The sequence below is a fragment of the Acinetobacter sp. Tr-809 genome (assembly GCF_011753255.1).
Lineage (GTDB): Bacteria > Pseudomonadota > Gammaproteobacteria > Pseudomonadales > Moraxellaceae > Acinetobacter.
Genome location: NZ_VWVZ01000003.1, coordinates 57,672 through 115,342 on the forward strand (window position 1 = coordinate 57,672; position 57,671 = coordinate 115,342).

Genomic DNA, 57,671 nt, shown 5'->3' on the forward strand with positions numbered 1-57,671 from the left:
CCTGATAGAATCAGTGAAACACCTTCTTGAGGTAGAACAGGCAAAGTCATTTGCACGGCATGACCTGTTCCGAGTTGTTCTGCTTGTTCAACCCATTCGATTTGTTCAGCAGCAAAGTTTTGTTTAACCAGTTCACCGCCATGCCCATAAATGGTAATAATATTTTGGGCATGGAGTTTTTTTGCCGTTTGAATCACATGTCCAAGCAGTGGACGACCTGCAAGTGGTTGTAATACTTTTGGTAGTTGTGAACGCATTCGCGTTCCTTTCCCTGCTGCAAGAATAATAACAGTTGTTGACATAACTAACTCTAATTCAATGGCTTAAGTCAAAATATAAAATGAAGAATAAAAATACAGAGTGCTGCCCAAATTCCGGCAATAATGTCATCCAGCATAATTCCAAAGCCGCCAGACACTTTTTGGTCGGCCCAACTAATTGGAAAAGGTTTCCAGACATCAAATATACGGAATAATACGAATCCAACAATGACCCATAGCCAATTCATTTGCTGTAAATACAGCAAAGGTAAAAGGGTAATCGATTGACCTGCGAACTCATCCCAAACAATACGCCCATCATCATGAACATTGATGACTTTTGCGGTATGCCCACAGATATAAATGCCAATTAAGGACATCAATATGATCGCAATGAGACTTGCTGGCAAACCCAGATATAACCACAGTGGTACAAATAACAATGCAAAGGCAGAACCAAAAGTTCCAGGCGCTTTAGGTGCTAAACCAGAGCCAAAACCGACTCCGCAGAATACGATGAAGCGGTCAAACCAAGTCATTTGGTTAAAGTGAATGGGAGGCTTATGCAAAGTGTTGGTATCCATGAACATGTAATGGGTGTGCTTGACCCATATACTCAAATAACAATCCAGTTTGTTGGGTAATTTCACCGATTATTGTAAGCGGAACATCTAATTGTTGTCGCGACAGTTTTTTGAAGTTTTGCGGTGATATTGTAAAGCATAATTCGTAATCATCACCGCCTGCAAGTGCATAATGACAAGCCTGTTGCAATTCAAGTTGTTTGAGTGATGGATCTATCGGAAGCTGCTCAAGCTGTAATTTTGCACCGACATTGGATGCTTTTAAAATATGACCTAAGTCTTGAGCCAATCCATCTGAGATATCAATCATACTTGATGCCAACCCTTTGAGCTGCTGACCCAAATGACAACGTGGGGTTGGATAATCTAAGCGTTGTTGTAGTGCGTGTCCGAGATGCTGTAATCCAAACGCAGCATCGCCAATTTGCCCACTGACACAAATATAGTCGCCGATTTGAGCGCCTGCGCGAGTAATGGCCTGACCATGTTCAATCCAACCTAAGGCGGTCACACTAATGGTCAGTTGAGCACTTTGGGTGGTATCACCGCCAATCAGGCTGACACCAAACTGATCGCAGCAATCAAACAAGCCCTGACTAAAGCCAGCCAGCCAGTCATGATCAACAGTCGGGAGACTAAGTGCGAGTAAAATACTATGGGGTTTTGCTCCCATTGCCGCCAAGTCTGATAAATTGACAGCGACACTTTTCCAGCCGATGGCGTGAGCAGCAGTATCTAAGGGGAAATGACGACCAGCAACCAGTGTATCTGCACAGATCACCAATTGTTGTGAAGGAGGGGGGGTAACGATGGCTGAGTCATCCCCGATACCTAAACTGACATCAGATTTTGATGTACGTTTAAAGTAACGTTCAATAATGGAAAACTCAGCCATACAACATCAAGCCTATTATTTTGCTTGTTGTTTTTCAGCTTCACGAAGCTTTGATGAAAGACGGTCTAATACACCATTGATATATTTATGACTATCTGCACCACCAAAGTGTTTAGCTAGCTCAATTGCTTCATCAAGTACAACACGGTATGGAACTTCGAGATGATCTCGTAATTCATAAGCACCAAGTCGTAGAGTAGCAAGCTCGACACCATCCAATGCACTTAACTCACGGTCAAGTACAGGAATGAGCAACTCATCTAAAGCTTCATGTTGAGCAATCACTTGAGTGAGTAATTCATGGTAATAGTTAAGGTCAACTTTGTGCATGGCATTTTCTACACGCGTGCGTGCTTCAATTTCATGTACTGGGTTCTGACTCATTTGCCATTCATAAATCCCTTGTACAGCAAAACGACGTGCTTTGCGTTTCGCTGCATAAGCGGCCTGAAGTGTTTGCGACATGCTTTAAATTGCCTTTAATAAGTTAACCATTTCGATTGCAGTCAATGCAGCTTCGCTACCTTTATTTCCTGCTTTCGTACCAGAACGTTCGATTGCCTGTTCAATGCTGTCTGTAGTCAATACACCATTGATTACTGGCATTGTGCTTTCAAGAGCAACCACGCCTAAGCCTTTTGCACATTCACCTGCAACAAAGTCAAAGTGAGGTGTGCTGCCACGAATCACTGCACCTAATGCAATGATGGCATCAAATTTATTTGAAGCTGCTAATTTTTTCGCAACAATCGGCAGTTCCCATGCACCTGGTGCATGAATAACGGTAATCGCTTCTTCTGCAACGCCATGACGTTTTAGAGTGTCGATTGCGCCTTCAAGTAAATGTTCAACAACGAAGCTGTTGAAACGACCGACTAAGATCGCATAACGACCTTCGCTTGCGAGATGTAATAAACCTTCAATTCGGCGAATTGCCATAGCAACCTCGATTATTTTGCTGTGATTTGATCGGCAGTGATGTATTCCACTACCTCTAAATTAAAACCGGATAAAGCATTGAAACGAAGTGGAGAACTCAACAACTTCATTTTCTCAACGCCTAAATCACGTAAAATCTGTGCACCTACACCAATGGTTTGGTATTGATGAGACAATGCAGCATTGGATTTGAGTGGTTTTGGCTGGTTTAAGTTGTTCAGTGCAGGACCAAGGTCTTCTAGATGATCCTGACCAATCCACACCAACACACCACGATCACTTGCAGCAATGGTTTTCATTGCGAGATCTAAATTCCAGGCAGATGAACCATCAGCTTTATGTAATTTTAATAAGTCACGAATCGGGCTGAAGCCATGTACACGGACAGTGGTCACGCCTTGTTTCGGATCACCTTTGACTAAGGCAACGTGAATATCTGGGTTGCCGATTTCACGGTACTTATATAGTTCAAATGCACCGTATTCGGTTTCAATGCTTTCTTGAGACAAACGTTCAACGGTTTGTTCATTGGTCATGCGGTAATGAATGAGATCTGCAATGGTTCCGATTTTTAAACCGTGTTTTTCTGCAAATACTTCTAAATCAGGACGACGTGCCATTGTACCGTCATCATTGATAATTTCACAAATCACTGAGGCAGGTTCTAAACCAGCTAAACGGGTGAGGTCACAGCCTGCTTCGGTATGACCAGCACGATGTAGCACACCACCTGGCTGCGCCATTAATGGAAAGATATGACCTGGTTGAACGATATCGCTCGGTTTTGCGTGTGCTGCCACCGCAGTACGAATAGTGTGCGCACGTTCAGCTGCAGAAATACCTGTACTGATGCCTTCTGCTGCTTCGATTGAAAGCGTGAAGTTGGTTGCATGTTGCGCACCGTTTTGATCAACCATTAACGGGAGGTTGAGTTGTTTACAACGATCACGACTGAGTGTTAAGCAAACCAAACCACGTGCATGGGTAATCATGAAGTTAATATCTTCAGGGCGAACATGCGTTGCGGCGATGACTAAGTCACCTTCATTTTCACGATCTTCATCATCCATAAGGATGACCATTTTGCCTGCACGAATATCTGCGACAAGTTCTTCAATACGACTCAGCGGCATTCGCTTTCACCTTTGATGCTGCCTTTTTAGGCACTAGTATTCGATAAATCTGGCATAGTTTACCGCATTTTAAAAAATTTCGCCTGTGCTTCTTTACCAATAAAAAGTCAGACTAAACAAATTATCTGGCAACACTTTATCCTGCCCAAATTTGCCACTTTACAAGACGGTGTGATGCGATTGTAAGGTTTATATGTATGGGCTAAACAAAAAAACACAAGGCTTTGTATGAGACAAAGCCTTGTGTTTGCGATGACTTATTTACCGTAAGTGGAGGGTAACTTATTCAAGCTCTGTCGAGGTCTTGACTTTTTTACCCATTAAAATTTCGGTACGCAGCGTTTGAGCAAGTGTTGCACACTCTTCATTCATACCATTAATCATAAAGGCATGGCGTGTCATGATATTGCTTGGATTTGGCATTGCCACCAATTCATAGTTGTTTTGAATCGTTTTGAGCTGTTCGTGATTTAAATGCAAAGCCGCTTCTTTAGCGTGTAAATGTTGTGCCAAACGTTTCGCAGCTTCAAGCGCATCTAACTGCATGGCATCAACAGCACTTGCAACCGCACCGCGTGTTTGTAGTGCAAAACGTTTATCTTCACGGTAACGCTTGTAAAGCACGTCTGCCAATAATTGGAAAACAGCCCCAACCATCATCAAACATTCAAGTGCATGGGATTGTTCTGAGCTGGTTGCTAAAGTTGCACCATCGGCATTAAATTCTTGCGCGACGCGAATCTGTGAAGCATCGATTTGATAATGTTTAGCACAGAGATCAATACTTTTATCCAAAAATAATTGGCATAGTTTGAAATACGGAACGGAAACAGACTGATTGACACTGCTCAGTAATTGTTTCGGATCATAAAATTGGATGTTCAGAGCTAAAGCTTGATCATTGATTTGGGATGATTCAACTAGGTTCTTTTCAACACGTGGCTTAGCTTGTGTTTTTGCTTGTTGCTGTGCTTGAGCAACCAAAGTCACGGTATTTTGTTTTTCCAAAGCCAATGCTTGGGTTAAACGCTGAATCTCATGCTTGAGATGATTTTCTTGATTGATGCGTGCCAAGTATTCGCTACGGGTTGGACGCGCAATAGCACGATAAGCCAACCAAATTAACCCATGAATAAATAAAGAAACTAAAATAGCCAACCATTGAGTTCGCAAAATCTCACCGATACTCGGTTGGATTAAGGTAATTTCAACGGTACCGACTTTCTTTTCATTTTGTAATGCATCACGAACAAATACTTCACCTTGGCGGGTTTTAGCCATACCACTGGTTGCAAGCACTTGTTTATTGGCATCTAAAATTCGAATGGATGCAACACTTGGATTGGTTGCATAACGATTCGCAACCAATGCCAGTGAAACTGTATTAGCAGGTTCTAACTCTGAAAGACTATCTGCCACTAACTGACTGGTCATCAGCTGTCCTTGGCTGGCGCGATTTTCATTGAGTTGATGTGTCGTTGCAATCACCAATAAAAAGGTATGCAATGCAAAACTTACGATCAGTAGGCTAGCAAATAGCCCTTGGCGAGGCGCATTCAAGTTAAACTTCCAAGGCAAATAGATTCATGGGTTATGTTATGATTCTTACAATAGTTGTCGCTCAACCACGAGTCAATTCATGCGAGAAATCATTCTTATATCCTTTCTAGGACCAGATCAACCGAATCAGTTTACTCGATTAATGCAGGTACTATCCGTACATTCTTTGCAAATACTCGATGTCGGTCAGGCAGTTATCCATAATCAACTGACCCTTGGGATCGTTGTTGCATCGGATAATGAGACTGCAACGGCATTAGCAATGAAAGAGATTCTGATTTTAGCACATGATATTGGCTTAACTGTGCGATTTAAACCAATCTCCAACGCAGAATATGATCAATGGGTGAGTGAAGGTGGCCGAACACGTTATATCGTCACTGCGCTTGCACCTGAACTCACCGCTGCCCATTTGCAAGCGGTCACAAAAATTGTGTCAAGTCAGGGCTTTAACATTGAAACGATCACCCGTTTATCTGGCCGTTTAGAACTTGGGACAGAAAGTCATTTTCCACGTCGTGCTTGTGTCCAGTTTGGTCTCAGTGGGCAGATGTTGGATGCACAGGCCATGCGTGCTGCATGTTTAAGTTTATCTGGTGAGTTAAATATTGATGTTGCGGTACAAGAAGATAATGCTTATCGCCGTAATCGTCGTTTAGTTTGCTTTGATATGGACTCTACCCTGATTGAACAAGAAGTCATTGATGAACTGGCATTAGAAGCAGGCGTTGGCGCTCAAGTTGCTGAAATTACTGAGCGTGCCATGTTGGGTGAACTTGATTTTCAACAAAGTTTTCGTGCCCGAGTTGCTTTATTAAAAGGTTTGGATGCTTCAGTATTACCGAAAATTGCGGAACGTTTGACTGTGACCGAAGGGGCAGAGCGTTTGATCTCTACCTTGAAAGCCTTAGGTTATAAGACGGCAATTTTATCAGGTGGTTTCCAGTACTTTGCTGAGTACTTACAAGCAAAACTTGGGATTGATGAAGTACATGCCAATATTCTTGATGTAGAAGATGGTTTTGTGACAGGCGAAGTCAAAGGCGCAATTGTGGATGGTGCCCGTAAAGCTGAACTGTTACGTCAATTGGCGGACAAAATGGGAATTTCGCTAGAGCAAGCAATGGCAGTGGGGGATGGTGCCAATGATTTGCCGATGCTTTCAATCGCTGGTTTAGGTGTTGCATTCCGTGCAAAACCTTTAGTTCGTCAAAATGCCAATCAGGCCATATCGAGTGTTGGTTTGGATGGTGTATTGTACTTGTTGGGTATGCATGATAAAGATTTAAATCGAGCTTAACCTCCCCAATAATATGCTTCAAAATAAGGCCGCTATCTCAGCGGCCTTATGCATTTTTAGTGCGTCACTTATTCGTCATAATTATGTCTAAATGTATAGAAAAACAACGATAAAAAAATTCCGAAAAAAGTTTTTTTGCAGCCAAAAACACACATAGTTTTTTGTAATGACACGCGGCAATTGATGCTATATGGAGATTCAGGACTTTTCTCTGTTTTAAAAATGTAATGACAAAAGCATATTGCGACAGCTTGTGTCGTAAGGTTAATTTCAGGCTCTTTTTTTCTAAAAAAAACGCTCCATAATGCATAAAGACGTTAATGCAACACGAAGTACTGTTAGAGATTACAGAACAATATAGAGGTCTGAACACACTACAGACCACCCTTTTAAAGACGGAGGTTTCTATGGAAGCAGCGAATTTCACCATGTTGGTTGGATTTGGCTTAATCGCTGTCGCAGTTATTGCTGTTTTCTTTTCTCCTTATCGTCGTTGGTTAGGTTTTATGTTGGCGGGTATGCTGTGCTGGGGACTGTTAGAAGTGGTACGCTTTGGTGCGCAAACCATATTCGAGATGTCCGTCGCCTATAGTTATTTGACCGCGTTGAGCCTTGCGATGATAACGGTTACATTTATTCTTTTACGTGAAGACAAACAAGCACAAAAACAGTTGGCTAATCGTCAGTATATTGAACATACCCCTGTGTATAAGGACGACCAGCAGCAATGTTCTAGCAGATAAATGATAATAATTTTAACAACATCAAAGGCATGCTCAGCATGCCTTTTTTGCACTAATTTTTTGCAACAAAGCTTTTACAGACAGCTCTACAACTGTGCTAGGATACGGTTGTCTTAATTTTCATCATAATACTGTAGGCATAATTGTCATGAAGCTTTCTTCTTTACCTGTGGTTAAGTTACCTATCGTTGATGTAAGCACTGATCCACTGGATTTATTAGTGGCAGGTTTGGCGTTACGTATGAAGCAATTGGCACGTACGAGCCCAAAGTTTATTGAATTGGTACATGACCGTGAATTTCGTATTCAGATTGGTACAGATTTAGGTTTGGCGCGTCAGATTCTTGTGAATCATGGCAAGATTGATACGGTTGCAGGTAGCCCAGAAAAAGCAGATTTTATTTTACAATTTGCATCGAGTGAGCAAGGTGTAAAAACGTTGCTAAAAGGCGACCCAACAGCATTCATGACAGGTATGCAAGATGGCAGCATCAAAATGGAAGGTGACTTCAGTCTATTGGTTTGGTTTAACCAAGCAGCTAAATTGATTCCACCAAAAGTACCAAAACCTGTAAAAGAAAAAATCCGTCAAGCACGTGCCTTTATTAAAGAAAAAACTGGCAAATAAGCTGATATAAAAAACTCCCCAATTGGGGAGTTTTTTATTGCCTAGCATTATTCAATTTCTAAATTGAAGGTGACGGGCCCATCATTGATTAAATGAACTTTCATATCTGCTGCAAAAATACCTGTTTGCACATGCTTGAATTGTTGTTGTGCATATTCAACCAATTGCTCATACAGGGCTTTAGCTTCTGCAGGCGGCATGGCTGGTCCAAAGTCAGGACGTAAGCCTTTTTGGGTTTGTGCCATCAAGGTAAATTGTGAAACCAATAGAATTCCACCATTAGCTTGGCTGACATTCCAGCCCATTTTGCCTTGCTCATCATCAAAAATACGATACTTCAAAATCTTATCAATCAGGTTTTTGCCTTTTTCTAAAGTGTCTGCTTTGCCTAGACCTAAAAATACCAATAAGCCGTGTTGAATTTCGCCAGTGGTTTGCCCTTCAACCACAACTTTGGCTTCGAGGACACGTTGAATTAATGCGCGCATAAAAATGAAGATCGGTATTGAATCAGCGCAACAGTCTAACAGATTTGGTTGTTCTACACCGACCCCAGCAAGATGCTTGGCTGGTCTCCATCTTATTTTTCGATCTATTTTATTAAAATTATCTTTTTTATCTATTGTTGAAATCTTTGTATAGTCCCAGTGCAGGAAAGGTATTTTGATTTTGGATTTAATAGCATGTTTAAGCGAACTTTTTTATTTACAATTATCGCAGCAACGCTCGGCACCGCGTATGCAGCACCTTTAACAAAAGACAACGGTGCACCTGTAGGTGACAATCAAAATTCTATGACAGCAGGCGCGAATGGCGCAACGCTACTCCAAGATGTACAGCTGATTCAAAAATTACAACGTTTTGGCCGTGAACGTATTCCCGAGCGTGTAGTACATGCACGTGGTACAGGTGTATACGGTGATTTCGTCGCAACAAAAGATTTGTCTGATTTAACCGTCGCGTCCATGTTTAAAGCAGGTACTACCACTCCTGTTTTTGTCCGCTTTTCAACGGTGATTCATCCTAAAGGTTCTCCAGAAACCGCACGTGATCCACATGGTTTCGCAGTGAAATTCTATACCCAACAAGGTAACTGGGATTTGGTCGGCAATAACCTACCTGTGTTCTTTATTCGTGATGCAATCAAGTTTCCAGATTTTGTTCATGCCATGAAGCCTGATCCAGTGACTAATGTCCAAGATCCGAACCGTATTTTTGATTTCTTAAAAAGCCAGCCTTGGTCAATCAATATGTTGACCTATGTCTATTCCAATTTAGGCACACCAGAAAGCTACCGTACGCTAGATGGTTTTGGCGTGCATGCCTTTAAACTCTATAACGACAAAGGCGAATATAAGTACGTTAAGTTCAACTGGCGTTCTCAACAAGGTGTGAAAGGGCTGAATCTGGATCAGGTGCGTGAAGTTCAAGGTCGTGACTGGAATCATTTGACCAATGATATGTACAAAAATGTCTATGCTGGAAACTATCCAAAATGGGATTTGTATATTCAGGTGCTTGATCCAAAAGATTTGGGCAAATTTGATTTCAATCCATTAGATGCAACCAAAATCTGGCCAAATGATCTGGTACCTGAAGTGAAAGTAGGGACGTTGACGTTGAATCGTATGCCGAAAAACTTCTTCCAGGAGACAGAACAATCGGCATTTGCTCCAGGTAACTTAATTCCTGGGATTGAGCCATCGGAAGACCGTTTACTGCAAGGACGTATCTTCTCTTATTCGGATACACAGTTATACCGTTTAGGTGCGAACCATCAGCAGATTCCAGTGAATCGTCCTCGGGTTACGGTGAATAACAATAACCAAGAAGGCTTTATGAACATGGGGCAAACCGAGTCTCAGGTTAATTATGAGCCAAGTACGATTGAGCCTAAACCATCTACTGAGATTGCCAGAGCTGTACAAACACCGTTGCAAGGAACGGTTTTACAACAGGCAATTCAGAAACAGCAGCCCTTTAAACAAGCGGGAGAGTTATACCGTAGTTATTCAGTCGTTGAAAAGAATGACTTGATTCGTAACCTTGCTGCGGATTTAGGTGCAGTAAAAGATATCGAAACCAAGACCATTATGCTGTCTTACTTCTACAAGGCCGATGCCGATTATGGAGCGCGTCTTGCCAAAGCGCTAAATGTGAATCTAAAAAATGTACAGACCAAAGCGTCGCAACTAAAAGACGAATAAACGTTTTCAAGATGTGGTAACAGGTGCCTGAATGTTACCCCCAAAAAGTCCTGTAACCTCAATAGCCTTTCCTGCACCTAGGGCGAGTGTTACAGGCATTCCTTTTTAGACTATTAATTGGGTGTGAATAATGGTTCATTTTCGGTCTTTATTATTTGCGATCAGCTTAGTTTGTGGCAGTTTCTCGATTTCTGGCTATGCAGGCACGCCATCTGTCACAGTCAAAGGATCAGAGGAGGTGGTTGAGCTATTTTTCTCTGCGGCGAAAATTGGCAATGTCGAGGTTTTACAAGAGTTTTTAAAGCATGGTTTCCCAGTTGATATTCAAGATCATTCTGGTTATAGCGCATTGATGATGGCGAGTTATTATGGACAGAAAGATGCAGTAAAAACATTGTTGCAATACAATGCTAATCGTTGCCTACGAGACAAACGTGGACATACGGCTTTAATGGGGGCGATTGTCAAAGCTGAATGGAGCATTGCCAAACAATTGCGTCAGGTCGATTGTGATGCGAATGCAGAGAAAACAGGACAGCTCACTGCTGAACAATTCGCGATTCAATTTGGACAACAGCAACGTTTAAAGCAGATTCAACCTTCAGTATCGAACTAAGTTTGCTTTTCGCTTTAAATATTTGAATTTAAAAATACTTTGATGGGTATGGTTTTTGAAAAAATATCCATCGTCGTAGACAGACTCATTTCTGCGTAAAAGTATGCTTTAATGCTTGAAATAGAATAGATCCTAAGTCAGTCATGTCTACACCAATTATTCAATCTTTACTGGATACCGACTTATATAAATTCACCATGTTACAGGTGGTGTTACATCAGTTTCCGCAAACACATAGTGTTTATTTATTTCGTTGCCGCAATTTAGAAGATACGGTTTATCCCCTAGTTGATATTTTGGATGATTTGAATCAGCAGCTAGATCTACTCTGTGAACTGCGTTTTGCAGAAGATGAATTGCAATATCTGCGTTCATTGCGTTTTATTAAAAGTGATTTTGTTGATTATCTCGAATTATTCCAACTGAAACGTCGCTTTATTCAAGCCAGTATTGATGATACGGGGCGTTTAGATATTCGTATTGAAGGCCCTATGGTTCAGGCGATGATGTTTGAGATTTTTGTCTTGGCCATCGTAAATGAACTGTATTTCCGACGTATTCGGAGTGATGAAGTGCTGGCGGAAGGTGAACGACGCTTACAACAGAAATTGCTGCAATTACAGCACTATGCCCAAGAACAACAAGATAAAGAACCACCATTTTTAGTGTCTGATTTTGGTACGCGTCGTCGTTATAGTTTTGAATGGCAAAAACATGTGGTGCAAGCTTTTCAGACCGCAGCACCCAAAGTATTCCGAGGCACCAGCAATGTACTGTTGGCAAAGCAATTGGGGATTAGCCCGATTGGTACCATGGCGCATGAATTTTTACAGGCTTTTCAGGCACTTGATGTGCGGTTACGTAATTTTCAAAAAGCAGCACTTGAGGCATGGGTACAAGAGTATCGTGGTGATTTAGGTATTGCCTTGACTGATGTGGTAGGAATGGATGCTTTCCTGCGCGACTTTGATTTGTATTTTGCCAAGTTGTTTGATGGTTTACGTCACGACAGTGGTGATCCGTATGAGTGGGGTGATAAGGCTTTTGCGCATTATCGGAAACTCAAGATTGATACCAAAACCAAGATGTTAACCTTTAGCGATGGCCTGAATTTAGAGAAAGCATGGTTATTGCATCAGTATTTTAAAGACCGTTTCCAAGTAAGTTTTGGGATTGGCACCAATTTGACCAATGATATGGGGCAGAAACCATTGAATATTGTGTTGAAATTGGTGGAGTGTAATCGTCAGTCGGTGGCGAAGATTTCGGATAGCCCAGGTAAGACCATGACGGATAATGATACGTTCTTGGCGTATTTACGTCAGGTGTTTGAGATTGAAGAGAACGAATTTAGCGTTTAAGCAAACAAGTTTAGAGGATGGTGATGGCGGTATCTTACTGGGCATTTTTTAAATATTAAGTTCAACCTTCGGTTCGACCTACTTTTCTTTCGGGAAAAGTAGGCAAAACCATTGTCATCCACAAAACCTGTTCATTTCCTTCTTCTATTTTATATTTCGCAGAAACAATACCTTGTAGATATTTCGCAGGTTGTGGATGACGTTTTCGAGTATCTAATTTCATGTGATAGCTTATATTAAATCTCAAAAGCATTATGGATATTCGTCAGACGGTATATCTACTTTTCTGCTAAATCAATGCAAAAAATCAGACAAAGATAAAAAGTCGGCTATGTTAATATCATCCCTAATGCGGATGATAAAACAGCATAACCATGACTGACGTAGATTTTAAACTGGGTTTACTGATTGAGCCTGAACGACTAGTGCCGTATTTAGGTAGCGAGTTGATTCGTATTGTCGATTTAAGCCGAGCTTCGGTGTATGAGCAACTGCATATTCCTCATGCGATACATTTACAACCTAAATACTTGGTTGCACAACAAGAACAGGCCAATGGGGTGTTGCCAGATTTAGAAGGCTTGCAAGCCTTAATCGAAAAATTAAATATTTCACCTCAGCATCATGTCGTAGTCTATGACGATGAAGGTGGAGCTTGGGCAGGGCGTTTAATCTGGAATTTACATTGCCTTGGTTTTAACCGCACCAGTTTGATTAATGGTGGTATTCATGGCTGGTTGGGGGCAGGTTTGCCGACCACAGCTGAAGTTGATCCTGTAAAGCCTGTTGCGGATCTGTTCCAGATTGATTTAGACACGGTACAACAGCATCGAATTGAATATCACGAATTGTTACAACAGGTCGAACAAGACAATATTCAGCTCTGGGATTGCCGTACCAACGAGGAATATACAGGCTTACGCCTTGCTGCGCGACGCGGCGGTCACATCCCAAATGCATTGCATTTTGAATGGAGTACTGCCCTAAACCGTGAAAATCATCTAAAATTACACCCGCTTGAACGCACACAACAACGTTTAGAACAATTAGGCTTTAATTTACAACAACCTGTGGTGGTGTACTGTCAGTCTCATCACCGTTCTGGCTTGGCGTATATTTTGGCAAGATTGCTCAACTGGCAAGTTAGAGCCTATGACGGTGCGTGGAGTGAATGGGGCAATCGCCTCGATAGTCCTATTATTTCAGGGGAGTCACCGTCTTGAGTTTTGCAGCAGATTTAAAAAAACAATTATTTATCAAAGCACAGAATCTTGTGCCGCAACATCAGCTTAGCCGTGTTGTCGGTAAGGTTGCCGCAAGTGAAAATCTTTTGGTAAAAACTGCTGTTATTCAAGCGTTCAAAGCAAAATATGGAATTGACATGAGCATTGCTGAACAAAGCAATGCGCAACACTATAAATCTTTCAACGAGTTTTTTACCCGTGCATTGAAGGATGGTGTCCGTGGTATTGATGAGCAAGCGGATAGTATTGTTTGTCCTGCGGATGGTGCGATTTCACAGCTTGGTAAAATCGAAGCGGGTGATATTTTCCAAGCCAAAGGTCAAAGCTTTTCTGCCGAAAAATTGATTGGTGATCCGCAGTTGGCGAAGCCATTTATTGATGGTCAATTTGCGACCGTTTATTTATCACCGAAAGATTATCATCGTGTCCATATGCCATTGGCTGGCACATTAACCGAAACCTTATATATTCCGGGTGAGTTGTTCTCAGTCAATCAAACCACGGCTGAAAACGTACCAGGCTTGTTTGCACGTAATGAGCGTATGGTGTGCTTATTTGATACCGAGCTGGGTCGTATGGCGGTCGTTCTAGTTGGTGCAATGATTGTCGCTGGGATTGAAACGGTTGCAACGGGTAAAGTAAAACCATCTGGCAAAGTTGAATTACAGCATCATCAAATGAAATTGGATAAAGGTGCAGAGTTAGGTCGTTTCTACCTAGGCTCAACTGCTGTGGTTTTATTTGAAAAAGATAAAATGGTCTGGGAAGAACAGTTTAAAGCCAATTCGACGGTGGTGATGGGTGAGCGTTTAGGTCATTTAATTTAATTTGGAGATCATAAAAGCCCTTTAAATTTTAAAGGGCTTTTTTACGTATTTCACATACGGCGTATTATGTTAATTTTAGGAAATCTTTAAAAGCTATAGCTTCTTGAGCTATCCATAATTCTCCTTTCTTTTGGAATACTTGAGATTATATGATCTAGCATCTGATCCAAGTTATAACCATAGTAAGCACTATAATATGTTGGTTTTTTTACAGAGATTCCTGTAGCCTCTTTAATCCGCTGCTGAACAGATACACTTTTTTCTTCTAAAAACTGCAAAAGTTCGGCTTCTGGTTGCTTAATATAAGAATTCCATCCTCGTCTTTTCATCGCCATATCTGCTTGGTTAATAGCGATTATGACTCTATCTGGCTCAATACACTCTAAAACCACTTGCTCTAAAATTTTATAAGTTGTGCCTAAATCACGATGTGACCCATCTAAAATAACTAATGCTAAATCAATAAATCCATACTCTTTTTGATGAATATCTTCTGACTTACATGTTTTTAATAACAGTTGAGTTAAATTTTTAGCATGTATTTTATCAGCAGCTAAACCATCACCTAGCCCAGCTGTATCATGTAGTCTAAAAACATCATTCACAGCATATTGTGTTATGTGCATAGTTTCAGGATCGACACCTAATCCAACTTTTGCGACTTCAGACCCAAATAATCCATTAATTGTTGAACTTTTTCCTACTCCTGTAGCCCCAATTAGTGCAACATCCAAAGGATATAGTAAGGATCGTTCTCTTAAAGTATTTCTAATATCATTAATTCGATAATTTTGCATATACAGACTACCAACCGAAGAATGAGGAAATACCACCAACAATGCCACCTACGACACCGCCAACAGTACGTCCTACAGCTTCACCAGCTTTCCCGAATAATGATCCTATTGCTCCACCAATGTTCGCTCCTTGCGTTGCCCCTTTAGATGCAGATTCGACTAAAGACTCCATAAAGCTTTTTTTAATTTCTTTTTGATAATCTTCTAATTTATCGTCCTTTTCCCACATTTCATCTTTTTTATTGATGTCTTGCATAAAGACAGCTCTTTTTTCTTTTTTAGTATGTCTTAGGATAAAAGTTAAAAGTTTTGATAAATTATAAGGTTGTTGTTCATCGTCACCGTCCTTGTAACCTGCTGAGTAATAAATTGGTTCTACATCAATACCTGTGGCTTCTTTAATTCTTCTCTGTGTTGATATAACTTTTTCATCTAAAAACTCTTGTAATTTGGGTTCTGGTAAATTTTCCTCTGAATTCCAATACTTTCCTTTCATCGCCATATCTGCTTGATTAATAGCAATTAATAATCGTGATTTATCATCTCCAAGATTAGGAATTATTACATTATTAATTAGCTCGAAAGATGTACCTAAGTCTCGGCTACTACCATCAAGAATAACCAAAACTAAATCGATTAGAAGATCACCATTGTTATCCCTTTCTACTAATTTATTGATGATATTTTTAGCATGTTTTCTATCAGCTTCTTTACCATCTCCTAATCCTGGAGAATCAAATAGAATAATATTATCAAGTTCAAATTTTTTAATATCCATAGTCTCAGGATCAACGCCTGTTCCTACTTTGGCTTTATCAAAATTAAATAAGGCATTGATTGTTGAAGATTTACCTGCACCAGTAGCTCCCGTAATCAAAATATTAACTTTAGTATCTTTTAACGTTGATAAATTTCTTAGAACCGTTGCTTTGTCTTGTTCTCGTAAAGAACTATCAGAATTTATTTTTTTTATAAACTCATCAAATACGTTTAAGCTACTCATCCTATTTCCCCTTATGCTTATCTTTGATTTTAAAAAGTAATGTTTGTATATTACGTTGAGGCTTAGAATAAATAAATATCATGACGTCTTAATATGTCGTTTAATCTAAAAATTAAATTTATCTAAAATCCATTCTATTTAACATAATGGGCGTTATGGGAAACTAAATTTAAAAATTTAATTTAAATCAATTGCTTAAATTATTTTAACATTCTGAAAAAACACCAAAAAGTCGACTTAGACACAAGTCGGCTTTTTTTGGAGCAGTTTTGATATGTTTTGCCAAGCTCTAACCTTACCTGTACGTTTTTGCTTACACCAATTCAGGGCAATGTCCCATTTTCAGTCAAGGCTGAATTGCCTAATATGAACTCATCAGGAACAGGAAGTTCCAAAACATAAAACAAGAATGATAAGTTTGTGCATCAGGATGTGAGATATGACAGGAGTTATATCTAGTGAAAGGAATACGAAAAAGCCCGACAGGATGTCGGGCTTTTTTCATTTGAGCTAAAACTCAGTCAGTTGTTTCGCTCATCTATTTGGCACTGTAATAGGCATGAATCGATGCTGCACAACGTTCAACGATTAGATCTTCATCCTTTTTCCAGATGAGTTTCACTTCACTGAGGGTGTTCTCATCCTGAATCGGAATCAGCCTGACATTACTTGGTAAAATCACTTTAAACTCTTCGGGTACAATACACACGCCAAAACCATTGGCGACCAGTTCCAATTGAGACCTTTTCCTTGAGTAGATTCTGGTTCTTTTTGGACTAAAACCATTCACCAAACATAAATTGGCTGCCAAATAACTTAAGCCACCACGGGCTTTATGCGGTACAGAAACAAAATTTAATGGCTCCAATTCACGGATCGATATACTTTCTTTTTCACTTAATAATGGGTCTGCAATATGGGCGGCAACATATAAAGGGGCAGTGTATAAACTGATCGAATTGACATCATTTAAATTGTGATAAATCGGGGGGCGAATAAAACCCAGATCAATTGTCCCATTCAATAAATATTCGAGCTGTAATTCAGAAGATAGGGTATTCATTTCGATATCAATGTTATGGGTATCACAGAGCTGCTCAAAGATTTCCAACTTGTTTTGATCCAACACAATACTACTGGAATGGGCAATTTTAATGATTCGACCTTCACCACGGCTGATGCTTTGGGCACTGACAATGGAACTTTTTAAATGATCGATATTGGTTTTTAAACTTTTATACAGTGCTTCACCTGCAGGTGTGAGTCTAATTTTCTTTTCAGATCGATCAAAAATTTCAAAACCGATTTCTTCTTCTAAATTTTTAATTTGTCTGCTTAGGGCGGATTGAGCAATAAACAGCTTCTCCGAAGCGGCAATAAATCCCCCAGTTTCAACAATCGTGATTAGATAATTAAATTGTTTTAATGTCCACATATCTCAAAATTAGATCAGTGCTTGTTTTTTCTATATTAGATTAGATGAAAGAAATCTTATACCTTTTTTATAGATCCTTGATTCAGGTGGCTGAACATGACAATGAAAAATAAGATTTTGACCTTGATTGCTGCTGTCGTGATTTGTTTACTGGCGCAAAGCTACGATCACTATATGGGGGTGATGACAATAGAGCAGACTATTGATTTATTGGGAGATTGATAGATTCATCCTACTCAGTTTCATACGATTACTGACTTTTTAAGGGTGAGAAAGCTCAGCGATGTACGCTTTTTCTTACACCGATCAGCGGCAATATCCCATTTTCAGCCAAGGCTGAATTGCCTAATATGAACTCATCAGGAACAGGAAGTTCCAGAACATAAAACAAGAATGATAAGTTTGCGCATCAGGACGTGAGATATGACAGGAGTTGTATCTAGTGAAAGGAATACGAAAAAGCCCGACTTGGATGTCGGGCTTTTTTATTTAATATTGATTTGTTTTTCCCATAGCTCAATCAAGAGCTGCATGGATTTGCTCAGTGGTTTATAAGCTGGCCAAATCGCATGAATTGGCATATCTAATCCATTGGTGGTATCGAGAAAGGCTAAGCGCACCAGACTGTGTTTGGCAAAATGTGTTTGCACTACAGAAAGGGGGAAATTACCCCAACCGAGTCCTTGTTCCACCATATCAATCGCCATGGATAAATTATCGCTGTACCAATATGAATCGGAGACCAATACCCGACTATCAGGTAATGGATAATGCTTGCTTGCAACAATAATCTGTCTGAGTTCAGATAACATAGTGAGTTCATTTTTATTATGCGCTTTGAGCTGTTGCGCATCTTTAGGTGAAACGGCAGCAACAAATTGTTCCATGCCCAGCAAGCGAAAGCGTTCATTATTATCGAGTTGTGATGAGCTATAGGCGATATAGAGATCGATCTCGTTCTGGTGTAGCCGTGTTTTGAGCTCTTGTTGTGGTGCGCTGACTATTTCAATATTTAACAATGGAAAACGTTGAATCAGTTGCTCAATACTTGCTAATAAAAATTTTTGATTCACATCTGCGGCAATGCCAATGCAGAGGCTGGTCTCCAATCCTGTTGAAAGCTCGGTTAGATGCAGGTCGAGTTGACGTAATTTGGTCACAATCAATCGGGCATGCGGTTCAATTGAAAGGGCGACTTCGGTAGGGGCGAGATGATTTTTGCTACGCTCAAACAGTTTTAAGTTTAGCTCTGCTTCAAGATTGGCAATCGCCATGCTGACTGCTGAAGGGACCCGATTTAAGGCGCGCGCTGCCGCAGAAAAATTACCTCGATCAATAATTTCAAGAATCAGTTCAAGCTGTTCACGACTGAGCTTCATAGTCATTCTCTTGTCAGTAAATCTGATGACGATTGACTTTTTTTATCAAATTTAAGGCGTAAAATCCACTCATTATTGATTTTAAGGTGTGGTCATGCAAGGAACCAAGAGAAGAGTCACTTACGTATTTTTCTATGAAGTTTTGAGCTTTTTTATCTGTGCGATGGTGTTGGCGGTGCTTTCAGGCACGACCATTAGCCATACAGGACCTTTGTCGATCTTGATTGCTGTGATCGCAGTGACGGTCAATTTCTTTTATAACTATGTATTTGAGATATGGGAAAAGAAACAGACATCAAAAAAACGTACAGTGCTCAGACGTGTTGTACATGCCATTGGCTTTCAAATTGTCTTGGTGATGATTTTGATTCCGTTAATTGCATGGTGGATGCAGATCAGTCTAGTTAAAGCTTTCTTACTCGATTTTAGTTTGATGGTACTAATTCCATGTTATACCTTTGTTTATAATTACTTTTTTGATCATATTTTTGGTTTACCCAGCCATTTGGTTGAGCCAGCAGCGTTGAGCGCCAAAACCAGCTCTTAATTGACCATTTTATCGTTAAATTCATAAAAAAGAGCGCATAAATTGCACTCTTTTTTATGTGAAAGATAAATTATTTCTGCGACTGAATTTAAATCATTAAAGTCGAATCCAAGTCATATTACGGAAACTGTTATTGCTTGGATTTTTCGCATTAATACTTAGCATTTTGCCAGTTTTGCTTAAACGAGCATTCAGGTTATATTTTTGACCATCATAGGGATTGAGCCAAACACCCTGTCCAAATTCCTCATTTTGATTCAACATCTTTAGACCTGTTAACACTTCCATACCGATAATCTGTTGGTTTTTGGAAGCACCAGAACATGCTGTACATAAGGTTGGTGCCGATTCCTTGGCAGAAGGATACATTTTGACAATCACCGCACTGTATTGTTCGGTCGCAGAATGTCTGCGAATCACAATATCAGACAAGTAAGAGCCCGTACGCTCATCCACGACTTTCCAAGTGCCAATTAAAGGGTCTGTTGGTGCAGCTTGAATCGCCCAAGGGGTGCTGAGTCCAAGCAATAGGACACAAGCGCGAAGAAAAGAAGTATTTAGCATGATAATGGCATCAAAAATATAAATTATGAAATGAAACAAAAGGTTATTATATTATTTTAGTGGAATGATCACAGCATATTTAAGGGAACTTGGCAGTTCCCTTTACGCCTAAATCATGCGGTATAAGCGTTCTTTCGGGAACACTGCGGTAAAGGTCGAGCCTTCATTTTCTTTGGATGTAATTTCTAAATGCGCACCGTGTTGCATTAGCACGTGTTTCACAATTGCGAGTCCTAATCCTGTTCCACCTGTTTGACGGCTACGTGCGCTATCAACACGATAGAAACGTTCTGTTAAACGCGGTAAATGTTTTGGGTTAATCCCGATCCCATTATCCTGTACCGTAAAGTAAGCATGATCACCATCTTCATGCCAGCCAATGGTGATGATGCCGCCTGCAGGAGTGTATTTAATCGCATTGGTAATTAAATTGCTGAATGCACTGGCAATTTCGATATCAGAACCAATCAGGTCGCAATGGCTATCAATATCCAGATTCAAGGTATGCCCATAATCGAGATTGTAGGCACGAGCATCATCAAAGATTTGATTCATCAGATTTGCCATATCAATAATCTGATTTTTCGCGACTTTTTTATTATTTTCTAAATTAGATAACAGCAATAAATCATTAACTAAAGCATTCATACGCTTAGTTTGTGACTGCATTTGTGTGAAAGCGCGTTTCCAGCGCGGGGTAATATCATCTTGATCGATAAAGGTTTCGATATAACCACTGAGTACGGTAAGCGGTGTACGCAATTCATGTGAAATATTATCGACAAAGTCTTTACGCATTTGCTCAAGGTTATGTACTCGCGTGGTGTCATAAGCAACCAATAGACGGCTTTCGCCACCGAAGCGGGTCAGTTTGACTTGTACATAACGTTCTTCATCCATCTGTGCTTGCAGACGGATACCATCAGGAGATTGCTCACTGTGGTTAAAATATTCAATAAAACTGGGTTGACGCAAAATGGACAATAAATTGCGACCACGATCCAAGGGACTAATCCCTAACAGTTTTTCAGCAGCAGGATTCCACCATTCGATTTGATGTTGATCATCAATTAAGACCACGGCTTCGGCCAATGCCACCAAAGAAGATTGCGCACGATCAATCAAACCCACCATTTCAGCTTGAACAATACGTTCTTGACGCTGCGCACGATAGACATTGAACAGTAATGCGCCCCAGATCCCGTTCAGATTTGGAGGGACGTCATAAGGGCGATTGGAAATCCATTCATTGACCAGATAAAGCGAGCGGAGCTGTAGCATGAAAAACAGCACAAAGGCGACAAAAATACAGCTCCAGAAGTAGCCAACCCCAAATCCGACTAAGCTCGCAATCAATAAGAAAAAAAGTAACAGTCTTAAATCTTGTTTTGCAAAGGTCCATAAACTGCTGTAGCGAAAACGTTGGTGTTCACGTGCCAGTTCAGGGACGGGATAAGGTTCATACATAAAGGATTTTTAACCTACTGCTAAATCTGCTCGTGTCGAGAAGCGATAACCTGTGCCACGAACGGTTTGGACAAAACGGTCGACACCAAAAGGCTCTAACACTTTGCGTAAACGACGAATATGCACATCAATGGTACGGTCTTCGATATAGACATTACCACCCCAGACTTGATCTAGGAGTTGAGCACGCGTATAGGCACGCTCTGGGTGCGTCATAAAGAAGGCCAATAAACGATATTCGGTTGGACCCATCTCTAAAATACTGTTGCCAAAACTCACGCGCTGACTGACAGGATCAAGTAATAAGCCATTGGCATCAATCACTTTCTCACCGCTCAATGCATTGGCACGACGTAACACTGCTTTGATACGAGAGACCAGTTCACGGGTTGAAAATGGCTTGGTCATGTAATCATCTGCACCGGCATCCAGACCTTGAACCTTATGGTCTTCTTCGCCACGTGCAGTCAGCATGATCACAGGAATCTCTGCCAAGTTCTCATCACGTTTGAGGCGGCGGCATAAATCTACGCCACTTACACCACCTGGTAGCATCCAATCCAGCAAAATAAGCGCAGGACGCTGATCAACGATAATCTGATGCGCTTGTTTGGCATCCTCTGCTTGTAAACATTGGAAGCCTGCCATATCTAAAGAGGTATGGATCATTTCGCGGATCGGTAGCTCATCATCGACAATTAAAATATAGTCATCTTTCACAGCGCAATACCCTTAAAATCTGTAACGGTTTAACCGTTTTGTTGTTATGACAGGCTTATTACAAAGATTAATTATGACAATATCATTGCAAAAGAATTAATAAAGTCGAATTTAGCAATAAATTGTGACAATCGTAGGGCAGCATGGTGACGGATTCGTGACAATTTGCTTAGCAATAAAGCAAATAAATTCATTTGCTTAACTAAAGTGTAGTTTAACAGCTTTGTTTGTCACAAAACTGTAAAACGATTTTAATTTTTTTGCGAGGTTGTTTCGATAAAAGACAAAAAGACAGCACAGCAGGCTGACAGAACATCTTCCAACGGTTGTTTGAAGCCTTCTGAGACCCAGCGAATAATAATATGGGTGACATAACCATTTAAGCCCGTTGCCATGAGTGAAACTTCTTCAGCACTTTGTGGTGCATTTGGCATGGTGATCATCACAAAGCCTTGAATAATACGATCGAACTGGGTCAAAGTCTCTTGAATGGTGGCTTGATTATGTAGATCTTGAACCAGCATTGCATCAATATAAATAATTCGTGCCATACGAGGATCATCTTTAATGGCATTCAGTAATGCAGAGAGGCCCGCGTTCACCATATTCTTCGGTTCTGGCGCAGCCATCAGAACAGCTTGGGTTAAACAGGTTTGCATTTTTTCAATCATTTTTAAGAACACGGTTTGAAACAGTTCTTCGCTTTTCTTAAAAGATTCATAAAAATAGCGTTCAGTCAGCTTGGCTTCATTACAGACATCTTTGACCGTGACCGAGAAAAAGCCTTGTGTGCCGTAGGTTGCAATACCTGCTTCAATTAATTTTTCACGACGTGCTTCTTTGCGCTCGGTTAAAGACAGACCTTTAAATTGTCGTTCTTTCGCTTCTGTATTTTTTTTCTTTCTTGTCGCTTGATCTTGAGTTGCCATTGAGAAAACCGTTCCCTAAAAAGTCTTTAAATCGTGTGTCTAATATTTGCATTTCAACTATGTTGTGCTGACTAGCATAACCAAATTTTGAAAATATGCCTTGTCTCTTTTAAACATCATCAGTCATGAAATGTAAATAGGCCTATTATGACATGTAGGATGTTGGTTATTGCCATTTGTCTTAAAGCTAAGTGTACTATATTGACAACACGTATTGTCAAAATTATATTGGTTACAGGTTAAACAGCACATGGTCTGAGCGAATATGTGCGTATCATTCGCAGTACAAAGGATAGGCAATGAAAAATTTTAAAAATAAAGTCGCAGCGATCACCGGTGCAGGTTCTGGGATTGGACAACAATTGGCAGTTTTATTGGCGAAACAAGGTTGCCATTTGTCATTGAGTGATATCAATGACAAAGGCCTGACGCAAACTGTTGAATTGGTGAAACAGTATCCTGTAACAGTGACCACCAAAGTACTTGATGTTTCAAACCGTGATGCGGTGAAACAGTGGGCGCAAGAGACTGTACAGGATCATGGCTCAGTCAATTTGATCTTCAATAACGCAGGTGTAGCACTTGGCTCGACCGTGGAAGGCGCAAGTTATGAAGATTTAGAATGGATCGTTGGGATTAATTTCTGGGGTGTGGTCTATGGCACCAAAGAATTCCTGCCATTCATCAAACAGACCAAAGATGGTCATATCATCAATATCTCCAGTATTTTTGGTTTAACCTCGCAACCAACCCAATCGGCATATAACGCAACCAAATTTGCGGTGCGTGGTTTCACTGAATCATTACGTCAGGAATTGGATATTGAGAAGGGCGGTGTCAGTTCACTTTGCGTACATCCGGGCGGGATTCGTACCAATATCGCCAAAGCAGCAAAAATGAATGACAGCTTGAAGAGCTTGGGTATGGACCCAAACAAATCAATCAAGCAATTTGACAAGTTCCTACGTACTCCACCAGAAGAAGCAGCTCGTCAGATTTTAAATGCAGTATTAAAAGATAAACGCCGTTTATTGATTGGTACAGATGCGCGTATTGTGGATTCGTTCCAACGTTTATTCCCGACGGGTTATCAACGTATTGCAGCGCTTGCAACCAAGATGATGTAAGTCGTCAGCATAAAAAAAGCCATTCTCTGTGAATGGCTTTTTTATATCCGTCATAAGGTGGTTTTAGATCAGTACCTTAATCTTGGTCTTTTTCCAAAAGAACTGATAATAAAAGGCTTGGAATAGACATAGACAGACAAAGGACAGCGCATAGGCAATCCAAATGCCTGTTAAGCCCCACAATGAACTAAACCAATATGCACATGGCACTTCGATCAGAACAATTGTGAAAATATTGATGAGCATTGGAATATTGACCGCACCACTGGCACGCATAATCGATGCAAAAATAGCACTGGCACCAAAGAACAGAATCGACCATAGCACAATAAATAACAGTTGCTGACCCAGTTCAATTACGCTGTGATCGGTAATAAATAGCGCCATCAGATATTTTGAAAACAAATAAGCCAGAGCAATCAAACTACCCGTAAATAAGAAATTCATACCCAAAGCGGTACGGGTGACTTTGGCCAATAAATCAGGCTTACCTGCGCCAATTGCTTGCGCGGCAAAAATCGAAGCGGCAATCGAAATCGACAAAGCTGGAAATTGAATGTAGTTCAGTACCTGATTGACTGCGCCGTAAGCAGCGGTGGCATGTGCGCCATAATGGTTAATCAAGCCAATAATCACCAGACCCGCTAAGGAGGTGGTGACCATTTGAATCCCTGTTGGAATACCGAGCTTTAAAATTAATTTACTCAGCTCAGCATCATGGCGAATATGTTGCAGTAATAGACCATCAATTTTTAGTGGATGGTTTTTATAGTTTAGATAAACTGCTAAGAAAATTAGTACAGCGGCATAACCGATAATGGTTGCAATTGCAGGGGCAACAATCCCCAAAGCCGGAAAACCAAAATAACCTTTCAGTAAAACGGGGGTTACGCCCAAACCAATCAAGCTGGTGAGGCTCAGGGCAATCAGTGGTGTCACACTATCACCGACACCCCGCAAGATCGAGGTATAAATAATATAGACGAACAGTAATGGGCTGCCCACCAACATCCATTGCACATAAGGCAAGGACAGGTGCATCACTTTAGGATCGGTACCCAGCAACTCCAAAATATGTTTGGCGAAGATCAGACCCAAGACCGCAATAATGCTGCCGCCGATCAAGGTCATAAAGACGGTTGAGCCAATCACGGAACGGACTTTTTCTAGATTCTGCGCACCCCATGCTTGCCCAATCAGCACCGTGGAGCCTGCGGAAATCCCAATCACAAAAGCCAGTAAAAAGAATAGGATGGGAAAGAATACCGATACAGCGGCAATTGCATTTACCCCCATCATTTGACCGACAAAGATGGTATTAATGGTTCCCGACAGGTTTTGTAAAATATTGGTGGCAATCAGCGGCACCAGAAACACAAAAAAGGTTTTCCAGAGATTCGGTTGCATGACCAAGGGTTGGCGTGGTGTCATTCAGTTTCCTTCACGCTTCATCCTGAAACGATTGTATTTTTTTCAACATAACACTATCAGTTGTGTTGAAGATGAGGGTTCAGTTTATTTTTGTTGATCAACATTGTACGAGGATTTCACCTGCGCGTTGTAGTGTTTGATCGGTTTTCGCGAAGCAGAAGCGGATTAAGCGTAATGATTCAGGTGCTTGCTGATAGAACACTGAAATTGGAATTGCCACAATTTTATGTTGCTCCGCAAGAAATTGGCACATCTCGATATCATTAAGATCAGGGCGAATATTGCTGTAATCCAGATTTTGGAAATAGGTGCCTTGAGATGGGATGAAGTCGAAACGTGAATTTTGAATTTGGGTGTTGAACAGATCACGTTTCGCCTGATAAAAACTTGGCAATTCTTGAATATGCTCAGGGTGTTGTTGCATATAGTTGGCAAGTGCAATCTGGCATGGAGTGGTGCCACAGAAATTGGCAAATTGATAGATCTGGCGGAACAGGCGCATGAGTTGTGGCGCAGCAACACAATAGCCGGTTTTCCAACCTGTGACATGGTAGGTTTTGCCGAAAGAACCAATCACGAAACTGCGTTCACGTAATTCTGGAAATTGCAGTGCGCTATGGTGTTTTTGCCCATCAAAAATCAGATGTTCATAGACTTCATCGGAGAGCACCACGATATTTTTATCTTGAATCAGCTCAATTAACTGTTGCCAATCTTGTTCTGACCAAATTGCACCTGTTGGATTGTGTGGGGTGTTGACAATAATCATGCGAGTATTGGCATTGATACTGTCTTTGACCTTTTGCCAATTCACCTGAAAGCTTGGAGCATCTAAATGGATATGTACTGATTTTCCACCTGCCAATTGAACTGCAGGGGCATAGCTGTCATAGCTTGGATCGAAAATAATCACTTCATCGCCAGCATGGATGCAGGCTTGAATGGCGCAGAAAATCGCAATGGTTGCACCAGGTGTAATGGTGATCTCAGTAACAGGATCGAGTTGCAGTTGATCGCGCGACAGGAATTGCGTGGCGAGTTGTTGTCTTAATGCGAGTACGCCATCGCCAGCAGGATATTGGTTATAGCCTGAAAGTGTTGCTTGGCTTAGTGCTTCGAGCAGGGCTGGTGGCGCAGGAAAATCGGGGAAGCCTTGGGACAGGTTCAGGGCATTGAGGCGGTGTGCGAGTTCAGTCATGACACTAAAAATGGTAACGCCTTGGCTTGGGAGTTTTGACTGAAGTTGCAACATCGGATGTCCTTTTTAATATCTAGTTTCTTTTTGACGATGACTCTGCACAGCCTCGTATGCTGTGAGAAATTATATGTAATTTGCATAGGCATGTTTTACTTTTCAAGGATGAAAAGTAACAAAAATCCTTTGTAGTGCTGACGGCCCATCCATGAGGCCGCAGCACTACGAGCGGCATCCATGCCGCCGTCACGATAGCTGATCTCAACTTAAATTGAGCTAGAGAACTTTACGATTTGATTTATTTACAAAACATTTTCAACAATGGCACGAATCACACCGAGTGCTAAACCAATAAATGCACCAACGATCACACCATTGACGCGGATCATATGCAAATCACCGCCAACTTCACTTTCGATTTTGGCAATCATTTCACGCGAATCCCATTCGTGGATGCGCTCACTGATATACCGAATGATCTTGTCGCTGTATTGCTCACTGAAATTGGTGGCCAAACCGACCATTTTTTCATTCAGCACCTGACGCACTTTTTCATTTTGAATCAGACTTTCACCGAGTTGTTGTATCGCCGTCTGTAAATTGGTGGCAATGCCTGAATCTTCCCGCATTAAATCGGTTTTAATCGCATCACATAAAATCGCCACAGCACCACTGATAAAGTTCAGTACTTGTGGGCTATCGAGCAAGGCATCTTTGCCACGATTTAAGCGTTGGCTGGCGTCACTGTCTGTTTCTGCCAATTCCAGCATCAAGTTATGCGTGGTGGCTTCAATATCCTGACGCCAAGGGTGGTCAGGATTAGCTAGCATCGATTCAACTTTTTCAATGAGTGAATCAATGGTGCGTTGCTGTACATCAATGCCAATCCAGCTTGCGCCTTTAGCTAGCTTCCACACACCTAATTCTTGGAATAATTTACGTGATAAATCACGTGCTTCTTCAGGGTGGGACACCATCCATTCATGTGCCAGATCTAGTCCACGTTGTAATACATCCTGATGGAAATCATTTTCCAGTACCGCACGCAGCATTTCACTGGCCAGTTTATTGACCTTGGTACTTCTGACCCATTGCACACTGTTATTTTGGACAAAGTGGGCAATCTGATCTTGGCTGACAAATTCAAAGATTCTCGGTACGGTGTGCTGAATCATTTGCACCACATGCTGATTGTTTTTAGGATTAGCCAACCACTGACCTACCGCCAAACTGATATCGGCATTTTGTAAGCTACGTTCCACAATTTGTGGCGATAAGAAATTTTCCTGTACAAAGCGTCCCATTGATTCGGCAATACGCGCTTTATTCCGTGGAATAATTTCAGTGTGATCACGCAACAGTTTGGGCAGCGGCATTCTGCCGAAAGGGTTGCGGAATAATACTGTGACCGCATACCAATCGGCTAAGCCACCGACCACGCCAGCTTCTGCACCGAGCATAAAAATATGGATAAGCCATTTATATTCAGGCAGGAAATGTGCCGCGACCATTAAAGCGACCCATGACACGACTGCAATAATCAGTGCCATGGTGGCGAAGTATTTACTTCGTTGTAAGCTTGGGACGTGGATTTCTTCGACTGAACTCATTGAGCCATCCTTTTAATTTACTTTTTGTTTTGAGGTGGTGCAGGTGGTTGCAACACGTCTCCTGTTGGACTCAGACCATATTTTGGACCTAAGGACTGTAAAATCAGTTGCGCATCAAAAGCATCAGGTGATTGCTGCTGAGTCTTAAAGCACTCGATAGTATACGATACTTGAATTGGATCAATATTGACCACTTGTGGAGTATCGTAGAATGGATCCGGCCAAAAGGCAGGATGACGACGATAATAACCATAAGGATAATACGAAGGCGTTGGATAAATTACCGCCTGACGAGGTGTTTTATGGCGGGCATTACTTGGATCATCCACTACACTAAAATAGCGGAACCCATTTTTGACCGTGGTTTGCGCTGCCTTAAGTAGGGTAATTTCCTCAGCCGTACCATAACTCAAATTGTTATCTGCTTGGAAACCAACGCGGTAAGTTTTGTTATTTAACGGATAAGCGGTGAATTGACCGAGTTGGTCAAAGGTTCTGGGTTTGGAGGGAACCGTTGCACATCCTGCAAATGTCAATGCGACAAGGAGCGGGGTGCATATTAATAAAGCTTTCATATGCCATTCCTGTGTACAGTGTCGAGGGAGATCGACTTAAAAACTACTGTTCGGTTGAGTTAAAAATTCCAGTTCTTCAGCGCTTGAGTTACGGCCTAAAATTGCATTGCGATGCGGATAACGACCAAAACGATCAATGATCACTTTATGCTTTTTCTCAAAGTTTAGGTTAATTTCATTGCCTAAGCGTTGGAACAGTTTCAGTGCAAATTCATGTATGAGTTTGGATTCACTATGCATAAACGGCATATATAAAAATGAACGCTGATCTGGGCTGAGTTGTGCATCTAGTTGTAAGCTAATCGCTTCTTGTGACAGGGTTAATGCCAAGCTGTCGTAGGCAAAGGCCTGTGCTTGATCTCGATATAAGTTTCGTGAGAACTGATCGAGTACAATAATTTCAGCCAAACGACCTTCAGGCGTTTGACGCCACGACCATAGTTCGGCTTGAGCAGCTTGCTGATGAATCTCTGCAAAGGACGCACGAATTTTTGCATCGAAATCATCACTTTTGGCAAACCAAAGTGAACGATGATCAGGGTCAAACCAAAAATTAAGAATGTCTTGCGCTTGCATGGGCGAGTATCCATTGGAAGATTTATTTTTCAATAAAATCACAATTTTTGCGTGTCTTATGTAACAAGATTGTGATAAAAATTGCCAAACTAAATCAGATGACTAGATTGTAATTGTCGTTATAATTGGCTGAGTCGAAGGGATTGGCATGCACAGCATGTCTGTAGAATCGACGACGTCGCTACCATGAATTTGGTCGACTGATCTTGAATAAGCGAGCATAGAATATGAATCAACCCAGCCTTACTTCCTCTGTGATACCAACTTGGGTAGATGCCTCGCTATTAAAGGGGATGTTACGTGGGATTGAGCGTGAAAGCCTACGCATGCAAAGCAATGGATTTTTATCACAACAAAATCACCCCATCGCTTTAGGCTCAGCACTCACACATCCGCATATCACCACTGATTATTCAGAAGCGTTGATGGAGTTCATTACCACGCCACAAAGTACCATTGCTGCAGCTTTAAACGAATTGAGCGACATTCATAGCGTGGTGCATCAGCAGCTAGAAGAAGGTGAAAAACTCTGGCCTTTGTCAATGCCATGCATGTTGGATGATAACGAAGAAAATATTAAGCTCGCACAATATGGCAGTTCTAATATTGGCCGCTTTAAAACCTTATACCGTCGTGGTTTAGGCGTGCGTTACGGACGGCGTATGCAAACCATTTCAGGGGTTCATTATAATTTATCTTTTCCAGAACAATTATTTGCTGTTTTGCAGCAGCATGAAAGCAATCCAGAATTAAAACAGCTCAGTCCGCAAGATTATCGTAGTCACCGTTATTTTGGCTTGATCCGTAATTTTATTCGTCTGATTCCTTTAGTGATGTATATGTTGGGCGCAAGTCCATCGGTGTGTCGTTGCTTTTTGACAGGTCGTCAGCATCACTTACAGCCTTTAGTGAAAGGCACACTCTATTTACCTGAAGCAACAGCATTGCGGATGGGCCGTTTGGGTTATCAAAACTCAGCACAAAAAGAACTCGGAATTCATTATAACGACCTGCATGATTACTTAGATGGCTTACAAAAAGCCGTGCATACCCCATATCCAGAATTTACCCAACTCGGTTTAAATGATGAACTGGGCGAGCCAATTCAAATCAATGATCACGTATTACAGATTGAAAATGAATACTACAGTCTGGTGCGTCCTAAACAGGTGCCACAAGCGGGTGAAACACCTTCGCAAGCGTTAAAAAATCGTGGTGTCGGCTATGTCGAATTACGTGCAGTCGATGTGAATCCGTATAGCGCGATTGGGATTGATGAAATTTCGGCAGGGTTTCTTGAGAGTTTAGCTTTATATTGCTTACTTAAAGACAGTCCAGATCTCTTTGCTGAAGAACAAGAGCAAATTGATCGTAACCAAACTGAAGTGGTGAATCGCGGTCGTGCGGCAGACGCTAAGATCGAAGAGGGCGGTCACTCCATTCCATTGAAAGACTGGGCACAAACTCATTTAAATGCGATTCAGGCCTGTGCCAATATACTAGATCAAATGGATGATACTCAGTTGTATCGAGATGCGATTCAGGTGATGCAACAACGCTTAGATCATGTTGAAAACACGCCTTCAGCCCATGTAATTGCAGATACTTTACAACATGGTGGCACATGGAATTTTGGTAGTGTCATGGCGCAGCAACATGTTGACCATTATGATCAACATCCACTCAGTGAAGAACGCAAACACTATTTTGAACAATTGGCGCAAACTTCGTTGCAAAAACAGGCGCAACTTGAACAAGATAACGACATGAGTTTTGAACAATATCTTGCACAATACCGTTAAAATTTTAGAGGACTTCCCATGCGATGGAATTACCGCTTAGTCAGTGCATTACTGGTACTGACCAGCATTATTGGTATCTCATTTGCGTTGTATTTAGAACATGTGCAAGGTTTGGATCCTTGTCCACTCTGTATTTTCCAACGCCTTGGCTTAATTGGAATGGGTTTAATCGCACTGGTAGCATTTATCCATAATCCAGTTTCAAATGGCTTCAAACGCTTTTATGCATTCTTGGCAACTTTATCAATTGGCTGGTCTGTTGGTGTTGCTGCACGCCATGTTTGGTTGCAGAGCTTACCACCTGATAAAGTGCCAAGCTGTGGACCTGGTTTAGATTATTTGGTTGATGCGTTACCGATGAAAACGGTACTGCAAGAAGTACTTTCGGGTTCAGGTGAGTGTGCCGCGGTCGATTGGACTTTTCTCGGACAGTCATTGCCAGTATGGTCTCTGGTTTATTTTAGTTTGATTTTATTAATTTGCTTATGGCAGTTATTTAGAAACTATCGCGTTACACAAAAATAAGCGGATCGTTGTTCTAAGTAATTTTAAACCCGAAATATGGATGCATGTTTCGGGTTTATTTTGTCACTTAGTCAAAAAAAGTGTAACTTTTTACTAAAAATGGTCGTTTTTTTGTAGACAGTCAGGTCTGTTTTTTATAAAGTTCAGCCGATTCCCCGTACGATCTGATTATAAAAAATGCTTTTTAATATATTTAATGTATTAGAAAAAATAGGGCTAAATGCACAGAAACGTGCCATCCACGTACAATTTTCTAATAATCTACTGAATAATCAAGTTTTTTTACAACGCATACAAGGCCAGCATCAACTCAATGTGGGTTTGGAAGCAGAGCTGATTTGTCTTTCGACCAATGCCCAGATTCCTCTCAAACAATTTATTGGGACTCAGGTTGCAGTTGATCAGGTCACTGATTCAGGGCAACTATTTCGCACCACGGGGATTGTGACCGAGGCCAGTTATGGACAGAGTGATGGTGCATTAACGCTGTATAAGCTGACTGTACACGATGCAACCCATTTATGGCATAAGCGCCGTAATAGCCGTGTTTTTATGAATAAAACGATTGTGGAAATCACCGAAGTTTTGTTCAAAGAATGGCAGCAAAGAAGTCCACTATTTGCGGCAAGTTTGAGTCTGGATCTGAATGGCTTAAGCCAGAATTATGATATACGCCCATTTGTAATGGGTCATAATGAATCCGACTATTCTTTTCTTACACGCCTATGGCGCAGTGAAGGCATAAACTGGCTGATTGATGAAGCTGAGCTTTTTGTGCCACATTCAAGTACACCTGCCAAAGCGCAGAAGCTGAGATTGATTGATGATAATAGTCAATATCAGGCTTTAGCTCGACGGAGTATTCGCTATCACCGCAGCAGTGCTACTGAATTCCAAGACAGCATGACCAGTTTCGTGGCGGTGCGTAGTTTGCAGCCGACTGCGGTGCATCTGCAACGTTGGCAGCCTGATGCCTTGGCACAAGAAGAAGGTGCAGGTTCAGTGGTCACTAGTCATAACCATTCGGAAAGTTTTGATTCTGCCAGTTTAAGCCTTGAGCAGGCATGGCATATCAGCCCAGCTTGGATGCAGGACTTAAAGGGTGAAGACCAAGCCACAGCTTCAGGCGGTAGTCAGTTAGAAAAACTGAATCAACAATTCAATGACATGTATGCCAGCCAAGCCAAATATTTTAAGGCTTATAGTACTGTGCGCGATAGCCAAGTTGGTTATTGGTTTAATCTCAGGGAACATCCTGAAATTGATCAGCATGCAGGGGCCGATCAGGAGTTCCTGATTATTGCCAAGAATTTCTATAATCAAAATAATTTACCGAAAGATTTACAGCAACAGGTCAGTCAACTGCTCAGCCAAAGCCGCTGGGATCAACGAGGCTATGACGACATCGAGCGCCAAGGCAATGAGCTGACCTTGATTCGCCGTCAGATCAAAATCACCCCTGAATATGATCCAGAATTGCATCGTCCGATCGCCTATCCGCAACGCGCCAAAGTAGTGGGGCCTGAAGGGGAAACCATCTATGTGGATGAGTGGGGACGGATTAAGGTACGTTTTCTGTTTACCCGTAGTGATGATCATGGACATGATGGCGGTGCGGGCAGCAATGACAATGACACCGACTCCGCATGGGTGGATGTCCTGACCCCTTGGGCGGGGGAAGGCTATGGAGCACGCTTCTTGCCGCGTATTGGTGAGGTGGTGGTCATCGACTTCTTTGATGGCAATATCGATCGTCCTTTTGTGACAGGGCGAATCCATGAAGCACAGCGTTCTCCGACCAAATTTGATGTCAAAGGGCAGCTTCCCGACACTAAAAAACTCAGCGGTATCCGCAGTCAGGAAGTGAATGGCAATGGTTTTAACCAGTTACGTTTTGATGATACGACAGGGCAAATTAGTACCCAGTTGCAAAGTAGTCATGCGGCAACACAGTTGAACTTAGGTAATTTGAGTCACCCTAAAGTACAGGAAACCAGTAACGGTCGTGGCGAGGGCTTTGAGCTCAGAACGGATGCTTGGGGCGCTGTACGGGCAGGTAAGGGTATGCTGATTAGTACCTATGCCCAAGAACAGGCCATTGCTGATCATCTGGAAGCTGCGCAAGCGCAATCTTTGCTGTCACAGGGCTATGACAGTATGAAAATGCTCAGTGAGGTGGCTGCGAAGCAACAGACTGATGCGCTAAATGTGATTAACCGTCTACCGAAGTTTATTCAGTCATTGGAACTTAAAACCACAGGTCAAGCACTGGATAGCACTTTAAATCTATTTAAAGAAGGGATGAGTAATGATCCGATTCATGCTTTAAAGGATTGTGGTGGTTTTATTGAGGATATTGGTGCACTCGGCGGCAACGCCAAAAACGCGGTAGATGAGTTTAATGCGTTCTTTAGCGATGCCAAAGATGCGGTTGAAAATCTGAAAGAGTTCATTGAAAACGTAGAAGAGCATGGCGCTGATATAGTCAAAGGCAAGCTTGCCAGTATTAAAGATCGGATTCAGCAAAACCCGTTTGAAAGTATTAAAGAAGTCGGCAATGTTTTGGCCAATGTCGATATTAAAGATTTTGAGCTGATGAGTACTTGCGGCACCTTTAGTAAAGGCAGCAAGTTAGAAGTGACCCCGTCCAAAGCATTGAGTTCGTTACAGGGCTTTATGGAGGGCTATACCCAAGGTTTGGAAAGCAGTTCGAATGCCAAACAGCAAGAGCAAGGCAAGATTTTCAGACAGGCGTTGATGTTGTTGGCATCGCCGAATGGGATTGCATTAACCACGCCTGAAAATATTATCTTACAGGCCTCTCAGGATATTGCCGAGAGTGCCAGTGGCTCAATTAACTTGAGCGCACAGAAGAATATTATTGGGCATGCACAGGACAAGATCAGCTTGTTTGCTGCACAAAAGGGCTTTAGGGCTTATGCAGCGAAAGGGAAATTGGAGTTGCAGGCGCAGGATGATCTAATTGAAGTGATTGCTAGGAAGGTCATTAGATTAATTTCGACAGAGGAAAAAATTGAGCTTACGAGTGCGAAAGAAATTGATATTAAAGCTGGAGGTAGTCAACTAATTGTAAATGGAGGTGGAGTGTTTATAAAAACAGGTGGCAAGTTTGAGGTGAAGAGTGGGCAGCATATTTTTTTAAGTGGTGAAAATATTTCTATACCAAAATATGATTTACCTAAAATAGAAAAGAATAAATTTAGCTTGAGATTTGCCCCATTTGGTAATGATATGAACTTTGATCTAATGGGTTTTGTTAACCAACCTTATAAAATTATTAATAAAGAAAGTGGGGAAATACTTTCAAGTGGTGTGATCACTGAAACAAAATTACCACGAATTTTCAGTGATACTGAAGATGAGGTAGAGTTATCGATTGGTAAGGAGTTATGGAAAATTGATGTTCAAGAATTATCTCCTAGTGGCGAAAATGAATCAGGAAATGAAGTCGAAATTCCAGAAAATTTATATTGTGAGTTTGAAGATGAAAATATTGAGCATGATTTTCTTGATTCAGACCTAATAAATTCAATAATAAATAAATAGGAATATAATTATGCCGAAATTTATTAAAGCATCTCATGACAGACCAACATTGACTGTTCAATATCTTGCAGATGATGGGAAAATATTATTAAGAACAGGAGGGACAATTGCTTGGAGATTTAATAACCCTGGAAATATGAGACCAAAAGATAAAGGAATGTATCCAGGACAAATTGGTACTGGAAATACGAAAAGTGGAAACTTTGCTATTTTCGAAAGCTATGAAATAGGAAGGCGAGAAAAAAAGGCCTTACTCAGACGTAAATATAACAATTACTCATTAAAAGATGCCCTATATATTTATGCGCCACCTAATGAGAATGATACTGAAGCATATATTGCTTATTTAATAAAACATACAGGTTTTAATCGCTCAACTGTATTGTCATCTTTAGATGATAAAGGAATTGAGAAATTAATGGATGCTATGGAGCGTAAGGAAGGGTATTATAATACAAATACACAACCTCCGCGTTCTGATAAATGGATTAGTACTACAACTGTAAATGTTAATAATGGTTCTAATCCATTAGCTGATCAAAAAATTATAATTAATCATAATGATAAGAAAAAAGAGTATGTCACGAATAAAAATGGTAATTTGCCACCCATTCCTCATGTAAAACAAGGAGAGAAGATATCTTTTAGTACTATGGTGGATGGCTGTGAAACATTAATTGGAGAGGTGGTCACTTCTGTTGAGTCTCAAGTGGTTAGTTTAGTTAATAATGCAGCCCGTTTTACCAGTAAGTTAATGCCTCAGAACGGGTCTTTTAGTGGAAAAAAAGATGATATACCAAGAATTGACTATGTTGTTGTCAATGGGGATGTACTCTCAAAAATAGCAAAGCGCTTTCGAGTAACCGCTCAACAAATTCAACAGTGGAATAATATAAAAAATGCAAATGAAATTTATGCAGGTCAAATACTTTCGATAGGATATTTTGCAAAAAAAAATAATGAGCAACAAAAAGGTAAAAGTAGAAATAGTTCTACAAATATTTATAGAGTTAAATCTGGAGATACAATTTATAAAATTTGTAAATTAAAAGGTATCTCAATTGATAGTTTTATGAAAGCGAATCCGCAGATTAAAGAAAGAGATACGATTTTAGTTGGTCAAATAGTTACAATACCTTCTTCTGTTTCTAGTCCTCATACTAAACAAAAAAGTGAAACAAAAAAGCAAGAATCAAATGGAGTTGGGACAGCAGCCCTGACTTCAATAACTAAGGCTGTCTCTAGTTTAGGGAATAATATTCAAGAGGTTACAAGAACTAAATCAGGAACAGGTGAGGGATTAGCGATTTTACCTGTGAATAATCGAGAGGCGCCATGGATGCCAATTGTGATTCGGGAGCTAAAACAATGGTATGGCAAAAGAGAGGGTGTCATTACAAAACAAGATAACTACCATATGTTAACGGGTAGTAAAATCAATACCTTGGTTGGTTCAACTCAAGCATGGTGTGCATCATTTGCAAATTATTGCTTACAAGAAGCTAAATATGCAAAATCAGCTGAGCCAGCAAGCGCATTAAGCTTTCGTCGTGATACAAAAAATTTTGTTAAAATAACAAAGCCTATTTTTGGTGCATTGGCAACTATCCCCACATCCTCGGGAGCTAGTCCAGAAGCTAAATCAGGCTTTGGTCATGTTGGTTTTGTTTATTGTTTAGATAAGACCAGTGGTCGATTTCTTATAATAGGTGGGAATCAGGATGATCAAATCACAATTGCAAGTAAATCAATATCAGCTTATAGATTTTATATACCAAAAGCTTATCATGAGTTTTCGAAATCTCAAGTTCTGGAAAAGAAAATGTCGGTTGATGATTTATATGGAGCTTTAGGGCTAAAAACAGTTCGTACAAGCAATGCAACACGGTAGAATCAGGATATATTTATGAAATTTAGTACCATCTGTTTTTTTACTTCCCTATTTTTTTTAAGTGCTTGTTCACAATCAGAAACTCAAAATCAGCACTTAAATGAGAAAACTGAACAAAAACTTGAAACTCATGATCAAAGTACTGATTCGGTTATCTTGTATATGAAGAATGCAGAATCATCTGGTCAAGAAGCGACGACAAAAGAACAGGCAGAATTTTATCGAGTTTTATTAAAAAAGTTAGATGGGCAAAAAATTTTAGTTCAGGATTTCTATATTTCGGGTAAGAAACAAACGGATCCGTATATCTTAACAGATGGTAAATTGGATTATGTTTATAATGAACAAGCTGATACATCATATTATCCGAGAGAAGGCTCTAGAGTTGTATGGTATGAGTCTGGTAGTAAAGCAGCGGAGACAGAATATAATGATCATAAAGAAAATGGTCTATGGCGTGTTTGGTATGAAAATGGAAATTTAAAGGAAGAAACAAATTATAAAGCAGGTAAAATAAATGGTATTAGTAAAAATTGGAATGAAGATGGAAAATTAACAGGTGAGTGCAATTATAAAGATGGTCTAGAAGATGGTAGATGTTATGAAAAATATACAATGAACCCTCAAGTTTTTATCTATGATGGTACATATAAAAAGGGAATGAAAGTGGGTGAATGGAAAGAGTGGGATGAGGAAGGTAAATTAGTAAAAGTAGAGAACCATGATGATTAATCTAAAAGTAAATACTTTGTTTTTTGCTATAGTAGCGAACACCATATTTTTATCGCAAACATATGCGAGTGATAATTTTACTGTCTTGACAGGTCATATATTAAATAAAAAAAGTATAGATGAGCAAAATAAAGCACATCCGTATGATGTTATTTTGTTGCCAGCTGCTAGAGATTTTTATTTAAAAGAAGAAGGTGAGGAGTATAAAAAAATAAAAGAAATTCAGTTGAACTATTTAGATGTGAAATATAAAGTTGAGTATAGTAAACCTGCAAAAATAACGTGTAAAGGTTTGTATTCAGCTGATTCTATGTTTCATTATACCAATTTAATTTGTGTGGTTGATAAGATAAGCTATATAAAATGAATTGTAAGTTTTAAATAATACCATTTATGTTTTGTTGAAAACTGATTGAATTTTAAGTCTTTATATTTTCAGTGAGAAGCTTATTCTATTGATGATAAATATTATGAAATTAATTTTTCTTCAAAACATAATTTAATGAATGATATGGGAAGTTGTATCACTATTTTAATCCTGACTCAGCTATTACCTATACTTTCCACTCTAAAAAGCTAGTTGAAATTTTAATTAAATATGAAAATAAAAGTGTGCATTCATCAAAGGGTGTTAGTAATGGAATGATTGTTGAAAATATAAATAATAATTTTATAGGAATACCCGTTATACACTCTGATAGTGAAGATAAGAGTGAACAAACAGACCTACTTATGGGTGATCAGGTAATTATGAGTCTTATAATACAGGAACTATTAATAATAAAGTAATCCATTCATACTTGCGACCTGCCGCTGGCACTGTTACCAATAAAACAATTAACCAGATAATACAAACATATAGTCTGTCACCAAATAATACTACAAGAATGTTTGCAGTGGGTAAATATCAAATTACTCCAGACCCTATGCGAGAGGCTAAATTAAAATTAGGATTAACTGGAGAAGAAAAATTTGATGCCAATTTACAAGAGAGGATTTTTCGAGAATATTTAATTCCTTCAAAGAGACCGACTTTGGGGGCATTTGTATTACAGGGGAAAGGTACCGTACAATTGGCCCAATATGAAGCTTCAAAAGAATGGGCATCAATAGCAACACCTAATGGACTGAAAATTAGTAAAAAGAATGGCGGCTATGTTTCAGATGGAACAAAGTCTTTTTATGAAAGTAAGGCCAATCATGCAAATCAGGGCTCTACAAAAATGGTAAAAGAAATTTTGGAAAAAATTTTGAAGTACCATCAGCAACATCAAAAGTGAGATAAACAGTGAAAAGACTACCATACGTATTATTATTATCAGCAATGGGCCTAACTATAGGCTGTAATGCTAAATCTGTAGAGCAAAAAAACAATCAAAATATTAAAGTTGAGCCTTGTGGTTTTGACTATGATGTAGATAATTATTACTGTAAAACGGATAAGATTAAAATTTTTGAAAAAAATATTGGAATGAAACCAGATTTTAATAAAGATTATTCTGTAATAAAAATTGATGATGGTAAATATTTTAGGTTGGCTGTTTTAAATCAAAAAAATTATAAAGTTTACCCTTTGAATTATCAAGTAAATAAGGCAAAAGCTGATTTTAATTACTCTGCTGGAAAAGATGAGTTGTGTATATCTGGGGATTTATATTCTTATAGAGATACCTATTTAAACTCAAAAGCATGCTTTAAAATTATTGATAATGCTTTTGTGAAGGTAAGTGTTATAGAAAATATAAGTCAAAAAAACAATGATAATAACTTGGTTTTTATAAAAACACCAATCTCATCTGATTTTTTCTCTAACTGTACTGAGAAAAATCCAGTGAAAAAATGTGAACAGCTTGAAAGGTCTAATAATCGGGCATATTCTTTATCTGAGTTAAAGAAAATATCTCCTGATTTTGTGAATATGTTTGATAATTCGAAAATAGATTCATTGAATGCAAATACTTTTAGGTTCCTTCCTAAAATGAAAGATAGCTTTTATTCTATTGCTGAAAAGTATATAGAAACAGATGAAGGAACTAGTTCTGAATTTTATTTGATAAAAATAAAACCTGAGCTAGTGGTAGAGAAAATAGGTGATTATTACTCAATTGATAACTCTGGAGTGATTAGTTATAAAAATGAGAATGGAAAGCTATTAAAGAAAAATTTAAAATAAGAATAGTGTGATATACCCCATTCGAGTTGGGGTATATCTTTTAAAATAAAAAATGATAGTAATTGGTTTTAAATAATAGAGAATTGGAAATGAGATTTTTGAAAACAGTAATGATATTTTCTGTTAGTTTGGTAATATCAAGTGGTTTGTTACTCGCCAAAGAAATCAATAAAATAGAGAAAAATATTAGAGTAATTGGCTATCCTATATCATCAAATTTTTATTCAGAGTGTAGAGAAAATAAATCTGAAAAAGAATGTAGAAAAATAAGTAATATAAAATATTATTCTTATCAGTCAACGAAAATTTTAGATGAACTTCCATTGGAAGGGAAAATTTTATCAGATAGTAGGATAAAAGATCTCAATGTAGATAATTTTAGATTTATATCTAAAGGTAATGATATAGTTTACTCTATAGCTGAAAAATATGTAGATACAGATGAAGAGGCTAAATCAGAATTTTATTTGATTAAAATTAAGCCAAAACTGGAAATAGAAAAGATAGGTGATTATTACTCAATTGATAGCTCAGGAGTGATTAAGTATAAAGATAGAAATGGGAAATTCTTAATGAGAAATTTAAACTAGGTGAATTTGAACACTATATTTAGTAGTATTTTTAATGCAGCTCAATAGTTTTGGGGCGTATATTTTGTTTGATTTTTTATAAATTAATCTAATATTTTGTAGGAGGATTGAAATAAATATTATGAATAAATTATTTTGCTTAAAAGTAGTAGTTACATGTTGTTTTTATCTTAACGTTTGTCATGCAAAAGAAAATTCTTCATGGAGTGATTATTTGCAAGACTCTATTCAAGTAAAATCACCTGTGGAATATATAGATGTTTATAATAAGTATTCTGTTATTAATCCTAATTTAAAAATAAAGTTAACGGATTTTGGTAATATTGATAAAACAAAGAAAAATATTAACTACACATTAAAGAAATATGGGGTTCAAGTTTTAAATGGAAAAGATGTATATAATGTTTTAAGGACGACAGTGTCTTTGCAGTCTAATGTTGATTTCTCTTTGCTGTATCACGATAAAGATATTTTAGCTTTTAGAGTGAGAGAAGTAAGCACTATTAATTATGTTAAAATTCCATTTAAAAGAAATCAAGTCACTACTTTTTTATATAATATAAGGAATAATAGTTTTATAGAAATACCTGTTATACTTTCTGATAGTGAAGATAAGAATGAACAAACAGACCTACTTATGGGTGATCAGGTAACATATGATGCTAAGAAAGGACAGTATACGTATCTTGCAAATGTTAAAACTTATCAAGACGGAAAAATTTCCCCATTCAAGGTTGTTTTGAATAGTAGCTTAAAATGTATTTCTTCAACATTAGGTTGTGAAACTACAGGTGTTTTAGCAGCTGAAAAAGATATTAAGTAATTCAATTTAGATTTTGGTTCGGTTTTTATTCTAAAGGGGTTTATTATGCATTCTTCTTGTAAAAAATATACATGTATCCTCGGTTTAGTCAGCCTCAGCATCATAACTGCTTCCTGTAGCACTGCCTCAGAAAAGAAATATGAAATTTCTCATCAAAACCAAATACATAAAGCTTCACCAAATCCTGCAAAGTTAAAAAATGATGATGGTTTCCCGATCACTTCGCTTCCTTATAGCTCAAATGCTCATCTGAATTGTATTTTATCTGCACAGAGAATGAATTGTGGCTCAATTAACTTAATTGATAGTGTTGGTTTGATCAAAATTTATAAATTTATTAACCCAAGCTATGGCGATTCGGTCGTTTTCCCAGAAACAAGAGCGGGTGTTTTATTGATCGTGTCCCCCTCAACAAGTGAAGCTGAAACTCCAGAAATAAATCTGACAACGGTCAACAGGTTTGGCTTGGTTAAAAGCATTACCTTAGATGCATCTCAAAATATTGTCATTAATCAGAAGTATGAAGTTTTATATAAAGAAGATGGAAAAGATCTAAAACTAAAATTAAATGACCAAGGTGATTTTGTTAAGTAAGACCAACCACAATATTATTTTTCCAATAATTTTGGATTCGTTTGAGATAGAGATGAAGGGAATAAAGCTAGCGATAGCCTCAGCTATTCTGCTCAATAGTATGAGCTTATATGCAGAAAGCACGAACCAATGTACAAAGTATTGGAATGAAACTGCTGTAAAAGTGAAGGTGTTAGAAGATATAGAATGTCCTGATATCTGGGAGGATGGTTTTAATAAGAAAAATAAAGAATTAGCAAAAGAAATTGGTTTTAACTTAAAAGATAAAAACTGGATATCTACAGGAACTTGTAATCATGTTCTATACAAGAATACGGATTATTATATTTATTGGGCATATATGAAGCACAATCGAACTGATCTTATTATGATCTATAATCCTAATAACTCATTCGAATACTCCAGAGAGATAGATCGAACAAAACTTAAAAAAGAAGGCTTTAAAGTCGAGGATTCAGTGGATGTGAATTTATCCTGTGCGAAGTCAGGAAATGATCGCAATATTGTATCTGTGCTTAATGGGTATTTGTTTCAAGAAACATCGATTCGAAATATTTTTAAATATAGAGTTTATGATCGATTTAAAGAGTAAAAATTACAGTTAGTTTTATCTATTGAAAAGCTCAGCTAGAACCTAACTGAGCTTCTATCTTTTAGGTCTCAACAATGCCTTCTAAATCATCAAAGGTATAGTTATGGGGTACATTGATCATATGGGTTTGTACACCGGCTTCAACCTTCTCTTTAGCATCTGGATATAACCAGCGGGTAATCTGCTCAGCTACACTGGAATGATACTGAATTTCAAAATGATTCAGCCCATAGAAAACCGCTTTATGGGTGTCAGGTAATTTCAGTTGGAAACGTGGATTTTGATGTTCACCCAAAGCACTTTTCACACTGACCAGATAATCCCCAATCACAGACAGCGCTTTATTACGTAACTTCTCAAATTCTAAAGTCCCTGCAATCAAGAAGGTATTGATATGGGACGGTAGCGGTGCAGGTTTACGATTGTCGTCAGCAAAACCAATGCGGGCATCATTATGTTCCCAGTCATCATCACGGACACTGCCATAACGTAGATCGAGTATGCCGTTACTACGCACATTCACCAACTGACCAAGCAAGTTGATAAACGGGAATCCACCAAGTTTGTCCTGCAAGACGAAACCAAAGCGTTCAAGTACTGCACCATGATGTGGCGAACCGATGCAGACCAGATTCTCGACCATATGCACCCATTGATACAGATTCTGTTTGCCATAAAACAGGGCACTACGCGAAACCAAGCCGCCCATACTGTGCCCGATCAGATCGATACTGGTGATGCGTGGATTACGCTGTACCAAATCTTCTAAGGTATTGGCAAAACTACGGCCATTGGCGGAAATTCGGCGTCCAGTGTTGTAATTCAAATACAACATGGTGTTGTTATCACGTTGCGCGAGCAAACGCTCACCAATCCCACCATAGCGATGATTCGACCAAGTCAAATGGTTCATACATAAACCATGTGCAAGAATCACCACACGCCCTGTTAGTTCGCCCTGCTGTAAAGAACCATAGTGATCATAAAGCACCATCGGCAAAGCCATTGGATTGTGTTGCTTTAAAAAGAAATCACCAAAAATCCCATTCAGCGCACCGACCACAAAATGTAGAGTTGGGGTTAAGGGCTTGTCATGTAAGACTGGAAATTTTTCAATAATACGACGTAAATTGGGCGCCAGAAAATGACTACCATATTTTTGTAGGGCAACATAAGAAAACTGATAAAACTTTTGCAGTTGCGGGTGCTTTTGTAATTGTTTGGCTTTTTGTGCACTTAAACCGAGCGTTGTCCTTAATACCTCAGTTTGTACGACTTGGATCAGTTCATGTACACCACTGAGGCTAGTACTGACCAGCTGTGCCAAACCCTCCAAAACATCTGCCTGACTCGGGGGCGTACGATCCCACTTACAATAGGTTTCATGCAGAGGTGTTAAACTTGGCATATTGATTTCCCCATCCTTGATATATACCGAAGGTTTGAAGTGATTTTTCTGAATATTGTTTAGATAAACTACAACAAACGCTTACATCTTATGTCTTTCATACGTAATTTTTTTAGAATACTGATGAACGGAGTACAGTATCGTTTTTTGTGTCAGACAATATCCAGCTTAAATGTAATTTATATTGTTATTTGTTTAACTATTAATCAAAATAATGTGATTTATTTCACTTTATGTCAAGTCCTTGCCTATTTTGGTGCGTATGCAAATTATCTATCTACATGGTTTTCGAAGCAGTCCGATGTCGATAAAAGGGCAGCAGTTGCAACAATATTGTGCACAGCATGATGCGATACGGGTGCATTTACCTGATTTAAACCAATCCCCCAATCAAGTGCTGCAACAACTCTCTCAGCTTATCGAAAATTTATCGCAGGATAAAGTAGTTTTGGTTGGCAGCAGCCTTGGTGGTTTTTATGCGACATATCTTGTCGCAAAATATGGCTGTGCTGCTGTATTGATTAATCCTGCTATGCGACCATGGCAATTATTCGAAGATTTATTTGGGATTGAACAAATCCCACTCAAAGTCACTGCATCATGGACACTTGATGCCGATCAACTGCAGCAATTACAATCGATTGCTGACACGCAGCTCGTTCATGCTGATAAAATTCTGGTGCTTTTGCAACAAGGCGACGAAGTTTTGGATTATCGTGAAGCTCAACGCTATTATAGTGCAGTTCATCCATCCTCATTGATTTTAACCGACGCAGATGGTAATCATGCAATGGATGATTTTGAAGAAAAATTACCTTTAGTTCTCGAATTTTTATCGGCAGCCATCCAATAAGGAAGTCAGACCAAGTGACACAATACACGGCACAATCCCTTGAAGTTCTTTCTGGTTTAGATCCAGTTCGTCGTCGACCGGGCATGTATACCGATACCTCACGTCCAAACCATTTGGCGCAAGAGGTGATTGATAATGCAGTCGATGAAGCACTTGCAGGTCATGCCAACCAGATTTGTGTCACAGTCTATGAAGATGGCTCATTGTCAGTTGAAGATAATGGCCGCGGAATGCCAGTCGATATTCACCCTGAATATGGACAAAGCGGTATCGAAATCATTTTGACCAAGCTGCATGCAGGCGGTAAATTCAGTACCGATAACTATCAGTTTTCTGGTGGTTTGCATGGCGTCGGAATTTCTGTTGTCAATGCCTTATCGACTCGTGTTGAAGTTGCTGTACAGCGTCAAGGCAATCTGTACCAAATGGCTTTTGAACAAGGTGAACCTGTTGCGCCTTTGTCAGTCTTAGAGGGTAAGGTTGCAAAGCGTGCGACAGGAACCACAGTACGTTTTTGGCCTGAAACTAAATATTTTGATAGCCCTAAATTTGCGCTTAAAGCACTGAAACATAATTTAAAAGCCAAAGCTGTTTTAGCTGCGGGCTTAAAGATTATTTATGACGATAAAATTAATAATGAAAAGATCGAGTGGCAGTTTGAAAATGGTCTAGTCGACTATTTGATGGATGAACTGCAAGATCGTGACATCTTGCCAGATCCTGCTTTTGTTAGCAGCGGCCAAGCAGACCGCGCAGCGTGTGAATTTGCGATTTGTTGGAATGTGGAAGGTGGCGAGCAGATTCAAGAAAGCTACGTCAACTTGATTCCGACTGCGCAAGGCGGAACTCATGTCAATGGTCTACGTTCAGGTGTGACCGAAGCCTTACGTGAATTCTGTGAATTACGTAATTTGTTGCCGCGTAATATGAAACTCTCTGCGGAAGATGTTTGGGATGGAGTGAACTTCATTTTATCGCTGAAATTCCAAGAGCCACAATTTTCTGGTCAAACCAAAGAGCGTTTATCCAGTCGTGAAGCATCAAATATTGTACTGAACATTGCCAAAGATGCGTTTGCCTTATGGCTGAATCAACATGCTGAGATTGCGACACAACTGGCTGAAATGGCGATCGCCAAAGCAGGACGTCGTTTAAAAGCAGCGAAAAAAGTTGAACGTAAGAAGATTGTTGCAGGTCCAGCACTGCCTGGAAAACTGGCAGACTGCGTCGGCTTAACCCGTGAAGACAGTGAGTTGTTTATTGTCGAAGGGGATTCTGCGGGCGGTAGTGCCAAACAGGCACGCGACAAGAATTTCCAAGCCATTATGCCGATTCGCGGAAAAATCCTGAATACTTGGGAAGTCTCATCGGATGAAGTTTTGGCTTCTCAAGAAGTACATGATATTGCCATCGCGATCGGGGTCGATCCGGGCAGTGATGATCTGTCTGAATTGCGTTATGGCAAGATCTGTATCCTTGCCGATGCGGACTCGGATGGTCTGCATATCGCAACCTTATTATGCGCTTTATTCGTAAAACATTTCCCGACCTTGGTTGAAGAAGGTCATCTGTTCGTCGCTATGCCACCGCTCTATCGTATTGATATTGGTAAAGAGGTGTACTATGCCTTGGATGATGATGAACTTGAAAGCATCCTGAAAAAAGTCAAAGGCAATAAGAATCCACAGATCACCCGATTTAAAGGTTTGGGCGAGATGAACGCCAGCCAATTACGTGAAACGACTATGGACCCGAATACGCGTCGTTTGGTGCAGTTGGATTTAGATGATGCACATTTAACCGCAGGTTTATTGGATAAATTACTTGCGAAAAAGCGTTCAGCCGACCGTAAGCACTGGTTAGAACAAAAGGGTAATTTAGCGGATATTACTGTCTAAGTACTTCATCAAATGCATAGATCAAAGCCAAGCGAATGCTTGGCTTTTTCTTTGCTTGAAGTGTTTACATCTGAAATGAACAAATTTGCATCATTTTAGGTCAGTAGGTATTTTTTGTATGCAATGTTGTATACAAGATTTAAAAATCAAGACATAAATTTTATTTAAATCAATTAAAAACAATAGCTTGTTGTGTTGGCACAGAAATTGAATAACTCCACCCAGTAAAAATCACAATATTGATGGGTGGAGAAACAAGATGCAAAACAAATTGATGTCGATGTCAGTGCTCATGGCAGCCATGATGGGGATCGGTCTAGTTGGCTGTTCAAAACCAGCAGAAAAAACAGAACAGACCAAAACAGAAGCCAAAACTGCACCCGCAGCGAGTGGCGATACGATTAAGGTGGGGATTCTACATTCGCTTTCAGGCACCATGGCGATTTCTGAAACTTCACTGAAAGACACCGCTTTGATGACCATTAATGAGATCAATGCCAATGGTGGGGTACTGGGTAAAAAATTAGAACCAGTGATTGTTGACCCTGCATCGGATTGGCCATTATTTGCAGAAAAAGCCCGTCAGTTGATTACCCAAGATAAGGTCGCAGTAATTTTTGGTTGCTGGACATCCGTTTCACGTAAATCAGTGTTGCCTGTAGTGGAAGAGCTAAATGGTTTATTGTTCTATCCAGTGCAATATGAAGGTCAGGAACAATCTAAAAACATCTTCTATACCGGTGCTGCACCGAATCAACAAGCGATTCCTGCGGTTGAATATCTGATGGGGGATGAAGGCGGTAAAGCCGAACGCTTTGTGTTACTCGGCACAGATTATGTCTATCCACGCACCACCAATAAGATCTTACGTGCTTTCTTGAAGTCGAAAGGCGTCGCTGATGCCGACATCATGGAAGAGTACACACCATTTGGTCACAGCAATTATCAAACCATTGTTTCCAATATTAAGAAGTTCTCTGCGGGTAAAAAGACTGCAGTGATCTCGACCATCAATGGTGACTCCAATGTGCCGTTCTATCGTGAACTGGGCAACCAAGGCATTAAAGCATCTGATATTCCCGTCATGGCTTTCTCGGTCGGTGAGGAAGAATTACGTGGTATCGATACCAAACCATTGGTAGGTCATTTAGCGGCATGGAACTATTTCATGTCAGTGAAAAATCCTAAAAACACAGAGTTTGTGAATAAATTCAAACAATATGCGGTGGAATACAAACTTCCAAATGCAGACAAAGTGGTGACCAACGATCCAATGGAAGCGACTTATGTGGGTATCAATATGTGGAAGCAAGCAGTTGAAAAAGCGGGTTCTACTGAGGTCGATAAAGTGCGTGATGCGATGGCAGGTCAGACCTTTGCTGCGCCATCAGGCTATACCTTAAAAATGGATGAAACTAATCACCATCTGCATAAACCGGTGATGATTGGACAAATCCGTGGTGACGGTCAATTCGATGTAGTTTATAAAACAGCACAAACGATCAAGGCAGAGCCTTGGAGTCCGTACATCCCTAAATAATTTTTTTCAAGCCTGTTGTCTCCGCAGCAGGCTTTTCTATTCTGATTTTTTTGATCTATTTAAAACCGTAAAATAAGGGGAGTTCTATGGCGAAACACTATGTTTTGGCAATGCTCTGCATCATGGCACAGATGATTTTTAGTCCAGCATGGGCAGAAGCCACATCCGCAACAACCGTGACGTCTACAGCTTCTCAAGATGCCATTCAGACCTTTGTGAAGTCAGATTTTGCGACACGTCGAGCGATGCTCAATCAATGGCCAGCCAGTATTGAACAACTGGATCAACTGGTGGCATATATTGATCAAAATGAGCTGTATACCGATAGTGCAGGCAATACGTATTTGCTGAAAAATGATGACAAACTGTTTAGTTATCCTGAACAGCAAGCCTTGGAACAATGGCCTGCGGATTTATCCCAAGTGACTTTGGTCAATACTTTACGCAAGGCTCTGAATTTTGGTCAAGCCAAAGCCAAACTCAGTTCAACTGATGCATCGCAACGCTTAGCTGCGGTTGATATTTTAGAAAATAATTTGGCTGAACTTGATTTGGTGACGGTTAAACAACTTTATCTGAATGAAAAGAATGATCAGGTCAAAGCACGTTTAGCGCAGCTCAAAGCACGTTTGGATTTTAATAGTAGTGATGAGTTCACCAAACTTGAAGCAGTGAAAGTCTTGGCAGATTCAAATCGTCCTGACGTATTCGCCTTAATCAGCCAAACTTTAGAACAACCACAAACCAATCCTGCATTGAAAGCAGCGTTGTTGGATGCACAAAATAAAATTAAAACCCGTCTGCAAATCAGTGAGTGGTCAGGGCATGTATTTTCAGGCTTAAGTACGGCCAGCATTTTGCTGCTCGCAGCGCTCGGCTTAGCGATTACTTATGGTCTGCTTGGAGTCATTAACATGGCACATGGTGAGCTCATCATGATTGGTGCCTATACCACCTATGTGATCCAGAGTTTTTTTAAAACCCATTTTGCTGGGCTAGTGGATTGGTATCTATTGGCTGCGATTCCTGCGGCATTTCTAGTGAGTGCCTTGATGGGTATGTTGATTGAACGCACCGTGATTCGCCCGCTGTATGGTCGTCAATTGGAGACTTTACTTGCGACTTTTGGGGTGAGCCTGATCCTGATGCAATTGGTGCGTATGGTGTTTGGTGCGCAAAATGTCGAAGTATCGAATGTGGCGTGGTTAAGTGGTGGGATCGCAGTTACACCGAGCCTGATGTTGCCTTATAACCGAATTGCCATTATTGGCTTCACCATTGCTGTCCTATTGTTATTGGTATTCCTGCTCAATAAAACCCGCTTTGGTTTATTTGTGCGTGCAGTGACGCAAAACCGTCAAATGGCACGTGCAGTGGGCATCCGTTCTGCGCGAATTGACATGATGGCCTTTGGTCTGGGTTCTGGTTTAGCAGGGTTAGCAGGTTGTGCCTTGGCGCAGGTCGGTAATGTTGGTCCAGATCTAGGACAGAACTATATTATTGATGCTTTTCTTGTGGTCGTAGTGGGTGGTGTGGGTCAAGTGTGGGGTGCAGTATTGGCAGCACTCGGATTGGGTATCAGTGGAACGGTGCTGGAAATTGGTTTAGGGGCAGTTCTGGCAAAAATTATTCTCTTGGTTCTTGTGATTTTGTTTATCCAAAAGCGTCCACAAGGTTTGTTTGCCATCAAAGGCCGTTTTGTGGAGTAAGCCAATGAAAATCACTTCTTTATTTGCTGATAAACCCTATAGCGCTGCGGCAATTGCAATCTGTTTTGCGGTGCTGTTATTACTCCCTTGGCTGCACCTATTGTCTCCTGACTCGGCATTTTATCTGTCTGCTTATTGGATCACCTTGATTGGCAAGATCATGTGTTTGGCCTTGGTGGCTTTGGCACTGGATTTGGTCTGGGGCTATGCAGGGATTTTGAGTCTAGGGCATGGTTTGTATTTTGCCTTGGGTGGTTATGCCTTTGGCATGTACCTGATGCGTCAATCGGCAGGTGATGGTCTGCCTGATTTTATGCGCTTCTTGAGCTGGACTGAGTTGCCATGGTATTGGGTCGGGACTGAGCATTTCGCTTGGGCATTGGCACTCGTGGTGCTTGTACCTGGTTTGATCGCGTTTATTTTTGGATTCTTTGCCTTTCGTTCCAAGATCAAAGGCGTGTATTTCTCGATCATTACTCAAGCTATGACCTTTGCTGCAGCGTTATTGTTCTTCCGTAATGAAACAGGCTTTGGCGGCAACAATGGTTTCACTGGCTTTAAAACTATTCTCGGCTTTGACATTACCTCTGCACCGATGCGAGCCACGTTGTGCTTTGTGACTGCATTGGTACTCATGCTGTGCTTCCTCGGCTTACGTCAATTGATGAACCGTCCTTATGGACGGGTTTTGGGCGCAATTCGTGACAGTGAAAATCGCTTGCAATATCTCGGTTATCGTACGCTTTGGTACAAACTGTCAGCATGGGTGCTGTCGGCTGTAATTGCAGGGATTGCAGGGGCACTGTATGTACCACAAGCAGGGATTATCAACCCAAGTGAAATGAATCCAGTTAACTCAATTGAAATGGCGGTCTGGGTGGCTGCGGGTGGACGTGGCACCTTGATTGGTCCAATTTTGGGTGCAGGCTTGATTAATGCAGTGAAGACCTATTTCACTGTTGCTGCACCAGAAGCATGGTTATTGATCTTAGGCGCGTTATTCATTGTCGTGACCTTATTCTTGCCTAAGGGTGTGATTGGCGTATTTGACCGTTTTAAAAAGGAGCGTGATTAAAATGAGTGATGTATTAATAGACTCTGCTCAACATGGCGGTCAACTTGGTGAGGGCTATGGTCGCGCCAAGCCGCAAGGAGCTGATTTTAGTCACGGGATTGCCTTATATCTGGAAAAAGTCAGTGTCTGGTTTGACTCATTTCGGGCTTTGAATGATTTGTCGCTGTACATTGCCGAGGGTGAGTTACGCTGCATCATCGGGCCGAATGGGGCGGGTAAAACTACCCTGATGGATGTGATTACTGGCAAAACTCGCCCGACCACAGGCACCGCATTTTTTGGGCAAAACTATGATCTTGCCAAAATGAGCACCGAGCAAATTGCTGAAGCGGGGATTGGACGTAAATTTCAAAAACCAACGGTGTTTGAAAATTTTACCGTGATGGAAAATCTACTGCTGGCAGCACCACGAGATAAACGGGTGAAGAAAAGCTTATTTTCGCGTTTAGATCCAGAAGCGCAGTTGGCTTTGGATGAAAGCTTGGAACAAATCCGTTTAAAGGAATTTGTGCAAAAGCCAGCAGGTTTGCTGTCACATGGACAAAAGCAGTGGTTGGAAATTGGCATGCTCTTGATGCAACGACCTAAGTTGATTTTACTGGATGAGCCTGTTGCAGGTATGACCGATGCTGAAACAGAACGAACCGCTGAACTGTGTCTGGAACTGAAAAAAAATCACACCCTTGTGGTGGTCGAACATGACATGAGTTTTATTGACACCATTAGTGAAAAAGTCACGGTATTGGCGCAAGGGTCGATCTTGGCCGAGGGCACATTGGCAGAAGTTCAGGCCAATGAAGATGTGATTGAAAAGTATTTAGGACGTTAGGAGACGCGCATGTTAGAAGTGAAACAAATTAATCAGTTCTATGGTGGCAGTCATATTCTGCGTGACGTGTCTTTTAACGCGCCTGTCGGTGAGTGCAGTGTAGTACTGGGTCGTAATGGCGTGGGCAAAACCACCTTGCTGAAATGCTTGATGGGGATTCTGCCGATTAAGTCAGGGCAAATCCTATTAGATGGTAAAGACATCGCTAAGATGTCCCCTGAGCAACGGGTACGTGCAGGTTTGGCCTATGTGCCGCAAGGTCGCGATATCTTTTCGACTTTAACCGTAGAAGAAAATATTTTAATTGGCATGGCTAAATTTTCAGGGGCTAAGACCCGTAAGGTACCAAGCCATTTATATGAAATTTTTCCTGTACTGGATGAAATGAAGCACCGCCGTGGTGGTGATTTATCTGGTGGTCAGCAACAGCAGCTTGCGATTGCTCGAGCGTTGGCTTCAGAACCAAGCGTATTAATTCTGGATGAACCGACCGAGGGAATTCAACCGTCAATTATTAAAGATATTGGACGAGTGATTCGTAAGTTGGCTGATCAAGGTGAGATGGCGATTATTTTGGTCGAGCAGTTTTATGATTTTGCTGAAGAGTTAGCGGATGCGTATACCGTGATGGCGCGTGGGCAGGTGATTGCCCAAGGGCGGGGGGAGGATATGCCTGAGAAGGGGATTCGGGAGTTAGTGGCGATTTAGTATTTCTTGGCTAATTGTTGCTTTATCAGTGTTTTTAGTAATCTATCTTTATTATGTACCCTACTTTTGAAGGATCAAAAGTAGGCAAAAATCCTTTGTTCGACTAACGGTACGTCCTTGTGACCGTAGCCGAACATGGCGACATCCATGTCGCCTATCACGATAGTGAATGTTGGGAAAATGCAATTTAGAACATTAAATGGTTAGCACTAGATTTATTTGTCTTCAACTTTATAAAACGTACCACCTGCATAGACATTGTGTCCAAAGCCACATGAGGACTCGCCATTGTGCTGTTCAACCTCAATTTTTTGTCCAAGATTTGCATCATTGGCAAATTGTAGTTTGATCTGACAGTCCTCATAGCGATAGCTGGTTTGTTTTGACTTGATTGGCATGCTGGTTTCAAACTGTCCCATATTGGGTCCATAGATCAAACCGCGTAGGCCAAAGTAATAGCCATCAAATGCAATCGCATATTTATTCTGCTTTTTACTGACCTTGATGTAATCCCATTGCCCAAAACCATTGGCGCGGACATAAGTCCCTTGTAGATCCGAAGATAGTTTTGGTTTAGGGAGCTGCTTTAAATTGTATTGACTGGTTTTTGAGTCTTTATCTCGAAGAAACCAGACTCTAGCCCATTGCGGTTTGCCCAGTTTGGCATAGCTTAACCCGACATTATTGTTAGCGATTTCAATCTCTCGGTCACTGACCTGAATGCCACTTTCATCTGCATTAAGCTGACAGAAATGTGCCCATGCGGCTTGATTTTCAAATTGTTTAGCGGCTTTGAGATATTGTTTTTGATCGTAAAGCTTTTTACCGGCTTGTGCATATTGTTTCACTTTGGCGCAGCCCTGTTTTAATTCTTGCTCAAAAGAAAATTCAGCAAAGCTGGTGCTTGAAACGATTGCGATGGAAAGGCACAGACCGAGTTGAGATATTTTAATCATTTTGGCTATTTTTGAAATCAAGTATTGCTTTCATTCTAAGCCACAATTCAGTTGTAAGACAGTAGGGTAAAAGTGAGCTTTTTATTGAGATTCTGTGAGTTGCAGTTGCATCCAGACCAAATCCCGCCATGTCCCAAACTTTTGCCCCACTTGTGGCATATAACCTGTTTGCACGAAGCCCAATTGTTCATGTAGCACAATCGATCCCTTATTTTCACTATCAATCGCGGCAACCATGACGTGCATATTTTGCTGTTTGGCCAGATGAATCAGTTGTTGCATCAGGGCTTTGCCCAGACCTTGGCGAGCGTAGCTTGGGTCAACAAAAACAGAATGTTCAATGCTTTGGCGATAACCACTGATGCTTCGAAAAGCGGTGTAATAGGCATAACCAGCCACTTGATGGCTATTCAAGTCTTCGACCACAATCATTGGGAAGTGCTGTTGCTGCATGCTTTGAAAACGCTGCTGATAATCTACGAAGGAAACTGCCTGATCATTCCAATTCGCCGTCCCATTCAGGATCTCTGCATTATAGATCGCGAGGATTTGCTCAAGGTCATCGACTGTGGCAAAACGAATGTGGAAATGTGTGGCTAAATTAGAAGGGGCAAGAGCAATATTTTCAGACATGGGCAAAGGTCATCGAATCAGACAAAACTCAAGATAAGGCATTGGGAAAGCGGCAAATCGTTTCAGGTTTATATTCAGCGATACCAACAAAAACAGCAAGGAATTCCTTGCTGTTTTTTTTTCACACTCTAAAAGCTTAGAAGTGGTATTTGATCAAAGCACTGACGTTGTTTTCGTCACGGTTTTTCATACCAAATTTGTTATTCCAAACAGAATGCTCAACACCTAAATAGAGGCGAGTGTCTGGTGAAATGTGTTTACCCAAGTTCCACTTGTATTGTGTGGTCCAGTTGAGTTCACTGGCGTGATCTTTTTCGCCTGTTGACCAGTCAAGGAAACCATCCACCAAGAAATCTTCGTTTGATACTTTAAATGGCAAAGCATAAGCAATGGTCATTTGGTAGTCATCAGCCGTATTTTCATTGTTGGCACGGTAGAAGTTCACATTCGCATATTGGAAATAAGGAATCGCAAGATCAAAACCAACACCATACAAGAAGTTGTCAAAACTAGCGAAGTCATCATTGTTGCTTTCCCAAGTGGTTGAGATCAACACATCTTTGATTGGACCAAACGCAAGCTTTTGACCTGAAATTTCACCCAAGCTTAAACGTGGAGAAAGTTCGAAATAGGTACTTTTATGGTCATCGCTGCCACGCATACGGTCCATAAAGAAGAATACATCGGCATATTTCACTTTTGCCGCATATTCAACCGTTACAGTTGTTTGCTTTTCATCAACAACTTCGTAGTTTTCACCATACAAACCGGTCAAGCTAAAATCTTGCCAAATCGGTTTCGCTTGAACGAAAGCTGCTGTAGATACCAATAAACATGTTGCTGCAAGTTGCTTCAATTGCATTTAAAAAATCTCCCCCCAAAAGGCGTGTAAAGGATACAAGGTATTAAGCAAAAATAAAGCCAAATTTGACCAAATGAACAAAAGAATTGTATATGCAGGGACGCGTACAAAAGACGCTAAAGTTAGTCATCTTTTTGTTGAAGATTTCATCAAAATGTCAAAAATCAGCTTGCATATTTTGGAGGAAAGTCAGATATTGGAATTATAGAAGATCTTCTTACATACTGAAAAACAACAGATGCAAAGCGAGGAGACAACACGCATTTACACAATCAGAATATACAACTGCACTGAATGACTGCATGCTCAAAGTGTGCAAAGAAAAAAGTTTTGTAGCACCGTCTCACAGAAAAGAGAGGAAGATATTTATGAATATTGAAATCCGTACAGATAAAAACATTCAAGGTAGTGAACGCTTAAACAGTTATGTTCGTGCAGAACTTACACAAGAATTCCAACGTTATAGCGAGCGTATTACACATTTTTCGGTTCATATTAGTGATGAAAATGGGGACAAAACGGGCGATCATGACAAACGATGTATGATTGAAGCTCGCCCAGCAGGAATGAAACCTGTCGCAGTAACGCATAAAGCAGCAAATATTGATAACTCGATTCATGGTGCGATTGATAAATTGAAACGTAGTTTGGAGCATCTTTATGAGAAAAAAGAGCACCATCGTGGTGGTTTACCTGAATATGTCGATGTAGATGACGATGTAAAAGTGGATGATGAAGCATAGCCACAAACGTAAAGAAAAAGCCCAGTTATTGGGCTTTTTTTATGCCTGTATCAAATTTCTACATGATTTTTTAGATGGTTTTATAAAATCCTGTCAGGATATTCGGCATAATAGACGCATTAAAAAATATTGTGAGAACTGGTCATGTTAAATAAGCAACAGCAGGCCTTGGTGCAAGCCATACAACAACTCGATTTGGACCAAGTGCAATCTTTACTTGCTGAAGGACTCGACCCGAATTTTATTGATCCTGAACAAGGGCCACCTGTGTCTATGATTTGCGATGGTTTGTTCGCATGGTGGGAACGAATTTGTGAAGCTTATGAAGCTGGTAAGCCTTTCACTGAAGAAGAAAAGCAACAAGAACTTAAAGTTTATTTAGATATTTTAGATGCATTGATCCAAGCTAAAGCAAATTTACATTTGTGGGATGCAGAAGAGTTCTATGGTCCGCTGTGGGATGCGGCGAGTTCTGCTTGCGTGCCTGTAGTGCAACGCTTACTGGATGAAAAAGTAGATCCAAATACCCGTGATGAAGAAGGCTTAACGGTTTTATCATCAATCAGCCAATTGTTCTTTGATTGCGAATTTGATGAAATTGATTGGTCGGAGTCATTACCAGAAGAGCGTGCAACACTGGAATTGCTACGCCAGCATGGTGCAAAAATGTCAAAAGAGCTCAGCGCATAAGCCAAGCCATTAGAAATAGAATGAGGAATAGAATGAAAACATTGCAAACATTCAGCTTAATTGCTGCATCAATGATAACCACAAGTGCTTTCGCGGCTGATTTTTCCTTTGACCGCCCAGGTGCGGGTATGGGTACAGGGATCACTCCTGTTGGACGGTTGGCATGGGAGCAAAGTTTACCGAGCGTGAGCTATCAAGAAGGCAAGGTTGATGGTGTCAAAGACAAGACTTTAACGCTGAATGGTGACATGTTATTGCGTACTGGTTTGGCAGATGGCTTGGAACTGCAATTAGGTTGGCAAGGTCCAGTGTGGCAGCAATACAAACGTGCAGGCAGCAAAAAAGAGACCAATGGTCTGGGCGATGTCAGCATTGGTTTGAAAAAAGCCATTGATCTAAAAGATGACCGCTTATCAATGGCTTTGTTAGCAGAAGCCATTATTGCAACGGGTAATGATGAATTCACCAATCATGATGATATCTATAGCCTCACTTCAGCTGTTGCATATGAATTTAGCGATCTGATTGGTACATCGATCACCATGCGTTATGAAGCACAGAACAGTGACTGGGCTGTGACCGCAATTCCAACGATTGACTATAAAATTGCAGGTAAATTATCTGGTTATTCAGAATTCGTTTATCGTAAAGCCGAGAGCCAAGACTACGAATATGGTCTCGGTACAGGTCTGATTTATGCCTTGAATAATCGCACGCAATTAGATGCAAGCATTGGCGTTGACCTGAATGGCGATCAGAAAAGTTATAACGGTGGCTTCGGCGTATCGGTTTTATTCTAACAATAATGAATGCTCCTGATTTCTCT

General features: G+C 40.3%; 59 protein-coding genes (1 of these 59 only partly in view). 33 read left to right on the top strand and 26 right to left on the bottom strand.

The annotated features are described in order from the left end of the window. The 7 genes from glmU to F3J02_RS07655 all read right to left on the bottom strand — a co-directional run. Positions 1–302, bottom strand: partial view of a bifunctional UDP-N-acetylglucosamine diphosphorylase/glucosamine-1-phosphate N-acetyltransferase GlmU gene (glmU, locus tag F3J02_RS07625; RefSeq protein ID WP_167248445.1) — the 5' portion only. Its footprint begins 1,063 nt before the window's first position; 302 of the gene's 1,365 nt are visible here — the first part of the coding sequence; its start codon is at positions 300–302; its stop codon lies beyond the left edge, outside the window. 26 nt (positions 303–328) lie between these two features. Next, a complete protein-coding gene (locus F3J02_RS07630; protein WP_167248446.1) occupies positions 329–844 on the bottom strand; it encodes a phosphatidylglycerophosphatase A in 516 nt (171 codons plus the stop codon). After that, on the bottom strand, positions 822–1,739 hold the full coding sequence (thiL, locus tag F3J02_RS07635) for a thiamine-phosphate kinase (RefSeq protein WP_167248447.1): 918 nt from the start codon (positions 1,737–1,739) through the stop codon (positions 822–824). Before thiL ends, F3J02_RS07630 begins: the two co-directional genes overlap by 23 nt. A gap of 15 nt (positions 1,740–1,754) precedes the next feature. Then, on the bottom strand, positions 1,755–2,204 hold the full coding sequence (nusB, locus tag F3J02_RS07640) for a transcription antitermination factor NusB (RefSeq protein ID WP_004803459.1): 450 nt from the start codon (positions 2,202–2,204) through the stop codon (positions 1,755–1,757). A 3-nt stretch (positions 2,205–2,207) separates the two neighbouring features. Continuing rightward, on the bottom strand, positions 2,208–2,678 hold the full coding sequence (gene ribE, locus F3J02_RS07645; RefSeq protein ID WP_004803462.1) for a 6,7-dimethyl-8-ribityllumazine synthase: 471 nt from the start codon (positions 2,676–2,678) through the stop codon (positions 2,208–2,210). Between the two features lie 11 nt (positions 2,679–2,689). Beyond that, a complete protein-coding gene (gene ribBA, locus F3J02_RS07650) occupies positions 2,690–3,811 on the bottom strand; it encodes a bifunctional 3,4-dihydroxy-2-butanone-4-phosphate synthase/GTP cyclohydrolase II (protein ID WP_167248448.1) in 1,122 nt (373 codons plus the stop codon). Between the two features lie 282 nt (positions 3,812–4,093). Continuing rightward, on the bottom strand, positions 4,094–5,389 hold the full coding sequence (locus F3J02_RS07655) for a DUF4175 domain-containing protein (protein ID WP_167248449.1): 1,296 nt from the start codon (positions 5,387–5,389) through the stop codon (positions 4,094–4,096). Positions 5,390–5,450: 61 nt separating this feature from the next. Here F3J02_RS07655 and serB point away from each other — a divergent pair, with 61 nt between their 5' ends. From serB to F3J02_RS07670, 3 genes are all read left to right on the top strand, one after another. Next, on the top strand, positions 5,451–6,671 hold the full coding sequence (gene serB / locus F3J02_RS07660; RefSeq protein WP_167248450.1) for a phosphoserine phosphatase SerB: 1,221 nt from the start codon (positions 5,451–5,453) through the stop codon (positions 6,669–6,671). 407 nt (positions 6,672–7,078) lie between these two features. Continuing rightward, positions 7,079–7,414 (top strand): ciprofloxacin tolerance protein AciT, encoded by a 336-nt coding sequence (gene aciT, locus F3J02_RS07665; protein WP_167248451.1) that lies wholly within the window; start codon positions 7,079–7,081, stop codon positions 7,412–7,414. Between the two features lie 148 nt (positions 7,415–7,562). Then, a complete protein-coding gene (locus F3J02_RS07670; RefSeq protein ID WP_167248452.1) occupies positions 7,563–8,042 on the top strand; it encodes an SCP-2 sterol transfer family protein in 480 nt (159 codons plus the stop codon). Positions 8,043–8,089: 47 nt separating this feature from the next. Here the strand turns inward: F3J02_RS07670 and dtd are convergent, their stop codons facing one another. Beyond that, a complete protein-coding gene (gene dtd / locus F3J02_RS07675) occupies positions 8,090–8,530 on the bottom strand; it encodes a D-aminoacyl-tRNA deacylase (protein ID WP_167248453.1) in 441 nt (146 codons plus the stop codon). Between the two features lie 195 nt (positions 8,531–8,725). Between dtd and F3J02_RS07680 the strand changes: the two genes are divergently transcribed. The 3 genes from F3J02_RS07680 to pncB all read left to right on the top strand — a co-directional run bounded on the left by F3J02_RS07680 (position 8,726) and on the right by pncB (position 12,226). Next, positions 8,726–10,249, top strand: coding sequence for a catalase (locus tag F3J02_RS07680; RefSeq protein ID WP_167248454.1), 1,524 nt, complete (start codon positions 8,726–8,728; stop codon positions 10,247–10,249). A 130-nt stretch (positions 10,250–10,379) separates the two neighbouring features. Further along, entirely contained in the window at positions 10,380–10,865 is a 486-nt protein-coding gene (locus F3J02_RS07685) for an ankyrin repeat domain-containing protein (protein WP_167248455.1), read from the top strand. Between the two features lie 143 nt (positions 10,866–11,008). Further along, positions 11,009–12,226, top strand: coding sequence for a nicotinate phosphoribosyltransferase (gene pncB / locus F3J02_RS07690; RefSeq protein ID WP_167248456.1), 1,218 nt, complete (start codon positions 11,009–11,011; stop codon positions 12,224–12,226). A gap of 61 nt (positions 12,227–12,287) precedes the next feature. Here the strand turns inward: pncB and F3J02_RS07695 are convergent, their stop codons facing one another. Further along, complete coding sequence (locus F3J02_RS07695; protein WP_167248457.1) at positions 12,288–12,449, bottom strand: hypothetical protein; 162 nt, start codon at positions 12,447–12,449, stop codon at positions 12,288–12,290. 151 nt (positions 12,450–12,600) lie between these two features. Between F3J02_RS07695 and F3J02_RS07700 the strand changes: the two genes are divergently transcribed. Continuing rightward, entirely contained in the window at positions 12,601–13,449 is an 849-nt protein-coding gene (locus tag F3J02_RS07700) for a sulfurtransferase (RefSeq protein ID WP_167248458.1), read from the top strand. Further along, on the top strand, positions 13,446–14,297 hold the full coding sequence (asd, locus tag F3J02_RS07705) for an archaetidylserine decarboxylase (RefSeq protein ID WP_167248459.1): 852 nt from the start codon (positions 13,446–13,448) through the stop codon (positions 14,295–14,297). Before F3J02_RS07700 ends, asd begins: the two co-directional genes overlap by 4 nt. Positions 14,298–14,383: 86 nt before the next feature. On the opposite strand, the gene F3J02_RS07710 is transcribed toward asd, so the two are convergent. The 3 genes from F3J02_RS07710 to F3J02_RS07720 all read right to left on the bottom strand — a co-directional run bounded on the left by F3J02_RS07710 (position 14,384) and on the right by F3J02_RS07720 (position 17,532). Next, complete coding sequence (locus tag F3J02_RS07710; protein ID WP_167248460.1) at positions 14,384–15,094, bottom strand: GTPase family protein; 711 nt, start codon at positions 15,092–15,094, stop codon at positions 14,384–14,386. Positions 15,095–15,101: 7 nt separating this feature from the next. Beyond that, positions 15,102–16,097, bottom strand: coding sequence for a GTPase family protein (locus tag F3J02_RS07715; protein WP_167248461.1), 996 nt, complete (start codon positions 16,095–16,097; stop codon positions 15,102–15,104). 538 nt (positions 16,098–16,635) lie between these two features. Then, positions 16,636–17,532: a LysR family transcriptional regulator gene (locus F3J02_RS07720; RefSeq protein WP_167248462.1), complete on the bottom strand. Its 897-nt coding sequence runs from the start codon at positions 17,530–17,532 to the stop codon at positions 16,636–16,638. Between the two features lie 96 nt (positions 17,533–17,628). Here F3J02_RS07720 and F3J02_RS18665 point away from each other — a divergent pair, with 96 nt between their 5' ends. Next, positions 17,629–17,754, top strand: coding sequence for a hypothetical protein (locus F3J02_RS18665; protein WP_266096165.1), 126 nt, complete (start codon positions 17,629–17,631; stop codon positions 17,752–17,754). Between the two features lie 263 nt (positions 17,755–18,017). Here the strand turns inward: F3J02_RS18665 and F3J02_RS07725 are convergent, their stop codons facing one another. Next, a complete protein-coding gene (locus F3J02_RS07725) occupies positions 18,018–18,911 on the bottom strand; it encodes a LysR family transcriptional regulator (protein ID WP_167248463.1) in 894 nt (297 codons plus the stop codon). A 94-nt stretch (positions 18,912–19,005) separates the two neighbouring features. Here F3J02_RS07725 and F3J02_RS07730 point away from each other — a divergent pair, with 94 nt between their 5' ends. Next, on the top strand, positions 19,006–19,458 hold the full coding sequence (locus tag F3J02_RS07730) for a PACE efflux transporter (RefSeq protein ID WP_167248464.1): 453 nt from the start codon (positions 19,006–19,008) through the stop codon (positions 19,456–19,458). Positions 19,459–19,554: 96 nt separating this feature from the next. Here F3J02_RS07730 and F3J02_RS07735 read toward each other — a convergent pair whose 3' ends face one another. The 4 genes from F3J02_RS07735 to F3J02_RS07750 all read right to left on the bottom strand — a co-directional run bounded on the left by F3J02_RS07735 (position 19,555) and on the right by F3J02_RS07750 (position 23,138). After that, positions 19,555–20,022, bottom strand: coding sequence for a DUF2147 domain-containing protein (locus F3J02_RS07735; RefSeq protein WP_167248465.1), 468 nt, complete (start codon positions 20,020–20,022; stop codon positions 19,555–19,557). A 108-nt stretch (positions 20,023–20,130) separates the two neighbouring features. Further along, on the bottom strand, positions 20,131–21,489 hold the full coding sequence (gene phoR / locus F3J02_RS07740) for a phosphate regulon sensor histidine kinase PhoR (protein ID WP_167248466.1): 1,359 nt from the start codon (positions 21,487–21,489) through the stop codon (positions 20,131–20,133). Between the two features lie 9 nt (positions 21,490–21,498). Beyond that, a complete protein-coding gene (gene phoB / locus F3J02_RS07745) occupies positions 21,499–22,209 on the bottom strand; it encodes a phosphate regulon transcriptional regulator PhoB (protein ID WP_004803505.1) in 711 nt (236 codons plus the stop codon). A gap of 251 nt (positions 22,210–22,460) precedes the next feature. Next, positions 22,461–23,138: a TetR/AcrR family transcriptional regulator gene (locus F3J02_RS07750; protein WP_167248467.1), complete on the bottom strand. Its 678-nt coding sequence runs from the start codon at positions 23,136–23,138 to the stop codon at positions 22,461–22,463. A gap of 299 nt (positions 23,139–23,437) precedes the next feature. Here F3J02_RS07750 and F3J02_RS07755 point away from each other — a divergent pair, with 299 nt between their 5' ends. Continuing rightward, the gene (locus F3J02_RS07755) at positions 23,438–24,265 is read left to right on the top strand and encodes an SDR family NAD(P)-dependent oxidoreductase (protein WP_159723867.1); all 828 of its coding nucleotides are present in this window, start codon (positions 23,438–23,440) and stop codon (positions 24,263–24,265) included. A 63-nt stretch (positions 24,266–24,328) separates the two neighbouring features. Here F3J02_RS07755 and F3J02_RS07760 read toward each other — a convergent pair whose 3' ends face one another. The 5 genes from F3J02_RS07760 to F3J02_RS07780 all read right to left on the bottom strand — a co-directional run bounded on the left by F3J02_RS07760 (position 24,329) and on the right by F3J02_RS07780 (position 29,652). Further along, entirely contained in the window at positions 24,329–25,696 is a 1,368-nt protein-coding gene (locus F3J02_RS07760; protein ID WP_167248468.1) for an MATE family efflux transporter, read from the bottom strand. Positions 25,697–25,793: 97 nt separating this feature from the next. Then, positions 25,794–26,948 (bottom strand): pyridoxal phosphate-dependent aminotransferase, encoded by a 1,155-nt coding sequence (locus tag F3J02_RS07765; RefSeq protein WP_167248469.1) that lies wholly within the window; start codon positions 26,946–26,948, stop codon positions 25,794–25,796. Between the two features lie 245 nt (positions 26,949–27,193). Then, positions 27,194–28,501, bottom strand: coding sequence for a DUF445 domain-containing protein (locus tag F3J02_RS07770; protein ID WP_167248470.1), 1,308 nt, complete (start codon positions 28,499–28,501; stop codon positions 27,194–27,196). A 17-nt stretch (positions 28,502–28,518) separates the two neighbouring features. Beyond that, positions 28,519–29,076, bottom strand: a complete 558-nt coding sequence (locus F3J02_RS07775) for a CC0125/CC1285 family lipoprotein (protein WP_004657069.1) — start codon at positions 29,074–29,076, stop codon at positions 28,519–28,521. Positions 29,077–29,112: 36 nt separating this feature from the next. Then, positions 29,113–29,652 carry a DUF924 family protein gene (locus F3J02_RS07780; RefSeq protein WP_167248471.1) on the bottom strand — a complete coding sequence of 180 codons (540 nt, stop codon included), beginning with the start codon at positions 29,650–29,652 and terminating at the stop codon, positions 29,113–29,115. A 227-nt stretch (positions 29,653–29,879) separates the two neighbouring features. On the opposite strand from F3J02_RS07780, the gene gshA reads away from it, so the two are divergent. The 12 genes from gshA to F3J02_RS07840 all read left to right on the top strand — a co-directional run bounded on the left by gshA (position 29,880) and on the right by F3J02_RS07840 (position 42,941). Next, positions 29,880–31,454: a glutamate--cysteine ligase gene (gshA, locus tag F3J02_RS07785; RefSeq protein ID WP_167248472.1), complete on the top strand. Its 1,575-nt coding sequence runs from the start codon at positions 29,880–29,882 to the stop codon at positions 31,452–31,454. An 18-nt stretch (positions 31,455–31,472) separates the two neighbouring features. Continuing rightward, positions 31,473–31,979, top strand: a complete 507-nt coding sequence (locus F3J02_RS07790) for a disulfide bond formation protein B (RefSeq protein ID WP_167248473.1) — start codon at positions 31,473–31,475, stop codon at positions 31,977–31,979. A gap of 177 nt (positions 31,980–32,156) precedes the next feature. Then, on the top strand, positions 32,157–35,546 hold the full coding sequence (locus tag F3J02_RS07795; protein WP_167248474.1) for a type VI secretion system Vgr family protein: 3,390 nt from the start codon (positions 32,157–32,159) through the stop codon (positions 35,544–35,546). A gap of 10 nt (positions 35,547–35,556) precedes the next feature. Next, on the top strand, positions 35,557–37,437 hold the full coding sequence (locus F3J02_RS07800; RefSeq protein ID WP_167248475.1) for a LysM peptidoglycan-binding domain-containing protein: 1,881 nt from the start codon (positions 35,557–35,559) through the stop codon (positions 37,435–37,437). A 15-nt stretch (positions 37,438–37,452) separates the two neighbouring features. Beyond that, positions 37,453–38,169, top strand: coding sequence for a toxin-antitoxin system YwqK family antitoxin (locus F3J02_RS07805; protein WP_167248476.1), 717 nt, complete (start codon positions 37,453–37,455; stop codon positions 38,167–38,169). Next, on the top strand, positions 38,159–38,536 hold the full coding sequence (locus F3J02_RS07810) for a hypothetical protein (RefSeq protein ID WP_228284342.1): 378 nt from the start codon (positions 38,159–38,161) through the stop codon (positions 38,534–38,536). The genes F3J02_RS07805 and F3J02_RS07810 overlap by 11 nt, the downstream gene beginning before the upstream one ends. Positions 38,537–39,065: 529 nt before the next feature. Then, a complete protein-coding gene (locus F3J02_RS07815; protein ID WP_167248477.1) occupies positions 39,066–39,449 on the top strand; it encodes a hypothetical protein in 384 nt (127 codons plus the stop codon). Positions 39,450–39,457: 8 nt separating this feature from the next. Continuing rightward, positions 39,458–40,342: a hypothetical protein gene (locus tag F3J02_RS07820; RefSeq protein ID WP_159414067.1), complete on the top strand. Its 885-nt coding sequence runs from the start codon at positions 39,458–39,460 to the stop codon at positions 40,340–40,342. An 89-nt stretch (positions 40,343–40,431) separates the two neighbouring features. Further along, positions 40,432–40,932 (top strand): hypothetical protein, encoded by a 501-nt coding sequence (locus F3J02_RS07825; RefSeq protein ID WP_167248478.1) that lies wholly within the window; start codon positions 40,432–40,434, stop codon positions 40,930–40,932. Between the two features lie 121 nt (positions 40,933–41,053). Next, positions 41,054–41,755: a hypothetical protein gene (locus tag F3J02_RS07830; protein WP_167248479.1), complete on the top strand. Its 702-nt coding sequence runs from the start codon at positions 41,054–41,056 to the stop codon at positions 41,753–41,755. A 45-nt stretch (positions 41,756–41,800) separates the two neighbouring features. Continuing rightward, a complete protein-coding gene (locus tag F3J02_RS07835) occupies positions 41,801–42,349 on the top strand; it encodes a hypothetical protein (RefSeq protein ID WP_167248480.1) in 549 nt (182 codons plus the stop codon). A gap of 52 nt (positions 42,350–42,401) precedes the next feature. Beyond that, on the top strand, positions 42,402–42,941 hold the full coding sequence (locus tag F3J02_RS07840) for a hypothetical protein (protein ID WP_167248787.1): 540 nt from the start codon (positions 42,402–42,404) through the stop codon (positions 42,939–42,941). 61 nt (positions 42,942–43,002) lie between these two features. On the opposite strand, the gene F3J02_RS07845 is transcribed toward F3J02_RS07840, so the two are convergent. Then, positions 43,003–44,349, bottom strand: coding sequence for a hypothetical protein (locus F3J02_RS07845; RefSeq protein WP_005185964.1), 1,347 nt, complete (start codon positions 44,347–44,349; stop codon positions 43,003–43,005). 262 nt (positions 44,350–44,611) lie between these two features. Here F3J02_RS07845 and F3J02_RS07850 point away from each other — a divergent pair, with 262 nt between their 5' ends. The 7 genes from F3J02_RS07850 (at position 44,612) to urtE (ending at position 52,961) form a co-directional block, all read left to right on the top strand. Continuing rightward, entirely contained in the window at positions 44,612–45,202 is a 591-nt protein-coding gene (locus F3J02_RS07850; RefSeq protein WP_167248481.1) for a YqiA/YcfP family alpha/beta fold hydrolase, read from the top strand. Positions 45,203–45,216: 14 nt separating this feature from the next. After that, complete coding sequence (parE, locus tag F3J02_RS07855; protein WP_004803540.1) at positions 45,217–47,100, top strand: DNA topoisomerase IV subunit B; 1,884 nt, start codon at positions 45,217–45,219, stop codon at positions 47,098–47,100. A gap of 259 nt (positions 47,101–47,359) precedes the next feature. Then, the gene (gene urtA, locus F3J02_RS07860) at positions 47,360–48,640 is read left to right on the top strand and encodes an urea ABC transporter substrate-binding protein (RefSeq protein WP_004803542.1); all 1,281 of its coding nucleotides are present in this window, start codon (positions 47,360–47,362) and stop codon (positions 48,638–48,640) included. 86 nt (positions 48,641–48,726) lie between these two features. Continuing rightward, on the top strand, positions 48,727–50,349 hold the full coding sequence (urtB, locus tag F3J02_RS07865; protein WP_167248482.1) for an urea ABC transporter permease subunit UrtB: 1,623 nt from the start codon (positions 48,727–48,729) through the stop codon (positions 50,347–50,349). Between the two features lie 4 nt (positions 50,350–50,353). Continuing rightward, the gene (gene urtC, locus F3J02_RS07870) at positions 50,354–51,424 is read left to right on the top strand and encodes an urea ABC transporter permease subunit UrtC (RefSeq protein ID WP_167248483.1); all 1,071 of its coding nucleotides are present in this window, start codon (positions 50,354–50,356) and stop codon (positions 51,422–51,424) included. 1 nt (position 51,425) lies between these two features. Further along, on the top strand, positions 51,426–52,253 hold the full coding sequence (urtD, locus tag F3J02_RS07875; protein WP_167248484.1) for an urea ABC transporter ATP-binding protein UrtD: 828 nt from the start codon (positions 51,426–51,428) through the stop codon (positions 52,251–52,253). 9 nt (positions 52,254–52,262) lie between these two features. Beyond that, positions 52,263–52,961, top strand: coding sequence for an urea ABC transporter ATP-binding subunit UrtE (gene urtE, locus F3J02_RS07880; RefSeq protein WP_004657106.1), 699 nt, complete (start codon positions 52,263–52,265; stop codon positions 52,959–52,961). A 215-nt stretch (positions 52,962–53,176) separates the two neighbouring features. Here urtE and F3J02_RS07885 read toward each other — a convergent pair whose 3' ends face one another. The 3 genes from F3J02_RS07885 to F3J02_RS07895 all read right to left on the bottom strand — a co-directional run bounded on the left by F3J02_RS07885 (position 53,177) and on the right by F3J02_RS07895 (position 55,412). After that, complete coding sequence (locus F3J02_RS07885; protein ID WP_167248485.1) at positions 53,177–53,917, bottom strand: hypothetical protein; 741 nt, start codon at positions 53,915–53,917, stop codon at positions 53,177–53,179. A gap of 81 nt (positions 53,918–53,998) precedes the next feature. After that, complete coding sequence (locus tag F3J02_RS07890; RefSeq protein ID WP_167248486.1) at positions 53,999–54,550, bottom strand: GNAT family N-acetyltransferase; 552 nt, start codon at positions 54,548–54,550, stop codon at positions 53,999–54,001. A 136-nt stretch (positions 54,551–54,686) separates the two neighbouring features. Then, positions 54,687–55,412 (bottom strand): outer membrane protein OmpK, encoded by a 726-nt coding sequence (locus F3J02_RS07895; protein ID WP_167248487.1) that lies wholly within the window; start codon positions 55,410–55,412, stop codon positions 54,687–54,689. 368 nt (positions 55,413–55,780) lie between these two features. Between F3J02_RS07895 and F3J02_RS07900 the strand changes: the two genes are divergently transcribed. The 3 genes from F3J02_RS07900 to F3J02_RS07910 all read left to right on the top strand — a co-directional run bounded on the left by F3J02_RS07900 (position 55,781) and on the right by F3J02_RS07910 (position 57,645). Continuing rightward, positions 55,781–56,155: an HPF/RaiA family ribosome-associated protein gene (locus F3J02_RS07900; protein ID WP_004803557.1), complete on the top strand. Its 375-nt coding sequence runs from the start codon at positions 55,781–55,783 to the stop codon at positions 56,153–56,155. A 144-nt stretch (positions 56,156–56,299) separates the two neighbouring features. Then, positions 56,300–56,845, top strand: a complete 546-nt coding sequence (locus F3J02_RS07905) for an ankyrin repeat domain-containing protein (protein WP_167248488.1) — start codon at positions 56,300–56,302, stop codon at positions 56,843–56,845. A 32-nt stretch (positions 56,846–56,877) separates the two neighbouring features. Continuing rightward, entirely contained in the window at positions 56,878–57,645 is a 768-nt protein-coding gene (locus tag F3J02_RS07910; RefSeq protein WP_167248489.1) for a transporter, read from the top strand. Positions 57,646–57,671 lie beyond the last annotated feature (26 nt).

Coding starts and splice junctions, on each gene's coding strand:
- F3J02_RS07630 (WP_167248446.1), bottom strand. CDS start 844: ATGGATACCAACACTTTGCATAAGCCTCCCATTCACTTTAACCAAATG.
- thiL (WP_167248447.1), bottom strand. CDS start 1,739: ATGGCTGAGTTTTCCATTATTGAACGTTACTTTAAACGTACATCAAAA.
- nusB (WP_004803459.1), bottom strand. CDS start 2,204: ATGTCGCAAACACTTCAGGCCGCTTATGCAGCGAAACGCAAAGCACGT.
- ribE (WP_004803462.1), bottom strand. CDS start 2,678: ATGGCAATTCGCCGAATTGAAGGTTTATTACATCTCGCAAGCGAAGGT.
- ribBA (WP_167248448.1), bottom strand. CDS start 3,811: ATGCCGCTGAGTCGTATTGAAGAACTTGTCGCAGATATTCGTGCAGGC.
- serB (WP_167248450.1), top strand. CDS start 5,451: ATGCGAGAAATCATTCTTATATCCTTTCTAGGACCAGATCAACCGAAT.
- aciT (WP_167248451.1), top strand. CDS start 7,079: ATGGAAGCAGCGAATTTCACCATGTTGGTTGGATTTGGCTTAATCGCT.
- F3J02_RS07670 (WP_167248452.1), top strand. CDS start 7,563: ATGAAGCTTTCTTCTTTACCTGTGGTTAAGTTACCTATCGTTGATGTA.
- dtd (WP_167248453.1), bottom strand. CDS start 8,530: ATGCGCGCATTAATTCAACGTGTCCTCGAAGCCAAAGTTGTGGTTGAA.
- F3J02_RS07680 (WP_167248454.1), top strand. CDS start 8,726: ATGTTTAAGCGAACTTTTTTATTTACAATTATCGCAGCAACGCTCGGC.
- F3J02_RS07685 (WP_167248455.1), top strand. CDS start 10,380: ATGGTTCATTTTCGGTCTTTATTATTTGCGATCAGCTTAGTTTGTGGC.
- pncB (WP_167248456.1), top strand. CDS start 11,009: ATGTCTACACCAATTATTCAATCTTTACTGGATACCGACTTATATAAA.
- F3J02_RS07695 (WP_167248457.1), bottom strand. CDS start 12,449: ATGAAATTAGATACTCGAAAACGTCATCCACAACCTGCGAAATATCTA.
- F3J02_RS07700 (WP_167248458.1), top strand. CDS start 12,601: ATGACTGACGTAGATTTTAAACTGGGTTTACTGATTGAGCCTGAACGA.
- F3J02_RS07710 (WP_167248460.1), bottom strand. CDS start 15,094: ATGCAAAATTATCGAATTAATGATATTAGAAATACTTTAAGAGAACGA.
- F3J02_RS07715 (WP_167248461.1), bottom strand. CDS start 16,097: ATGAGTAGCTTAAACGTATTTGATGAGTTTATAAAAAAAATAAATTCT.
- F3J02_RS07720 (WP_167248462.1), bottom strand. CDS start 17,532: ATGTGGACATTAAAACAATTTAATTATCTAATCACGATTGTTGAAACT.
- F3J02_RS18665 (WP_266096165.1), top strand. CDS start 17,629: ATGACAATGAAAAATAAGATTTTGACCTTGATTGCTGCTGTCGTGATT.
- F3J02_RS07725 (WP_167248463.1), bottom strand. CDS start 18,911: ATGAAGCTCAGTCGTGAACAGCTTGAACTGATTCTTGAAATTATTGAT.
- F3J02_RS07730 (WP_167248464.1), top strand. CDS start 19,006: ATGCAAGGAACCAAGAGAAGAGTCACTTACGTATTTTTCTATGAAGTT.
- F3J02_RS07735 (WP_167248465.1), bottom strand. CDS start 20,022: ATGCTAAATACTTCTTTTCTTCGCGCTTGTGTCCTATTGCTTGGACTC.
- phoR (WP_167248466.1), bottom strand. CDS start 21,489: ATGTATGAACCTTATCCCGTCCCTGAACTGGCACGTGAACACCAACGT.
- F3J02_RS07750 (WP_167248467.1), bottom strand. CDS start 23,138: ATGGCAACTCAAGATCAAGCGACAAGAAAGAAAAAAAATACAGAAGCG.
- F3J02_RS07755 (WP_159723867.1), top strand. CDS start 23,438: ATGAAAAATTTTAAAAATAAAGTCGCAGCGATCACCGGTGCAGGTTCT.
- F3J02_RS07760 (WP_167248468.1), bottom strand. CDS start 25,696: ATGACACCACGCCAACCCTTGGTCATGCAACCGAATCTCTGGAAAACC.
- F3J02_RS07765 (WP_167248469.1), bottom strand. CDS start 26,948: ATGTTGCAACTTCAGTCAAAACTCCCAAGCCAAGGCGTTACCATTTTT.
- F3J02_RS07770 (WP_167248470.1), bottom strand. CDS start 28,501: ATGAGTTCAGTCGAAGAAATCCACGTCCCAAGCTTACAACGAAGTAAA.
- F3J02_RS07775 (WP_004657069.1), bottom strand. CDS start 29,076: ATGAAAGCTTTATTAATATGCACCCCGCTCCTTGTCGCATTGACATTT.
- F3J02_RS07780 (WP_167248471.1), bottom strand. CDS start 29,652: ATGCAAGCGCAAGACATTCTTAATTTTTGGTTTGACCCTGATCATCGT.
- gshA (WP_167248472.1), top strand. CDS start 29,880: ATGAATCAACCCAGCCTTACTTCCTCTGTGATACCAACTTGGGTAGAT.
- F3J02_RS07790 (WP_167248473.1), top strand. CDS start 31,473: ATGCGATGGAATTACCGCTTAGTCAGTGCATTACTGGTACTGACCAGC.
- F3J02_RS07795 (WP_167248474.1), top strand. CDS start 32,157: ATGCTTTTTAATATATTTAATGTATTAGAAAAAATAGGGCTAAATGCA.
- F3J02_RS07800 (WP_167248475.1), top strand. CDS start 35,557: ATGCCGAAATTTATTAAAGCATCTCATGACAGACCAACATTGACTGTT.
- F3J02_RS07805 (WP_167248476.1), top strand. CDS start 37,453: ATGAAATTTAGTACCATCTGTTTTTTTACTTCCCTATTTTTTTTAAGT.
- F3J02_RS07810 (WP_228284342.1), top strand. CDS start 38,159: ATGATGATTAATCTAAAAGTAAATACTTTGTTTTTTGCTATAGTAGCG.
- F3J02_RS07825 (WP_167248478.1), top strand. CDS start 40,432: ATGAGATTTTTGAAAACAGTAATGATATTTTCTGTTAGTTTGGTAATA.
- F3J02_RS07830 (WP_167248479.1), top strand. CDS start 41,054: ATGAATAAATTATTTTGCTTAAAAGTAGTAGTTACATGTTGTTTTTAT.
- F3J02_RS07835 (WP_167248480.1), top strand. CDS start 41,801: ATGCATTCTTCTTGTAAAAAATATACATGTATCCTCGGTTTAGTCAGC.
- F3J02_RS07840 (WP_167248787.1), top strand. CDS start 42,402: ATGAAGGGAATAAAGCTAGCGATAGCCTCAGCTATTCTGCTCAATAGT.
- F3J02_RS07845 (WP_005185964.1), bottom strand. CDS start 44,349: ATGCCAAGTTTAACACCTCTGCATGAAACCTATTGTAAGTGGGATCGT.
- F3J02_RS07850 (WP_167248481.1), top strand. CDS start 44,612: ATGCAAATTATCTATCTACATGGTTTTCGAAGCAGTCCGATGTCGATA.
- urtA (WP_004803542.1), top strand. CDS start 47,360: ATGCAAAACAAATTGATGTCGATGTCAGTGCTCATGGCAGCCATGATG.
- urtB (WP_167248482.1), top strand. CDS start 48,727: ATGGCGAAACACTATGTTTTGGCAATGCTCTGCATCATGGCACAGATG.
- urtC (WP_167248483.1), top strand. CDS start 50,354: ATGAAAATCACTTCTTTATTTGCTGATAAACCCTATAGCGCTGCGGCA.
- urtD (WP_167248484.1), top strand. CDS start 51,426: ATGAGTGATGTATTAATAGACTCTGCTCAACATGGCGGTCAACTTGGT.
- urtE (WP_004657106.1), top strand. CDS start 52,263: ATGTTAGAAGTGAAACAAATTAATCAGTTCTATGGTGGCAGTCATATT.
- F3J02_RS07885 (WP_167248485.1), bottom strand. CDS start 53,917: ATGATTAAAATATCTCAACTCGGTCTGTGCCTTTCCATCGCAATCGTT.
- F3J02_RS07890 (WP_167248486.1), bottom strand. CDS start 54,550: ATGTCTGAAAATATTGCTCTTGCCCCTTCTAATTTAGCCACACATTTC.
- F3J02_RS07895 (WP_167248487.1), bottom strand. CDS start 55,412: ATGCAATTGAAGCAACTTGCAGCAACATGTTTATTGGTATCTACAGCA.
- F3J02_RS07900 (WP_004803557.1), top strand. CDS start 55,781: ATGAATATTGAAATCCGTACAGATAAAAACATTCAAGGTAGTGAACGC.
- F3J02_RS07905 (WP_167248488.1), top strand. CDS start 56,300: ATGTTAAATAAGCAACAGCAGGCCTTGGTGCAAGCCATACAACAACTC.
- F3J02_RS07910 (WP_167248489.1), top strand. CDS start 56,878: ATGAAAACATTGCAAACATTCAGCTTAATTGCTGCATCAATGATAACC.